General features: G+C 44.8%; 54 protein-coding genes (1 of these 54 running past the window's edge). 21 read left to right on the forward strand and 33 right to left on the reverse strand.

What is annotated here, in order from left to right; translation table 11 throughout:
* On the reverse strand, window positions 1-2,227 hold a 2,227-nt coding region (locus tag V3V99_14125), incomplete at its 3' end, for a M28 family metallopeptidase (protein MEE9443796.1).
* A gap of 471 nt (window positions 2,228-2,698) precedes the next feature.
* Complete coding sequence (locus tag V3V99_14130; protein ID MEE9443797.1) at window positions 2,699-4,360, reverse strand: methyl-accepting chemotaxis protein; 1,662 nt, start codon at window positions 4,358-4,360, stop codon at window positions 2,699-2,701.
* A gap of 432 nt (window positions 4,361-4,792) precedes the next feature.
* Between V3V99_14130 and V3V99_14135 the strand changes: the two genes are divergently transcribed.
* Entirely contained in the window at window positions 4,793-5,326 is a 534-nt protein-coding gene (locus V3V99_14135) for a YfiR family protein (protein MEE9443798.1), read from the forward strand.
* A 45-nt stretch (window positions 5,327-5,371) separates the two neighbouring features.
* Here V3V99_14135 and V3V99_14140 read toward each other — a convergent pair whose 3' ends face one another.
* The 19 genes from V3V99_14140 to V3V99_14230 all read right to left on the reverse strand — a co-directional run bounded on the left by V3V99_14140 (window position 5,372) and on the right by V3V99_14230 (window position 27,884).
* Complete coding sequence (locus tag V3V99_14140) at window positions 5,372-5,899, reverse strand: topology modulation protein (GenBank protein MEE9443799.1); 528 nt, start codon at window positions 5,897-5,899, stop codon at window positions 5,372-5,374.
* A 103-nt stretch (window positions 5,900-6,002) separates the two neighbouring features.
* On the reverse strand, window positions 6,003-7,283 hold the full coding sequence (locus tag V3V99_14145; GenBank protein MEE9443800.1) for a FlgD immunoglobulin-like domain containing protein: 1,281 nt from the start codon (window positions 7,281-7,283) through the stop codon (window positions 6,003-6,005).
* On the reverse strand, window positions 7,253-7,831 hold the full coding sequence (locus tag V3V99_14150; GenBank protein ID MEE9443801.1) for an RNA polymerase sigma factor: 579 nt from the start codon (window positions 7,829-7,831) through the stop codon (window positions 7,253-7,255). The genes V3V99_14145 and V3V99_14150 overlap by 31 nt, the downstream gene beginning before the upstream one ends.
* A gap of 144 nt (window positions 7,832-7,975) precedes the next feature.
* A complete protein-coding gene (locus V3V99_14155) occupies window positions 7,976-9,697 on the reverse strand; it encodes an ankyrin repeat domain-containing protein (GenBank protein ID MEE9443802.1) in 1,722 nt (573 codons plus the stop codon).
* A 54-nt stretch (window positions 9,698-9,751) separates the two neighbouring features.
* Window positions 9,752-11,542 (reverse strand): M56 family metallopeptidase, encoded by a 1,791-nt coding sequence (locus tag V3V99_14160; GenBank protein MEE9443803.1) that lies wholly within the window; start codon window positions 11,540-11,542, stop codon window positions 9,752-9,754.
* Window positions 11,539-11,928 carry a BlaI/MecI/CopY family transcriptional regulator gene (locus V3V99_14165; protein MEE9443804.1) on the reverse strand — a complete coding sequence of 130 codons (390 nt, stop codon included), beginning with the start codon at window positions 11,926-11,928 and terminating at the stop codon, window positions 11,539-11,541. The genes V3V99_14160 and V3V99_14165 overlap by 4 nt, the downstream gene beginning before the upstream one ends.
* 172 nt (window positions 11,929-12,100) lie before the next feature.
* Window positions 12,101-12,529, reverse strand: coding sequence for a GNAT family N-acetyltransferase (locus V3V99_14170; GenBank protein MEE9443805.1), 429 nt, complete (start codon window positions 12,527-12,529; stop codon window positions 12,101-12,103).
* 104 nt (window positions 12,530-12,633) lie between these two features.
* The gene (locus V3V99_14175) at window positions 12,634-14,175 is read right to left on the reverse strand and encodes a capsule assembly Wzi family protein (GenBank protein ID MEE9443806.1); all 1,542 of its coding nucleotides are present in this window, start codon (window positions 14,173-14,175) and stop codon (window positions 12,634-12,636) included.
* A gap of 29 nt (window positions 14,176-14,204) precedes the next feature.
* A complete protein-coding gene (locus V3V99_14180) occupies window positions 14,205-15,593 on the reverse strand; it encodes a sugar transferase (protein MEE9443807.1) in 1,389 nt (462 codons plus the stop codon).
* Between the two features lie 237 nt (window positions 15,594-15,830).
* Window positions 15,831-16,349 carry a hypothetical protein gene (locus tag V3V99_14185; protein MEE9443808.1) on the reverse strand — a complete coding sequence of 173 codons (519 nt, stop codon included), beginning with the start codon at window positions 16,347-16,349 and terminating at the stop codon, window positions 15,831-15,833.
* Window positions 16,349-17,356, reverse strand: a complete 1,008-nt coding sequence (locus V3V99_14190; protein MEE9443809.1) for a GDP-mannose 4,6-dehydratase — start codon at window positions 17,354-17,356, stop codon at window positions 16,349-16,351. Before V3V99_14190 ends, V3V99_14185 begins: the two co-directional genes overlap by 1 nt.
* A 301-nt stretch (window positions 17,357-17,657) precedes the next feature.
* Window positions 17,658-18,782, reverse strand: a complete 1,125-nt coding sequence (locus V3V99_14195) for a Wzz/FepE/Etk N-terminal domain-containing protein (protein ID MEE9443810.1) — start codon at window positions 18,780-18,782, stop codon at window positions 17,658-17,660.
* On the reverse strand, window positions 18,760-20,052 hold the full coding sequence (locus V3V99_14200; protein ID MEE9443811.1) for a glycosyltransferase family 4 protein: 1,293 nt from the start codon (window positions 20,050-20,052) through the stop codon (window positions 18,760-18,762). The genes V3V99_14195 and V3V99_14200 overlap by 23 nt, the downstream gene beginning before the upstream one ends.
* Window positions 20,053-20,237: 185 nt before the next feature.
* A complete protein-coding gene (locus V3V99_14205; protein ID MEE9443812.1) occupies window positions 20,238-21,485 on the reverse strand; it encodes a glycosyltransferase family 4 protein in 1,248 nt (415 codons plus the stop codon).
* Window positions 21,486-21,488: 3 nt separating this feature from the next.
* Window positions 21,489-22,028: a DapH/DapD/GlmU-related protein gene (locus V3V99_14210; protein MEE9443813.1), complete on the reverse strand. Its 540-nt coding sequence runs from the start codon at window positions 22,026-22,028 to the stop codon at window positions 21,489-21,491.
* Between the two features lie 112 nt (window positions 22,029-22,140).
* Window positions 22,141-23,748 carry a hypothetical protein gene (locus V3V99_14215; protein ID MEE9443814.1) on the reverse strand — a complete coding sequence of 536 codons (1,608 nt, stop codon included), beginning with the start codon at window positions 23,746-23,748 and terminating at the stop codon, window positions 22,141-22,143.
* A gap of 81 nt (window positions 23,749-23,829) precedes the next feature.
* Window positions 23,830-25,128, reverse strand: a complete 1,299-nt coding sequence (locus V3V99_14220) for a DUF6418 domain-containing protein (GenBank protein MEE9443815.1) — start codon at window positions 25,126-25,128, stop codon at window positions 23,830-23,832.
* A complete protein-coding gene (locus V3V99_14225) occupies window positions 25,118-26,521 on the reverse strand; it encodes a hypothetical protein (protein MEE9443816.1) in 1,404 nt (467 codons plus the stop codon). The genes V3V99_14220 and V3V99_14225 overlap by 11 nt, the downstream gene beginning before the upstream one ends.
* A 172-nt stretch (window positions 26,522-26,693) precedes the next feature.
* Window positions 26,694-27,884 (reverse strand): NHL repeat-containing protein, encoded by a 1,191-nt coding sequence (locus V3V99_14230; protein ID MEE9443817.1) that lies wholly within the window; start codon window positions 27,882-27,884, stop codon window positions 26,694-26,696.
* 243 nt (window positions 27,885-28,127) lie between these two features.
* Here V3V99_14230 and V3V99_14235 point away from each other — a divergent pair, with 243 nt between their 5' ends.
* Genes V3V99_14235 through V3V99_14245 form a run of 3 tightly spaced genes read left to right on the forward strand, consistent with a single transcriptional unit; the run spans window position 28,128 to window position 30,703 of the window.
* Window positions 28,128-29,315: an N-acetyl sugar amidotransferase gene (locus tag V3V99_14235; protein MEE9443818.1), complete on the forward strand. Its 1,188-nt coding sequence runs from the start codon at window positions 28,128-28,130 to the stop codon at window positions 29,313-29,315.
* Window positions 29,315-29,932 (forward strand): imidazole glycerol phosphate synthase subunit HisH, encoded by a 618-nt coding sequence (hisH, locus tag V3V99_14240; protein ID MEE9443819.1) that lies wholly within the window; start codon window positions 29,315-29,317, stop codon window positions 29,930-29,932. Before V3V99_14235 ends, hisH begins: the two co-directional genes overlap by 1 nt.
* 9 nt (window positions 29,933-29,941) lie before the next feature.
* A complete protein-coding gene (locus V3V99_14245) occupies window positions 29,942-30,703 on the forward strand; it encodes an imidazole glycerol phosphate synthase cyclase subunit (protein MEE9443820.1) in 762 nt (253 codons plus the stop codon).
* Window positions 30,704-30,717: 14 nt separating this feature from the next.
* Here the strand turns inward: V3V99_14245 and V3V99_14250 are convergent, their stop codons facing one another.
* The 9 genes from V3V99_14250 to V3V99_14290 form a co-directional block, all read right to left on the reverse strand.
* Window positions 30,718-32,247: an oligosaccharide flippase family protein gene (locus V3V99_14250; GenBank protein ID MEE9443821.1), complete on the reverse strand. Its 1,530-nt coding sequence runs from the start codon at window positions 32,245-32,247 to the stop codon at window positions 30,718-30,720.
* Complete coding sequence (locus V3V99_14255; protein ID MEE9443822.1) at window positions 32,244-33,497, reverse strand: hypothetical protein; 1,254 nt, start codon at window positions 33,495-33,497, stop codon at window positions 32,244-32,246. Before V3V99_14255 ends, V3V99_14250 begins: the two co-directional genes overlap by 4 nt.
* Window positions 33,498-33,536: 39 nt before the next feature.
* Complete coding sequence (gene pseI, locus V3V99_14260; GenBank protein ID MEE9443823.1) at window positions 33,537-34,589, reverse strand: pseudaminic acid synthase; 1,053 nt, start codon at window positions 34,587-34,589, stop codon at window positions 33,537-33,539.
* A gap of 2 nt (window positions 34,590-34,591) precedes the next feature.
* Window positions 34,592-35,152 (reverse strand): UDP-4-amino-4,6-dideoxy-N-acetyl-beta-L-altrosamine N-acetyltransferase, encoded by a 561-nt coding sequence (pseH, locus tag V3V99_14265; protein ID MEE9443824.1) that lies wholly within the window; start codon window positions 35,150-35,152, stop codon window positions 34,592-34,594.
* The gene (gene pseG, locus V3V99_14270) at window positions 35,136-36,245 is read right to left on the reverse strand and encodes a UDP-2,4-diacetamido-2,4,6-trideoxy-beta-L-altropyranose hydrolase (GenBank protein MEE9443825.1); all 1,110 of its coding nucleotides are present in this window, start codon (window positions 36,243-36,245) and stop codon (window positions 35,136-35,138) included. The genes pseH and pseG overlap by 17 nt, the downstream gene beginning before the upstream one ends.
* A gap of 164 nt (window positions 36,246-36,409) precedes the next feature.
* Window positions 36,410-37,213 (reverse strand): glycosyltransferase family protein, encoded by an 804-nt coding sequence (locus V3V99_14275; protein ID MEE9443826.1) that lies wholly within the window; start codon window positions 37,211-37,213, stop codon window positions 36,410-36,412.
* Window positions 37,214-38,452, reverse strand: a complete 1,239-nt coding sequence (gene pseC, locus V3V99_14280; protein ID MEE9443827.1) for a UDP-4-amino-4,6-dideoxy-N-acetyl-beta-L-altrosamine transaminase — start codon at window positions 38,450-38,452, stop codon at window positions 37,214-37,216. It abuts the gene before it with no gap.
* A 12-nt stretch (window positions 38,453-38,464) separates the two neighbouring features.
* A complete protein-coding gene (pseB, locus tag V3V99_14285) occupies window positions 38,465-39,580 on the reverse strand; it encodes a UDP-N-acetylglucosamine 4,6-dehydratase (inverting) (GenBank protein ID MEE9443828.1) in 1,116 nt (371 codons plus the stop codon).
* 67 nt (window positions 39,581-39,647) lie between these two features.
* Window positions 39,648-42,032 (reverse strand): SLBB domain-containing protein, encoded by a 2,385-nt coding sequence (locus V3V99_14290; protein MEE9443829.1) that lies wholly within the window; start codon window positions 42,030-42,032, stop codon window positions 39,648-39,650.
* Between the two features lie 384 nt (window positions 42,033-42,416).
* Here V3V99_14290 and V3V99_14295 point away from each other — a divergent pair, with 384 nt between their 5' ends.
* From V3V99_14295 to V3V99_14375, 17 genes are all read left to right on the forward strand, one after another.
* The gene (locus V3V99_14295) at window positions 42,417-43,895 is read left to right on the forward strand and encodes an outer membrane protein transport protein (protein MEE9443830.1); all 1,479 of its coding nucleotides are present in this window, start codon (window positions 42,417-42,419) and stop codon (window positions 43,893-43,895) included.
* 11 nt (window positions 43,896-43,906) lie between these two features.
* Window positions 43,907-45,202, forward strand: coding sequence for an alpha/beta hydrolase-fold protein (locus V3V99_14300; protein ID MEE9443831.1), 1,296 nt, complete (start codon window positions 43,907-43,909; stop codon window positions 45,200-45,202).
* Window positions 45,203-45,273: 71 nt separating this feature from the next.
* Complete coding sequence (locus V3V99_14305) at window positions 45,274-45,987, forward strand: PIG-L family deacetylase (protein ID MEE9443832.1); 714 nt, start codon at window positions 45,274-45,276, stop codon at window positions 45,985-45,987.
* A 179-nt stretch (window positions 45,988-46,166) separates the two neighbouring features.
* The gene (locus V3V99_14310) at window positions 46,167-46,700 is read left to right on the forward strand and encodes a DUF177 domain-containing protein (protein MEE9443833.1); all 534 of its coding nucleotides are present in this window, start codon (window positions 46,167-46,169) and stop codon (window positions 46,698-46,700) included.
* Window positions 46,701-46,713: 13 nt separating this feature from the next.
* Window positions 46,714-46,890 carry a 50S ribosomal protein L32 gene (gene rpmF / locus V3V99_14315; protein ID MEE9443834.1) on the forward strand — a complete coding sequence of 59 codons (177 nt, stop codon included), beginning with the start codon at window positions 46,714-46,716 and terminating at the stop codon, window positions 46,888-46,890.
* 26 nt (window positions 46,891-46,916) lie between these two features.
* Window positions 46,917-48,002, forward strand: a complete 1,086-nt coding sequence (plsX, locus tag V3V99_14320; protein MEE9443835.1) for a phosphate acyltransferase PlsX — start codon at window positions 46,917-46,919, stop codon at window positions 48,000-48,002.
* Window positions 48,003-48,020: 18 nt separating this feature from the next.
* The gene (locus tag V3V99_14325; protein ID MEE9443836.1) at window positions 48,021-49,004 is read left to right on the forward strand and encodes a beta-ketoacyl-ACP synthase III; all 984 of its coding nucleotides are present in this window, start codon (window positions 48,021-48,023) and stop codon (window positions 49,002-49,004) included.
* Window positions 49,005-49,010: 6 nt separating this feature from the next.
* A complete protein-coding gene (gene fabD, locus V3V99_14330) occupies window positions 49,011-49,946 on the forward strand; it encodes an ACP S-malonyltransferase (GenBank protein MEE9443837.1) in 936 nt (311 codons plus the stop codon).
* A gap of 9 nt (window positions 49,947-49,955) precedes the next feature.
* Window positions 49,956-50,699 carry a 3-oxoacyl-[acyl-carrier-protein] reductase gene (fabG, locus tag V3V99_14335; protein MEE9443838.1) on the forward strand — a complete coding sequence of 248 codons (744 nt, stop codon included), beginning with the start codon at window positions 49,956-49,958 and terminating at the stop codon, window positions 50,697-50,699.
* Window positions 50,700-50,743: 44 nt separating this feature from the next.
* Window positions 50,744-50,986, forward strand: coding sequence for an acyl carrier protein (gene acpP / locus V3V99_14340; GenBank protein ID MEE9443839.1), 243 nt, complete (start codon window positions 50,744-50,746; stop codon window positions 50,984-50,986).
* A 29-nt stretch (window positions 50,987-51,015) separates the two neighbouring features.
* Window positions 51,016-52,260 carry a beta-ketoacyl-ACP synthase II gene (gene fabF / locus V3V99_14345; protein ID MEE9443840.1) on the forward strand — a complete coding sequence of 415 codons (1,245 nt, stop codon included), beginning with the start codon at window positions 51,016-51,018 and terminating at the stop codon, window positions 52,258-52,260.
* 11 nt (window positions 52,261-52,271) lie between these two features.
* Window positions 52,272-53,027 carry a ribonuclease III gene (rnc, locus tag V3V99_14350; GenBank protein MEE9443841.1) on the forward strand — a complete coding sequence of 252 codons (756 nt, stop codon included), beginning with the start codon at window positions 52,272-52,274 and terminating at the stop codon, window positions 53,025-53,027.
* Between the two features lie 117 nt (window positions 53,028-53,144).
* Window positions 53,145-53,930: an electron transfer flavoprotein subunit beta/FixA family protein gene (locus V3V99_14355; GenBank protein ID MEE9443842.1), complete on the forward strand. Its 786-nt coding sequence runs from the start codon at window positions 53,145-53,147 to the stop codon at window positions 53,928-53,930.
* A 121-nt stretch (window positions 53,931-54,051) separates the two neighbouring features.
* Window positions 54,052-54,306 carry a hypothetical protein gene (locus tag V3V99_14360; GenBank protein MEE9443843.1) on the forward strand — a complete coding sequence of 85 codons (255 nt, stop codon included), beginning with the start codon at window positions 54,052-54,054 and terminating at the stop codon, window positions 54,304-54,306.
* 106 nt (window positions 54,307-54,412) lie between these two features.
* Window positions 54,413-55,057 (forward strand): hypothetical protein, encoded by a 645-nt coding sequence (locus V3V99_14365; GenBank protein MEE9443844.1) that lies wholly within the window; start codon window positions 54,413-54,415, stop codon window positions 55,055-55,057.
* Between the two features lies 1 nt (window position 55,058).
* The gene (locus V3V99_14370) at window positions 55,059-55,463 is read left to right on the forward strand and encodes a spore germination protein GerW family protein (GenBank protein ID MEE9443845.1); all 405 of its coding nucleotides are present in this window, start codon (window positions 55,059-55,061) and stop codon (window positions 55,461-55,463) included.
* A 211-nt stretch (window positions 55,464-55,674) separates the two neighbouring features.
* Window positions 55,675-55,959, forward strand: a complete 285-nt coding sequence (locus tag V3V99_14375; GenBank protein MEE9443846.1) for a Smr/MutS family protein — start codon at window positions 55,675-55,677, stop codon at window positions 55,957-55,959.
* Here the strand turns inward: V3V99_14375 and V3V99_14380 are convergent, their stop codons facing one another.
* The 3 genes from V3V99_14380 to V3V99_14390 all read right to left on the reverse strand — a co-directional run.
* Window positions 55,960-56,478 (reverse strand): hypothetical protein, encoded by a 519-nt coding sequence (locus tag V3V99_14380; protein MEE9443847.1) that lies wholly within the window; start codon window positions 56,476-56,478, stop codon window positions 55,960-55,962. It abuts the gene before it with no gap.
* 29 nt (window positions 56,479-56,507) lie between these two features.
* Window positions 56,508-57,014 (reverse strand): hypothetical protein, encoded by a 507-nt coding sequence (locus tag V3V99_14385; protein ID MEE9443848.1) that lies wholly within the window; start codon window positions 57,012-57,014, stop codon window positions 56,508-56,510.
* Window positions 57,015-57,141: 127 nt separating this feature from the next.
* On the reverse strand, window positions 57,142-57,671 hold the 3' end of the coding sequence (locus tag V3V99_14390) for a S8 family serine peptidase (GenBank protein ID MEE9443849.1). 2,419 nt of this gene lie beyond the right edge of the window; the window shows 530 of its 2,949 coding nt (coding positions 2,420-2,949); its start codon lies beyond the right edge, outside the window — the gene reads right to left on this strand; its stop codon occupies window positions 57,142-57,144.

The raw sequence follows: 57,671 nt of genomic DNA on the forward strand, positions 1-57,671 counted from the left end.
TATACCGCGATTGATAGTAATAGTCAGGGGAACTCTCAATAAAATGTATTGTGCTGTAATCCTCGGATTGAATAGTTATGTTGCCCCATCTATTGAAAAGTATCACCTTTCCGCCAATCGACTGATAATAATCAATTGCATCCAATATTCCTCCCAAATTTGGCGGAATCCCCAAATCTTCACCACGCCCCGATTCACTTCCTACCACAACTAATTCATAATCCAGAAAATCATATAGATTTAACCTTTCCGATTCAGGTAAATAATTGTAAGCCGTATCTGAGTAATATTCGAAATCAAAGGGAGATAATGATTCCCGCAAATACTCGCCGGTTACAACTTCATTAACAAGTAAGTTGCTGGAAATATTCGATCTATTAACAGCAAGAATTTTCCCTGGCGTCAATGTTGCTACTTTTGCGATTAATGGTTCCACACCAACGGTATCGGAGATATTCCCACCCTGATCCACGGCAACGATATAATATGTATGAAAATCATCACCCAGAGAATAATCGTTATCAGCAAAAAAAGTCTCGTTAAGTTGAACCGGCAGCCTTTTGCCATCTTTTATAATGGCATAATGACTAAAATCTAATTCAATATCGTTATTTCCCGTCCATTCAATTTCCAGATAGCGCAAGTTTGGTTTAATAATAATATCGCCGGGCCGGCGCGGAAGATAATGCGGAATAAGGGTAATCGTATCTTGAATCGGCGAAGCACCATATTGGTTATGACCGACTATAGAGAATGAATATTCGGCATCCTCATAAAGGTTGATCAGGGTAACGCTGGTAATGGGGTTTGGCACATCAATTGAATCTGAATGGAATGGCGAGTCTGATTGATAATAAATCCGGTAAAAATTCAATCCAGCCTGAAATTCCCAATTCACCTGAAGAGATTTTCCATCGCCGACGTCCATTCCTGAGAGATTTCTGACCTTTGATGGCAAATGAGCTGTAACATAGGCGGTCGCCAATGAGGCTTTAACCATACGAGTCATATAGTCGAAATTAATATAGACTGCGCTATCGCTGGGCAAATGGACATGTGGAGTAAGGTATTTTTCGATGACCAAGGCGGCATCAAAACCCAATTCTAAAAAAGGCAGGTGGTCGGAACCAAGAATTTGGGTAGTCAATTCCGCTGAAATACTGGCGTAGGATGCCGCCAATTCCCTCCATATCTCTGAATATGAAGATACCGGACCATGGCATAATTTTGCCTCGTGATTATTTAAATCGCATCCCAGCATATCAAGGCTCATCATGTGAATTATATTATCATTGCGATCAAGCGCTTTTTCCGCATAGTACCGAGAGCCCGCGCCCATTGTTTCTTCTGAGTCGAAGGCAATAAATATTATTGTGTTTTCCGTATCAATATCTGAAAGAATGCGCGAAATTTCCAAAATTGCAGCCACACCGGTTGCATTATCATCGGCTCCGGGACTACCCTCTTGTCCATCATAATGTGCGCCGATTATTATTTGCCGACCTGGCGAAACCTTGCCCAATTTAGTAACAATAACATTAAAGCAACCTTCCTGAGGTACCAGTTCCCATGATCCATTATTCAAAAACCACCTATATCCAACGAACTCATCTGCATATAAAGAATCATATCCATAAGAGTTAAACTGTTCAATAATCCAATCTCGGGCAGCGTGACAAGAATCTGAACCGGTCAGGCGATCCCCAAGGGCTTCCAATCTTAAAACATGCGACTGCAGTGTATTTTGATTGACCTGATTTATCAATGGCTCCAAATCATATTCGCCCGAAATCCTATTTGTGCTCAATGAACTTTTTCGACGATACACAATTTTGGGGATTGTATTATAAATGGGGCGCAAATTAGACGACTTACCCAGGCCTTCAATGTTATAATAAATCCGTAAATTATCCTGATGAAACAGTAAGGGATAATCTGGACCTATATCAACTCCAGGATGCCAATTCATGGCCAAATCGGTTAAGTTTACCCCCGAAGCTACATGGAATAGATTAAAATCCTTGGCGTACATCTTTTCTGCATTTGTTGAGTCAACTAAAATAAGATATCCATCTGACAACATGAAAAGCGGTTGAATATCGAGTGAATTCAAATAATCGGCATCATTCTGGCTGGTAACTGATACTTTATATAAGTCAGCAGAAAATACAGGTATTATCAAGACAAAGAAAAAAAATGGGAATATTGAAAGTAGTCGCGGCGTCATACATTACTCCTGACACCCCCTTTGGATGTGTAATCGTTACTAATTCTCGAATCCAAAGAATATAATAGCCGAGAACTCTATTCTCATAATAGAAAATATGTCTATCGCCATTATTGTCAAGCAAAATCATTGCGCCGCTATCCCCGGTTATTGGCAGAGACCGGGGCCGCCTTGCAACCTCCCTTTTGATTCATCTGTATGATTATTTCGCGCAGGATGAATGATACAAAAGTCCCGTCAGTTCCTGGGCGCCAGAGGCGAGTGTGGATTGATGGATAAGAACTGCCAGGTTACAATTTCGCTTCGCCAGATCAAGACCTGTCAGAACAGAAACCATATTGATTTCATGGCAGACGGGGACATCCGCCATGCACGGATTAATTTACTACATAAATGCCTTGAAACAATAGTGCATTAAAAAACCCTCCCGATTCCGAGAGGGCTTTTGATTAAAAGGAGTTACAAAAATTCTTATACTTTTTGGATAGTAAAGGCGTCCACTATTTCACGGAGTTCTTCGGCCTGGCGATTCATATTTTGGGCTATATTCGAAGATTCGTCGGCTTGCTCGGACGTGTCTTTTGAAACATTCGATATCACCTCAATGCGCTTGGTGACCTCGGCGGCCACCTGTGACTGTTGCTCGGCGGCGGTAGCGATTTGCTCAATCATGCTCATGACATTATGCGACATTTGTTCGATTTCCGACAGGCTGTTTCCAGCTTCATCGGCCAATTGACGACCCTTTTCGACTTCTTTAATTCCCGATTCCATGGAACTAACGGCCTCATTGGTCCGGGTTTGAACTTCCTTGATGACTTCCGCTATTTTACCGGTGGCTTTTGCGGTGCGTTCGGCCAGATTGCGAACTTCGTCGGCAACCACAGCGAATCCGCGACCCTGCTCACCGGCGCGAGCGGCCTCAATAGCGGCGTTGAGAGCGAGCAGGTTTGTTTGGCTGGCGATATCTTCGATTACGCTGATAATTTGACCGATTTTATCGGCCGCTTCTGCCAGTTTACCAATTGAGCCGGCCGATTCGGCGACAACATCGGCAACGGAGTTCATCCCCTGGATTGTCCGGCTGACTATTTCTCCGCCTGAAGTGGCTGTATCTGATTGTTCCCGGGATGCTTCCGAAGCCTGTCCGGCGTTTCTTGACGATTCCATGATTGTGGCGGCCATTTCATCGATTGACGAAGCGACCTGATGAATATGTTCCGTTTGGCTGCGGGCACCGTCATTCATTTTGTTTGAGGCATCTGAAATATCAGTAGCGGCGACGACGAGATTACCGGCGCTGGTTTCCAATTGACGCACCATATCGGTCAGGTTCTCGACCATGGAACGGAACGAATTGCCCAGGGTGTCTTCGGCCGATTTTGCTTCAACTTTGCAGGTCAGATCACCACTGGCTATCCGTTGTGCCTGTTCCGATAGATATTGGAGATAATCCTGAAGGTTTCTGAACGTATCCGCCAAACGGCCCAGCTCATCTTTCGAGCGGTAATTAACCTCAAAATCCACATTTCCTACGGCCAATAATCCGGCGCAATTTTCGAGTTCCTGAATCGGCCTTGACAGAACCCGCTGAAGATTGAAAGCGATAAAAATACCCACTACGGCGCTTCCCAGAAGTACATATAAGCTGATATTTATAAACCAGAACATGCGGGCCTGCAGTTTATCGAGGTCGGACCTGATCCAGAGAGTACCGATAACTTCATTTCCGGAACTGATATCGCGTTTGATTATGAAATAATTATCCTCGAATAATACACCGTCATCGGGCATATTGGGTAAAGTAGCCGGTGGAGGGGAATCATCGCGGGCATATTTTGCAAATTCAGCGGCATCTGTTGTTTGAATCACGGACCAGGCGATTTGAGGATCGCGTTTTGCGGATTGCAATATTTCTTCGGCCGAATCGTTGTCCTCAAAAGTTACCGCGCTGGCGCAATTATCAGCCATGATTTGGGCCAGGAGTCTCGTGTTTTGGACAAGCTCTTTTTGATAGTTTTCGCGGTCGGTAATAATAAAGGCTATCGATGCCAGTATTAGAGTTATAATGCTTGTCAGGACGATAACTAAAGTAAGTTTTACGCGAATTGAGAAATCATTGAAACGGGTCATCTTTACTCTCCCTATGTTGCCAATTACGGATAACCCCGCCCCATGGCACCTGTATAGACTACTATACAATATCGACCAAAGTAGGAATCTCATTAATCATGGATTCAAACTGACAGGATTATTGCATATTTGATAACTCATTTACAGACAACAGAGATTTTGATATAATAATCTCTATGATTATGCCCATTAATTTATTTGTGAGACAGTTTGCTCATTATTTATACAATTCTTGTTGTCCTGGTGTTTCAGATTCGCAATATTGGTATCGATAAGTTATGCCCTGATTTTCTATGGAACGATTTGAGAGGAAAGGGGTTAATAGTATAGCGGGCTGTCCCGATAGAGTAATATATGGGACGCGGCCTACCCAAAAGTCTTGTGAAGATTTCCGGCAGGCTTCTAATAAATTAGGTAAATGGAGAAAGATATATGAAGTGTTTAAGTGTCAGCTTATTTGCTTTGCTTTTTATGTGGGTATTAGTTAGCGCCGACGCTGATAGTGACGCTGAATATAAGTCCAAGTTTATCATAAATCTTGTCGATTATGTTGAATGGCCGGCCGGAGGCGATACCGATAATAAAGGCACAATCGCGATATCAGTAATAGGCGATTCGCCTCTGTTGCCAAAGCTGAAAGCCATGGCCGAGGCCAAAACCAAAGACGGCAAAAAAATAGTCATTAAGGAAAAAGTTATAAACGAGCAGAGCTATGATTGCCAGATTCTCTTTTTGGCATCCAAGGAAACCTCTGATTTGGCGAAGGTATTAAAAAAGGTCAAAGGGAACCCGGTTCTGACCGTTAGCGATTGTGAATATTTCGCCAACTACGGAGTCATGATTAATTTTTACAATGAAGAAAATGATGGAAAATCAAAAGTGAAATTTGAAGTCAATAAAGCAACCGTTAGTATGGCCGGGCTAAAAATCAGCTCCAAGCTGTTGAAGCTGGCAAAAATCATTTAGTCAAAATAGTCCTATGATTTAGACCCGTCATCGCTGGCGGGTTTTTTATTGCCTGAGAGTTTCTATAAATTGGTTCACAGATTTTCTATATTTGAAAATGATACTTCGATCAATCATATTGTATTTTGATATTGTTTCAAGTATCCTCGGGTGGTTAACTTTTTTGAATTCCCAAATCCATTTTATGAATTCCCAGTCAAATTTTTCAGGACATCCATCGGCCATATCGGGCCGCACCCTGCCGTAGCTTCGAATTATTCTCCCGGTAATATTCCAGAGACAATTTATAGTCGAAAAATCAAGATAAATAACCGCATCGGCTCGTTCGATTCGTTCCTTAAATGTATCTGTATAGTTTCCATCAATAATCCACTGGTCGAGTTGGATCAATTCGTTAAGTTTACATCGCCATTGCTCCGGCTCGGGTTCAAGCCACCCGGGATGCCAAAAATATTTATCGAGATGAAACACCGGAAGCTGTAGGATATCTCCCAGTCGAGCGGCCAGGGTAGACTTACCAGAACCGCCGTTTCCCAGAATTATGATTCGTTTGGCATGAGTTATATCAAACACGCGAGATATATACTCGATATTTGAAAAAGACGCAAATCAAAGATAAAAAAAAGACCGACCCAATCGGGTCGATCTTTAAGTCATTAAAATTAATTTATTGAAATTATTTGAGCAAGCTCATCTTTTTGGAAGTTGTAATTTCTCCGGCGGTCAATCGATAAAGGTAAATACCCGAAGCGACTTTTTCGCCGTTAGAATTGGTGGCATCCCAGGTTACCGAATGCTGACCGGCCGAGAAATATTTGTCAACCAGAGTTTTAACTCTCTGTCCGTTTATATTATAGACTTCCAATAGTACATCTTCCGCCTCGGGAATAGAGAATTGAATAGTCGTAGTAGGGTTGAATGGGTTGGGATAGTTTTGCTTGAGTTCAAAACCATCAGGTAAGGCGGCATCAATTGGCTTATGTGAAAAAATCATTTCGGCCTCATGATCAGAATGGGCATTGTCATCCTTGGTGTTAAATTCAATGTGGGGGTCGCCGGTAGCTTTTAGTTTTTCCCAGAATTCGGGATCGTTCTGATCCAGTTCGTAAAGAACACCCTCGGCGGTAGAGCCTTTCCAGATGATTCTATTATCGTCTTCAGGAGTATCGATATCACCACCCTCTGAAATAAAGATGGTAAAAGACCCTTCGTGGAGTCCTTTAAGCATTTCTATTTTTTGAACGGCCTCTTCATGAATACCATCTTCATCCATACGTTGCAAATGCATTTCGGAAAAAAATATATGTTTAGCATGTTTCAGAAGAGATACCATTTCGCCATCAGAAATTTCTTTAACTTCCTTTATTACACAATTACCGAGCTCATCAAATGTTTCGATAATAAGTTGCATTTCATATTCTGATTTCAGGTCAGTGATCGTCAATTCACAGGTCGCCTCGCAATCGCCAACCTTGTAATCGACATCACCCAATCCAAGAGCGACAAACAATTCAGTTATTTTATCTTCATCCATAGCCAGATTTTTATCGACTCCGGCGACGGCGACTTCATACCCTATAGTTCGGTCGAATTTAAATGGTATCAGGGTTGTGAATAGGAGAAGGATAATGACAGTTCCTAATGAAATACTCAAACGGGGGCGAGCCCGCAATTGTCTTTTAATAGCGCTCATAATTTTAAACTCCTCAGGTTTTTCGGACTGGCTCATTCCCGCGATTGATTCTATTCTTTTCCGCAGGTTGGCAACAGATACTCCGTCATTATCATCGATGGCCGCGACGGTATCCAAATCTCGACTGATTGTTCGCTCGGCCTGAGCGAACAGGGCGCACTCGGGACAGGATTGGATATGCCGCTTGATATCTTCATCCATTGATCCGGATGAGAGTTTTTGGCTCAGGTCGGCTATTCGTTTACGGGCTTCGTGACAACGCATACCTTGTCCTCTTGAAATTTAATGTTTTCGTTTCTCGATGAACCGGTCATTTTCAAATGCTTCATTAACGCCTGGCGCATTTTCCGGCGGCAGCGCGATAAACGCATTTTGACGGCGGATTGCGAAAGGCCTTTCATTTCAGCCAGTTCGGCGATGGTCCAGCCTTGCATTTCAAAGAGCGTAATCAGCGCTCGGTCAACCGGCTCGACGGCGCGAAACGCAATTTCAAGTCTGCGTCGGGCGGTATAAAGCGAGGTCGGGTCCTCTCCGGATACCGATTCAAGAAAATCCGGTGTCGAAGGAAGAACTTTCTTCCACCAGGGACTCTTGACGCGGTTCCGAAAAGAATTGACTATTATTCGATATAGCCAGGGTCGAAATGAATCGGTCGACTCCAGCCGCTCGAATTGTGTCAACGCCTTGACCAGAGAATCCTGATACAAATCGTCGCCGTCATCCCGGTTGTTAGTCAGCTTGCGACAAAACGCTCGCGCCTTGACATGTTCCGGTTCAACTAATTTCCAGAATAGGTCCCTATGTCGGTTCATCTGCACCTAAGACAGTTTAATCTTATGAAAAGTAACCGATAATTAAATCTTTTTACGCACTAAACACTATAATTGTTCTCCAAATAAAAATCCCGAATCGATATCCGGGGTTATTTTAATATACTTTGAGGGGATGTATATTTTTTACCGATCCTTCGTGTAAACGAAATTATCTCCAGGAAATTCAGGATAAAATATTTCGCCCCAGTATCCGGATTGCGAAATTTCACCGGCTTTTTGTCGGCAGATTGAATATCGTTTGTCAATATCATAAAGGACTACCGATTTTGGTTTTAGTTTATCAAGGACGTACTGAATTTCATCGTTGGGTTCATCCGGGCCGGGGACAACAATAAATGCCAGATCAATTGATTCCTGATTTTGGGCCAGACTATCGATTTCAATCTTGAAGTTATCGAAATTTTCGGGACGGAATCCGGCAAAATAAATTGTCAAATCGTCAACCGTTATCATATATCCGAGAGAAGTCATGCTTTCTGTCACCGGAATGGTTTTGATTCTCAATTCACCCAATTCGAAATTAGTTCCCGGTTCGAGATAGAACGAATTTTTGCAACCACGCCAGCGGTCGCCGGAATTATGGATATAGGTAATATTATCAAGAGTGTCTTCCAGTTGATGAATGTAGGCAGGCTCGCCGGGAAGACCATGATAGCAGGAATACAGAGCATAGATATTTTCATTTTCAATTTCTTCCGGAGTCAAAAAACCGTTTGCCAGTGAAGGTTCAGTCGGTCGAATTGCGGAAAATTCCTCAGCATCAAAAATAAGCATGGCATTTTTGGTTTTCACGGCCCAGCCGCGGTTGTTCAATTGCCAGGTTATAAGTTGACCTTCGGGTAATTCAGATTCCAAATAAGGAGACCTCTCGGAATTATCTGAAAAATCACCGGGTGTTCCGGATCCCCGCTCAATTAGAAGGTGAGAGATTTGTCCATGTCCGTATTTGCCCGCAAAATATCGGGGAGAATGATTCTCATTGTCTAATTCGTCAATATTGTCAATAAGAGGGAGGATTTTCGTGACAAGGTCCTTTATTCCCGCGATGCAGGCCAGATGAAGAAGATTACGGCCGGTTGAAGTGTCAATAAAATCAGTTTTGGCGCCGCTTTGAATCAGTAAATTGACAATATCCAATTTCCCCCGTTCAACCGCCCATTTTATAGCGGGGATACTGTTTGGACCAAGAGCGTTGATATCGGCTCCGTTTTCAAGCAAAAATTTCACAATATTTGTTTTCCCTCGTTGGGCGGCATCAGCCAGTGGCATCAAACCGTCGGGTCGATGACTGCGATTGACATCCAATCCGTGTTCTAATAATAATTGAACACCTTCAGAGGAACCAAACGAAATGGCGCTCATCAAATCGGTAAATCCATTTGGAGCCCTGTAATGAGGATCAAAATCTTGATCTAAAGAGATAATATACCGGGCAATTTCCAAATTGCCGCTCCGGACGCCAATAGAAAAGGCAAGATGGCGAGGTGACATACCGGCGCCGGAATTAGAGTTGCTGATTGAAGCGCCTTTTTCTATCAGATATTTAACCGTCTCAAAATTTCTACTGAAAATGGCATAGATAAGCGGAGTCATTCCCCGGCCGTTAACGGCTTCGATAGCCGCACCTTTTTCTACGAGTAATCGCACCAGGTCCGGATTTCCGTAATAACAGGCTATGTGTAATGGCGTATTCGATCTTTCATTAGTCGCTTGCAGGACGTTTTTATCCTGAGCAATAATTTGCTCAATGGTATTGATGTCGCCGGATTTGATGGCTTCAAATATATCCGCGGAATAAACGGTTGAGGCGAACAATATCATTATGATTAAAATTTTCTTCATCATTTTATACCTCCTTTGTCTCCTTCTCTCTCCAAAAGAAATTCCGGTGAGCTTTGCTTATGTTTCGTTAATTATTTTTGACTTGTCATATTCGCCGGAGGGTGGTTCGGGAATTTTCTGATTTGATTTATTGCCTGATTGCCCGCCCGAATCGGGCCCCACGGCCGGAAGCAAGTCGGGATCATTTCGGGCCAATTCGCGGGCCAGGGCCGCTTGAATGCCCCGGGTCATAATTAACACATTACCGTGTACGAATTTGAAATGCTTAAACAGCATCGGTCCGTGCGGCGTAACATCTCCCCAATCATCAATAGTCGTTAAAAAGATGGGCCCATAAGGACTATTCACATCCATGCATTTAATCTGAAGAGGTCCTTCAATTGAGCTGACCAGTAACGTGTCATTTTGCCTGGCGAATTTTATTGTAATATCAGACGGGCGCACCAAAGTATCAACGCGGCTATCCGATCCCATGGATGCAGCGGTAATGGCCCCATGTAATCGCAAATAATATATATCCCCCTCTTTTCCATAATCGGCAACTATGAATTGAGGATCAAGGCTCCTATAAATCCCGGTTGTGAGGGCACGGATGGTGTTATCGAAATATGCTCGGCTTTCGCCTTTCGGCAGGTTTTCCATTGTCAGCCAGGGATCATCGAAGAAGTCGGGCGTTAAAAACGAACTTTTAACCGATTCGAAATCGTATTCATAGTTTACAAAATCATAAAAAAGATTAATCGTCGATAGCATTTCGATATATTCATCCCTGCTTATTTTTTCGGACTGAGAGGGGTCAGCGAAAGTCGTAATAGCGCCTAAAACAACAAGAAAAACAAAGGCAATTGTAATTGCCAATCCAATTTTCAGGGCTTTCAGGCGCGGTCGCAAGCGAGATTTTTCCATAATAGACCGCAATCGCTTTTCAAGGCGGGAATTGCAGGCCATGGCTACCATGGATACGATTGGGGTTCGATTGCGCCTTAATTGATAGGCGACTTCAATTAATGAACGAGCATAGGTATCTGCTGAAATTCCCGCTTCAAGAACGGAATCATCGGCGGCCTGCTCCCGGTCAATATACAACCGGCGACGCACCAACCAGAATAAAGGGTTGACCCAATATAGCACGAGCGCCGCCTGGGATAATAAGGTCGAAAGCACATCAAGTCTTTTCAGGTGAATTAATTCGTGGGTCAAGATTATCCGTTGCTTTTCTTTTGACCAGTTAAAAAATTGCGTGGGAAGATAAACGGCGGGCCGCAATAGTCCCGATGCAAAGGGTACCGGGATTTTCGCGCCCATATACAATTGGATTCGGGATTTTATCTCAAGCTCATTTCGGCATTGATTAAATAAGGATTGAATGTGATTATCCATGACCAATGTGGCCTGATTTTTGAAATATCGCGCGCAACAAAAGCCGAAAAGAATTTTTATGATTATGGCGATTGTCCCGATAAACCATGCCAGGCCGATATAGTATTTCCAATCGAATTTTGAAACTTCTGTCGGCGAAGATGGCCCCGCGGCTGTATTTTGAATGTCCGTCGCAGAAACGGTATGAGCCGCGAATTCGGGAAGCGGCAAATTGATTCGCGTTAACGGGATACTATCGGGGAGAGTAATCAAATTTTGCAGGGGAGCCAGAAAATATATTATCGGCAACAGCAGAACGGTAATAACAGCCAAACTCAGAATAAAATGACGCAGAGAGGCTGAAGTCCGGGAGCGAAACAACCCGATGAGAAGCGCAATCAGTAAAACCAATCCCGTTTTGAGAAAAATATCCAGAGCGTCCTTGAACTCAACCATTTCAAATACCGAATTTAGACTCGCGCTAATCATTTTTCCTCAGTCCGTGCCTTTTCTATAAGATGTAATAAACGATTGTAATCATCCTCAGCCATTTTATTACCCCGCATATTAATCAACGCGGATATGACATTTTCAGCTGAATTATTAAAAAAGGTAGTCATCAAATCTTTGAGAGCCAAAGTCCGAGCTTTTTCTTTAGGTATTTTCGGAAAATAGATATACCGCGGACCCTGCTGCTCATGATAAATAACATTTTTCTCCTCAAGGATACGGAGTTGAGCCCGAACCGACGAATAGCTGGGAGGGTCGGGTAATGATTTATGAATTTGCCCGGCGGTGGCCGATCCCTGACGAAACATGATCTCCATGATTTGTCTTTCACGACGGCTTAGATTTTTCAGTTTTTTTTCTTTCATTTCAACTCCCGGTTGACTCATTATACGCTGGTTTGACGAAAAAGATGCTAATATTTTACCATACTGCTAAAAAAATAGCACAATTTTGGCATTTGTCAAGTGAATAAATGTTAAGAATTGAAAAAAATCACATTTGAGGATATTTTTCCCGATTTTGGGGATTTTCAGAGATTCAATCGCCTTTCAGTATTTTCCGTCTCAATAACCGCTCAGGCTTATCCAGCAATTCGTATCCATACCGGGCATAGAGCCCATGAGCGTCTTTGGTAGCCAGAATCCAGATATGTACGGTTTGCAGGTCAGGATGATCGTGAATCGTCTCCATTAACCATTTCCCCAATCCCTTACCCTTATATTCATCAAGAATAAAGACATCGGCCAACCAGGCAAAAGTCGCGTAATCGGTGACAAACCGGGCGAAACCGATCTGCTTGTCATTGTCATAAACACCAAAGCATAAAGAATTTTCGATTGACTTTTTTATCACATCCATTGATCGCCCTTTGGCCCAATAGCTGGATCGCAGGAATTTGGCAATGACTTCCAGAGCCAGTTTTTCCTTATCGGTACTAATTAAAAAACTGTCTTTTATGATTTCCATGTTTTTTATCCCACATTTTTCGGTCAGGCATTTCACTCTTTTGGAAAATCCAATATAGCAAATGTAACTGGCAAGAAGATTATTATTCCGGATTGCGCAGTGATTTATTCGGCGATATTTAATTTGGTAAATCCCAGCCAACTGAGACTTATGTGAAAATACGATGTAGTTTTATTGATACCCGATTGATTTTGATAATTCTCAATGTCAGCCAGTCCCGCGTCAAGTAAGATAAATAAATGGTTTTTCGTATAAGATGAAAAGGGTAAATACCCCTGAGCCCGAACGGCTATCAAACCGGATTTTTCGACAATGTCGGTTGGGAACGGTTCGGAGTAATCCCCTTCAGCATCAAGCCAGGGTTCATCCCATGGTGTAAAGATAGAGCCTTCGCCCCGGCGGCGATAAGCGGTCTCAATTTCGGCAAAGAAATTATTTGAGGGCCAGAATCTGATTTTAATCGAAATTGAATCGGCGTCGGGACCCAGAGGGTGGCCTAATAGTTTATTGCGGAATAGGTAGCGATTTTTGGGATCGCGTTGGTGATAAGTTCGATTGGTGATGCGGACATATTCAGCTTTTATATCGGGATTAATAGAGCCGGTTTGGCCCGCTCGAAACAGACCGGCCATGAGGCCGATTTCATTCGGTTCCTGGTCGCCTTGAGATTTATCGTCAATCTGGAAATCATCAATCAATAACTGACCGTAAACACTAAATCCTTTACCGGGCAGGAAAGTAAAATCTCCTCCGATAATAGTATTGTCGTCGGAGTCCTCGTTTAACTGGGCCGAATGAAAAAACTGAAGCGGGTTCAGATAATACAATTCCGGGGGTCGGCCTTCCCCGCCATAAAGAACTGTCTCGAATAATCCCACTCTCAGCCGTTTGTGCAACCGGATATCTAATCTATGTCCGGCGAGATAACGATTATCTTCAAACGTCCGGTCGGGCAAACGCATAATATCGACACTATCGGGAGAACTGCCGTCGAGGCGGGCGAATAAGAATTGAAAATTAATTCGCCCCCGGCGGTATCCCGCCAAAAGCAAATCGATCGGTTCGGCCGTGCTCGATAATAGCAGATTTATTCTTTGCGGTCCCCAGAAAAGACGGGTGCGGCCGAGGATGGCGATTACATTTTCGTTTTCAAAACTCAAAACCGCCGTTTCCAGATTCCCGGCCAAACCCCGGTATTTCTTTCCGGTATAATCAGGATCCAAAGCCTTGACGCGGTCGAGGACAAAATGAGAAACAAGACCAAAGTTTTTACCCGGACGATGCGTGAATCCGCCCATGATATAGGGCAGGGCTTGCCCGTGTTCTGATTTATTAGCTTGATATCGTTCACCGCCGATGGCAAAGAAATTAATTTCGTTTTCATCGACGACATTCAAAGCCTGGATCGCACCGCTTGATAAAGAAGACGATTGTGTAAAATCTCTGATTGTGAAAGGTCCCGAGGGGGGAAGAAGATTCCAGTTATTTTGAATAATGCCGGTTCGATATTGTCTTAGATAATCAAAATCAAAAATACTATTTCCAGGCGGAAATATAATTTGACCGATTGAAATCGCGGAAAGCAGCAGCAACAAGCCAAAAATCAAGCATATAGTCTTCAAAATCATCCTGATATCTTTCAGCATCCATCCTATGGACGCAAAGACCAAATTATTTATGACGCTCCGTTGCCTTTCAGCACGACCGGAACGGTTTTCATCAATATTTTCGTATCAAGCCAGAGCGACCAGTTATCGATATATTCAAGATCAAGCTTCATCCAGTCTTCAAAATCTATTTGATTGCGGCCGTTGACTTGCCAGAGGCACGTTAGACCCGGTTTGACCGACAGTTTCCGCCGCTGCCAGCGATCATATTTGACTACTTCGCTCGGCAGAGGCGGTCTCGGCCCAACCAGCGACATATCTCCCCTAAGGATATTTATAAATTGAGGCAATTCATCTATGGATGTTTTTCTCAGAAAACTCCCGACCCGGGTGATGCGGGGGTCATTCTTCATCTTAAAGACCGGCCCCGACATTTCATTCCGGGCCATAAGGTCTTTTTTGAGTTGTTCCGCGTTGGGAACCATTGTGCGGAATTTGTATAGCGTAAACTGTTTGCCATTTTTCCCGGAACGCGTTTGTTTGAAAAATATCGGTCCGCCGTCTTCGAGTTTAATTGACACTATCGCCAGAATCGCAGCGGGAAGGGACAATAAAATTCCAACCAAGCCTCCCAGAAAATCAATACCCCCCTTGAGTGTCAGCTGTGCCCGGGCCGCCGGAACTGAAGAATATATGACCGCCGGGAAATCAAGGAAGCTCGTGGATGACGCTTTGGAGATAGGATGATAATAGAAATCAGACAGGAGACAGACAGTAACGCCCATCTCTTCGCCAACGGCGAAAGCGTGCCGCGTTAAGGGCAGATCGCCGTTTTCGGAAGCGATGATTATATAGTCAACCTGGTTATTGCTGATAACTTCGGCCAATCCATCAGGATGCCCGATAAGAGGAATATCGCGATAACTCCATAAGCTCTGGCGCTCATAATCCATAAAGCCCATGACATGTATGCCCCAATGGCTGTTTTCGCGGATTTTGTCGGTGACTTGACGGGCCCGGTCGCCGGTTCCGATTATCAAAACATTGCGATTGGATTTGCCTCGCCGGCGATAATTGTAGAGAAAGGCTATCAGGGAAAACCTGAATAATGTCAGCATAATCGCGTTGAGTACGAAAAAACTAATAACCATTTGAGCCGGAAAATTAAGTCCGGAGAAAAATAAAGCGGCCGTAAAAGCGAGATAGGAACGGCCCAGGGCCCAAAACAATTCTCGCATGATTTGACCGTACGATTTCATCCGATAAAAATACGAACCGGCCGGGCCGTATAAAGAGATTGCCCAAATCAACAACGTGAGAGTATAAAGCAGACTCGATATAGCGGCGTCATTTTCAATCTTGAAAAAAACGTTTGTGGCATAAAGAGCGACGTAAGTCAAAATCAGATCGCCCAGCAGATTTAATCGTCTCCAATGATTCTGTTTTTCCCGGAGCATTAATCACCCCCCCCAGATCATCGTCTTGGAAATATAATCAGTATTTAGGGGAGCACTGTTTGCGATCTCCGATTCTTTTGACCCGAAACGACGATAATTTTTTCGGATTATTTTCATTTATGCCCCTGGAGTCCCCAATAACTCCCACTGTTTGGCGCCCTCATACATTCGAGCGCTCCTGTTTCAAGTTTATCGGTAATCTTTGTAATTTGTTTAGCATCCATCAGTAACGCCCCGTTAATAATCAATCCATTGTTCAAAAAACGTATCAAATTGGCGGACAATGTATTGCAAGTCCGGGATAGTCAGAAACTGATGGCATGGAATACAGAATCGGTTCGAATAATTATCATTTGCCAAAGACATACGAATATTACCATCCGCCTGCGATAAATCATTGGGGTTAGGCAAAAATCCAAAATTACTCCGAATTTCAATACCGGATTTGGATAAGTGATTAGTCAATTCAACTTTTTCAAACGGGGCGTCTTCTCTTATCCGAATTGAAAGAGCCAAATATAGAACATCGTCGATCACCCGGGGCAACTCGAGATATTCGGCGTATTTAGTTAAATGCCTGGTTAGGAAGCGAACGTTTTCCCGGCATGATATAACCAGTTTTTCCGCCTGCTGGGCGACCGGATCGAAAGCATCATAATCGTTAACCGATATTTTTATTCTCTGCCTGTCAAGGCATTGTGAAACGGCTTCGGCGTTGAGGTTTAATTCCAGTCCCGGTTGGTGCATCTGCATCATCACGTAGGTACCTCACTGTTAGAATTTGAAAGAAATTCGGTCGGTATTTGATATTTGGGTGAAAGGCGTTCCAGTTCGGAGTCAACCATCAATTGAACAATTTGATTGAAAGAAACTTCCGGCTCCCAGAGAAGTTTGCGGTGGGCGTGAGATGCGTCGCCTATTCTCTGCTTCGGATTAACGCGCAAAATGAGAGAATCTCTGACGGTAAGGTAATCCTGCCAGTCGAGATCGACAGCGGCAAAAGCGGTCTGACAAAAATCTTCCAGAGAGCGTAATTTTCCGGTCGCGATAATAAAATTATCCGGACGGGGATGCTGAATCATCATCCAGAAAGCGCGAACGTAATCTCCCGCATAACCCCAATCCTTCTGAATGTCGATAGTATCGAGAACCAGGCGATCCTGTAGGCCGAGTTTAATTTTGGCCGCGCCTCTGGTAATTTGCCTGGTTAAATAGCGCGGGTTGCGGCGGGGCGATTCATGGTCGAACAAAATGCCGCACGACGTTATCAGGTTATATTTTTCCCGGTACATGACCGTCATCTGATGGGCGCAAAACTTGGAGATCGCGTAAGCCGACGTCGGATCAAAAGGCGAGTTCTCGGTTATCAACTCATCCGAGGGGGCAAAAATCTCCGATGTCGATGCCTGGAAAAATTTTATTTGGGGGTCAATCATTCTGATCGCTTCCAGCAATTTTACCGGTCCGATAGCATTGGTTTGTCCGCCCATTTCGAATTGATGAGCTTTGCCGAGATCGCATGACATACCGACAAGATTATAAATCTCATTTGGCTTAATCTCTTCGAGGAGATGTAATATCTCCATTTGGTCAAGAATATCAACCTGATGAAGCTGAAGACGGTCAATGATGTGATTTATGCGTCCGGTGTGACTGGAAGATGCAGGACGGATAATTCCGTGAACTTTATATCCGCGCGATAAAAGAAACTCCGCCAAATATGAACCGTCCTGCCCGGTAATTCCTGTTATAAGTGCCTTCATGTCAAACGCCTCACTTGGTTATGACTGCTTATTTGCCTGATAATTAGCAAGGTCAATGCCAATGTGTACAAAAAATGAACATATTTATGTTGTTGATATGCAACGAGTTGCATTGCACCGACAAGCTGAATTTGGATTTCATCGCATCACTGAAGAAAAGCCGGTTTTTTATTCCATTTGGGTTGGAATTGTTTTCCAATTCTTTTCGAGAAAGTAAATGTTGGGCCTAAAAAAGGAGGCGGATATCCGCTCAGAACAGATATCCGCCTTCAATGAGAAAGTTAATTGCTCACCGGTTGGATTACACCACCTCAGTAGATTCCTCTTGAGATTTTTTTATCCTGGAAATCATTCGATTTGTTCGAGGAAAGGCGATTTTTATTTCGCTTTTGAAATTACCGAATTCGTGTTTATTTTTGCCCCCGGTAGCTTTTATGAAAATATCCCAGAGAACAATGCCGAAGCAGATTAATCCGCAGGATAATAACCCCGTCAGGAGAATGATATTCCGCCGAAAGGGACCTGACTTTTGAGTCGGGAGAGAGGGAGCATCAAGGATTCTGGTAATGGGAACGTCTTTTTTGGCGACAAATTTGGCCATTTCGTACTGCTGGGTCAGCATCAAATAAGTTCCGGACGCGATTTCAACTTCGCGTTTGAGCCGCATCAATTCTTTTAGTATTTCGGGGCTGTCAGTCATGGCCCAGTTTTGGTTGGCCAACTGAAAAGTCTCCAGCTTATTTTCGGCGGCGGTTAACTTGACTTTGGTTTTTTCAATTTGACGAGCGAGGTATTTTTCATTATCGGTGGCTGAAGTGCGCCTTTTATACAGGTTAAATTCTTCCAGTTGCGCGATATATTTAGTTAACACAGCCTGCGAAAATTCCGGAAACTCCGTCTCGACTCCCATAGCTATTTCGCCGGTTTTTTGAGACATTTTGATAGTCGTGATAGTCATCATTGAGCGACGTAATTTATCCGGATCAGTCTGATCGAAATACTCCGGCAGGGTTAACTTTTTGGACTCCGAATTATGTTCAAATTCATATTCTTTGGCCAGAACCGCTTTGGCCACCAGTTGCGAATTCAATATGACAGGGAACAGGGCCGATGAATTCTCATCCGATATTGCTGCCGGAATGCCAAGCCCGACAAGGCTTTTTAGATACGCCGACATACCGGCACCTGATTTTCCGGAGGGAAGAATCGTCGCCGTGGAGGTATATAAATTCGGTAAAGTAAACAGGTATCCGGTCGTAAGCAACATGATACTCAGAGTTAAGATAGAGATCAGTTTCTTTTTACGGAGAATCAAACGGGCCATCTCGAACATGCTTATCTCGAAATTGAAAGAATTGCCCGTAGCCGTGTCATTGTTCAAACTATTATCCGGCGATTTTTCTCTAAACGTTATTTTTCTGGACATTTACTCTCTCCAAACCCGCCATTCTGTTTTTAATCGAGGGATAAATTTCATTGACAGCTTCATTCACAACTTGACTTCCAAATCGATCCTGAACTTTCCGGCGCACGAAGTCAAAAAATTGATTTTTAAATCTATCGGTTGAAAATCTCAGCGAATTTTGCCTGATTATTTCCGGTTCAAACGAAGTTTGCTCGTTTTCAAATCTTTCAACGGCCTCGATTAGTCCCTCAGGTGTCTGTTTTCTGAAGAGAATTCCATTCTCGCCGTCGGTCACTATCTCGGGCGCCGCACCTTTGCCGAAGGCGATGACCGGCGTTCCGCAGGCATGAGCCTCGACGACGGCAATTCCGAAAGGTTCAACCGATGAAAAGAGGAAGGCTTTGGCGCGTTTGACAAAATCATTGACGATATCCCGGCCCTGGAAACCCAAAAACTGGATATTTTTCGACGCCCGAGCTTTTAGCTTGTCCATGTCGGGACCGTCACCCAGGATGACGAGATTTTTATTAGGCATTTTATTGAAGGCGTCGACGATTAAATCGATTCGTTTAAAGGGAACCAGTCTCGATACGACGACATAAAAATCATCTTTTTTGGCATGAAACGAAAATTTATCGGTCTCGACCGGAGGATAAATGACGCTCGATTCGCGGCCATAGATTTTATTTATCCGCCGCGCCATGTATCTCGAATTGGCTATGTATTCATCAACGCGATGTGATGAAGCGGCGTCCCACATGCGGATATAATGCATGATGCCTTTGGCCAGAAGACCGGAAAAACCTTTATTCAATTTGGCTCCGGCCAGGTAATGATGGTATAAATCCCAGGCATAGACCATGGTGTTATTGATATAGCTAATATGTAATTGTTCGGCGTTGGTCACAATCCCGTGCGCCACGGCGTGCGATGACGAAATTATCAAATCATAATCCGACAAATCAAACTGCTCGACGGCATAAGGCATAAACGGCAGATACGAGCGGTATTTCTTTCGGGCGAATGGGAATTTTTGCAGGCAGGATGTGGTTACCTGTTTGTCGAGAAAATACCCTCGCTTTCCCTCCGGTGTGAAATCATAAAGCGCGAATAAATCCGCCTGAGGAAAAATCGAAAGAATTTGTTCGAGAACTCGTTCGGCCCCGCCATATGTAATCAGCCAATCATGAACGACGGCAATTTTTAAATCATCGATAACGGCATCACGATATTCAACCGGGCGATCATCGGTTGTTTCGATTCGATTCTTGATAATTAATTTTTTTTGCATAAACCTGTCCTATTTACTCTTCCGCTGTGATACAAATCAAAAAATGTGCCAAAAGAAAATTTTTCCAATAATTTGTAAGCGGCTGACATACAATGCGATAGCCATCGTAAATAATGCGAGTATATTTATCTCTGCAGATTAAGGAATACTATTCCCGCTTGGGCCGGAATTATATTCAGGGTCGATTATTTGCCGAAATTCGACAGGATTTTATGGTATGCCTTAATCAAATGCTCAATGTGATTATCGAGCGTCGGAGGATTTGACCAAAAATTATCATAGGCATTCCGGCCAATGCGATTGAGCATTTCGCTATTTTTTAATAAAGCGATTTTATCGGCCAGATCATGGCTGTTTCCACCGGTGAACCAATGGCCGGTCTCGCCGTTTATTATCATATCGCAAGCGGCGCAGGTATCGGGAACAATTGCCGGAATTCCCAGTGCGGCCGCTTCGGCAACGACCAGCCCCTGGGTTTCGTACCAGAGCGACGGCAAAATCAGGGCTCGCGCGGATTTGACGCATTCGACAACCGCCTCGCGATCAAGCCATCCGGTTATTTCAAATTCCGGATATGATTTGGCCAGATTTTCTTTTAATTCCCCATCACCGACAAATTTCAAATTCACGTGCGCTTCACGAGCTGCTTCAGCCGCCAAAAATAATCCTTTTTCCGGAGAAAGACGTCCTACGATTACAAAATAGTCGTTATTTCCCGGAACGGCGCAATCCTGCCTCTCAATAAAAATCGGATTTGGAACCGACATAATTTGGGCGTCGGAAGGCAAATAATTATTAAGAATATCTTTGCTAAAATCGGAAATTGAAATGAAATGTTTGATGGCATTCGGCGTCAGTCCCAATCTTTTTTGAATCATTTGCCTGATGACTCGATATAATTTTTGCGCGTAGCCGTATTTGTCACAATTGGAAAAAACACAGGATGGCGACATGGCCTTCAGATTGCAAATTTCATTTTTGGGATAATTAAAAAATCCACCGTTGGGGCAGACCGTGAAATAATCATGAAGGCTGATTACGATCGGATAGTTTTTTTTGATAGCCGCCCGAATAACGCTCGATGACAGGCTCTTAGTCCATCCGTGGACATGGACGATTGTTTTTTGGGGCTCATAATGATTCAAAAGCTCTTTCATTTTGCGGGCCGCGCGTCGGTTCCACAGGCCTTGCCGCGCGGCGCGAAAGCGATTGGGATCGGTCAGGATTTCTTTTTGTCCGGTACAGACAACTTCGACGTCTGACGCCGCCAGATCGGGATCGATCGGTTTCACCGCTGCCAACAAAACGACTTTATATCCTCGGGAAGCCAGGGCCCGCGCCGAAGACAAAGCGACTAAAGCCGCGCCGCCGTTGATATGAGCAAAATCATTAACAATGATGACGCTGCGATCCTGGCTTTGATTGGCCGGCATGATTTAATCCCGGATTGATTCTTTGGGCATATCTTGCGGGTCGAGATACTTAATTATTTTGGCCGGATTGCCGACCACGACAGCATTGTCAGGAACGTCTTTCACGACAACGCTCCCGGCCCCGATTTTGACGTTATTGCCGATATTGATGCCGCCAATGATGCACGAGTTGGCGCCGATCTCAACATTATCGCCAAAGACCGGACTGGGCCCCTGGGAACCGTCCGACAACATCTTACAGCCAATTGTGACGCAATGGCGAATATGGAAATTTTTGCCGATGACGGTGCTGTCGTTGATGACCATACCATAACCGTGCTCGATTTTGAGACCGGGGCCGATTTGAGTTGACGTCCGCAATTCGACGCACAGTATATATTCGACCACGACGCGATAGATTACCATCAAAGGGATTCCGATGAACCATAAGAATGATTTTTTGCGGCCGGTGAAAATATTGATCAAACGGAAAAACGTCACGATAAATATAATTTTGACCTGGCCTCTGTTACGTGAGTAATCCTGAAACAAATATTTAATCATGCGTTCCGCTCCCCAAACATCAATTCCCTGATTCTGTTACGCAATCCGACATTTTTTTCCAAAATTATCTTATCGCCTCCCCAATTAACTAAACCGGCAGCCTTTATATCAACTATAATCCAATCCGCTTCTTTAGATGTTTTATCAATCCGGCCCTGTTATCTGAGTCCGCGTTTAAATATTGAGCTTCTTGCTGAACTCCCCGGATGACTTCCGTTAGTATGATATACGATAGACTATCTATATCGTTTCTGAGATAAACACCGAGGTAATAATCGGGAAACCACTTTATATATCCAATTTCATCGTACGGGGAAAGCCTTGGATGAGGCTCGAATCCGAACTGGTATGAATCGATATATGTACCGTTTTCGGAATAAAGAATAAGAAGAGTCGGTTTTTTCCCCATAATAAAATCCGATTTATCAGAGGGATTGTGAGCGACATATTCATCATTGAGTCCGACAAAATCATATGAAACCCATTCCGAATAATAAGGAATCGCCCCGGCATCACCCACCGCCAGCGTTTTCAGTTCTTGCGGCAAATGAACTTGCTTGAGCTCGTTGGCCAGTTTGATATGAGCATTATTCAGGTGTGATTCATAGAGCGCCATATGAGCTGTCTCGGTCTTATCTCTGTGCAGCAGTGGAAACGTGCATATAATCACAATCGCAAAAATATATCCACACGACACCGGAACCGAAGATTTATTGTTGCTGTCATTACTGAATATTGTGTGCAACTCCAGCGCGAGGATCAAAAAGACAACAGGAAGGATATGGAATAGAAAACGATTCATGTAATTCATCATTAAATTACTCGCACTATAGGCAAGAATCGCCATTATTAAGAAGACGAAATAATACAGAGGCGTGATTATCTTCTTTTGTTCGGTGTGCCGTCCGGTTGCGTAAGATAAAATCGCTATAATGATGATACCTGCGAGTGAACCGAATGATTTAGCCAGCCATTCGATACCATTGAAAGGCTGACCGAATTTTACATAAAATGTATTGGGCAACAGCCAACCGAAATAAGTCACTCTCCAGATAAAATAAATCAGCCCGGGGAGAAATAATAAGAAAAATGATAATCGCAAAAGCTGTTTGCGATGTACTCTTCTCGTTCCGTAATAAATTACCAATAGTGCGATAAGACCGGGCAGGAGCCCTTCGGGTCTGGTCATTCCCGCCAAAAGAACCAGCGCCGGAGCAGCGGCGATTTGCCAGGCAGTTGGTTTTTTCGCGCTTGTGATAATTTCGTATCCGGAAATAAACACCAGTAGGAGAATAAAATCATACAATATTGTTTCCATTCCCGATATGGTATGAAAATAGGTTGATGGAAGAATGATCAATGGTACTGTCGCCAGGCATCCCCAAAATGAACTACCGGTTTTGAAGCGCGTGTATTGGTAGAGAGTTAGCCCGCATCCGCAATAACAAAGCAGTCCGATGATTTTTGAAAAAATTATTGGCGACCATCCAAGAAAATGAGGGATAGTCATAATAATCATCCACAAAAAATTGGTATATCCCTCAACCGGATTTGAATCTCCGGGATTAAATACAAGACCCCTGCCCTCGGAAAGATGTTTTGAATACCGGAATGTGATGTAGGAATCATCCGCGGTAAAATCCCATGCGACAAAAAAACCTGTCAGGATGATTAAAGAGAAAAGAGCGGAGATAAAAATTTTACCAAATTTACGGCTCATGATGCAATGTTCTTCGCTTTTGCGCTTGTCATATCGAACTCCAACAAAAACGCCCCATAAGTTTCTTCGAGCGATATTATATTAGACGGGCCTGCTTTGAGTTTTCGCTCCCCCCAATTCTAAGATTGCCAAAATAAGAGCTTTAATAAGTATTCCCAAAGTGAAGAAAACCGTTAGATTCCCGGTCACCAGAACCACCGTCAGCGGCAGAAGAATAGTCAGAGTTATAATGGAGCGAAATAGGTGAGTATATATTATCGAGTAATACAAATAATAGAGGACAATAAAAAAGATAAAACCTGCAAAAAATTGAATGAAAATTACAATCCAATAGGGAAACATGGCAATCAAAATGGCCGGATAAGTCATCGTATATAGATAGCCTCTTTCTATGATAGGGTACGCTTTTTCCGGCCCCAGGATTCTTATCATCAAATACTTCATACCGACATCTGTGGTCGATACGTCTCGCCGTGAAAGAATTGCTTTGAGCTCGATTTGCCAGTGCTTGTTATCGTATAAATTACCATTATGATACTCATAGTCGGCCGCCCACCACATTTCGCCCTGAAATGCCAGTACTCGGTTCTTTAAGTACAATGATGCGAATTCGCTATCATTATCATCAGTTGCATATTTGTAGGTTGTAAACGCAAAGGCCACTGTCAGGATAATTATAAGAAGGGCAATGAGGACATTTCTGGTGTTTAGAAGTTTCACGTCCGGTTTTTGATTATAATGTTTTGCAAATATTGGCGCGTAATAATAGGTCACCATTGAAATCAAGGATGAAAATTTGTTTCCCGTCAAAATCAAAAAGGCTAAATAGATTATCAGTATGATACTGTTCAATGAATATTTTTTGCCTGTTGGACGAAAATAACCGAGGATAAACGCGAACAGAAAGCCATAGAGTAATAAGATTTTCTCCAGGCGGCCGGTTTCCTCAAAATACCCTAATCTACCAAACCCGGAAAAAACGGGAATGCCGCCGGTCATGAAATTATGTGCGATATAGACAATAACAAGGCCAACGCAACCGTAAACGGCAATTTTTATGCCGCCCAGTTGTAACGTTTCGCGGGTAATCCGATAATCAACCCGGGCCGGAAAAGAATTTTGAAAAGTTCGCATGGCAGCCAAAAATCCGAGATTGAATACGACATAGAGCATCGCCAATCTAAACGTGGCATAGGTGGGTTCCGTAAAGCGGAACAGCTCTATATTGTATATTCCCAAATCATTATAAAAGCATGAAACCAACGCCCAGATTTGAGAGAAGGCCAGAAACGCGAAAAAGACAAAAATCCTTTTATCTTTTCTGATGATGTAAATGCAGGAAGCGATATACAATATGACGGCCGCAGCGTTAATCGGCATTGCGGTTCACCACTTCAAGAAAAGCCTCTCGTAATTTGCGGATATTGTCCGGGTCTAAGACTTCAGGGTATAAATTCGGATCGGTCCAGAAGCCGGGATATGAATTTCCCACCATCTCTTTCATATACTCGCAATCGGCCTCATAGTCGCGCTCGAATGAGTTCAGCAGTTTATCGACCAATTCCTGCAACAGCGTCAAATCGGTGCAGGTGTGAACCGACGAAAGGCCGTCGAAGTATATGGGGCAAAACATGACTACCGGGATCCCCAGCATTCCGCCTTCGTAACCGGTAGTACCGGAAACGGTAAAGATTATAGAAGCCCGTTTATAGATTTCAAATGTCGATATGTCATGGCGAACAAGAACGACATTGGGGATGCGTTTCAGTTTGCGAAAAAAGTCGATGCTCTTGATCCCCAGGAAATTGGGATGCTCCTTGACAACCAGCGTAACATCAAATGGCAGCGCACGGCGAATATCTTTGATAAGTTTTAATTGATCGCTAAAGTATGAGCCCAAAACATCGATTGATGATTCCGGTTGAACGTGGAGGCCGTAAAAGGCAATTTTACTCTCAATTTTACTCAGATCATCATAGTGCCAAATCCAGCGCATATATTGTCCATTGATCGTTCGCCGCATTGATAATTTGATTCGCCCGGAGAGGTTGTGATGAGTCAAGCCTCGGCCACTGTCAGTTTGATATCTTTTGATACGATTGCCGATTGACCAGACTATTTTCCGGGGATCAAGCGTTTTGGTCTTGTTGTGCTTGGCAAAATAATAAGGCGCCGGTTTGCGGGTGGCAAAATCCTCAATTAATTTCCTGCCATCGATACCATCGCCATTATTATTCCTAATTAGTGGTTTTTCCTGATGATATGAATCGAATAAGAGCAGGCGATCAGACGGATAGCGGATATGCCGGGGTGAAATAAATTTAATACCCAGTTCACGGCAGACCATATAAGCGATCATTTCATTGCTGTTGGTCGGTTCGGCAATTATATGGGTTGCGCTTTTATCGTTTAGAAATTGCTTAATATCGCGGTAATACAAGAGCATATATTCGCTGATATCAGGCTTTTGTTTTTGCTCGATGAATTGATCCATGAGCATACTTTGATTTATGGTCAGAGATGCATTGGATTCACTTTTGACAATTTGTTCAATTAGCTGTCGCCGATCTGAATCGTTGATGAAATCGGATTTATCATAAACCAATTGCTTGATATCTTCGGGCGCGACGCCTTGATCGATCAGCCATCGAGTCCAGATTTCGTTTGTAGTAATCCAGAAGACTTCATGGCCATGCTCAATAAGTCCTTTGGAAATCTCGAAGAAAAGACGGGTCAGATCAAAAATGGAGATAAAGACTATTCTTTTACTCATTGCGTCGCATCCATGCTGAATTTCTCAAGAACCCGGTTTTTCCGGTTAATAAACGCCCGGTATATATCAGACAATTATTACCTTTATATAGGCTGTGTCAAGATTTATTACGGAGGGCATCTAATTAAAAATAGACATAAAAAAGTCTGTGGCTTTATCTTTATATTCGAGCTTAAGGATTATCCAGAATAAATACCTGAATGCGTCCGTTATGGCCGTCGGCCACATATAGAGTATCCCCGTGCAAACGAGCATCGTACGGCGCGAGAAACATTCCCGGAGCGTCGCCGCCGGGACCTGATTGGCCGGAAGTCTCCCAACCGGTAGTAACGGTACTATCCGGTTTACCTCCGAGCCATCCGATAAAATGCCCATCAATATCGAATTTCTGAATGCGATGATTGGTATTGTCGGTTATTATCATCAGTTCATCATTAACAAGTTGCAAAGATACCGGAGCGCTGAAACCACCCGGCAAATCTGACGCGACCGATTCGCCCGTGGTTTCCCAGCCGTCCGTCAATCCACCGCCGGAACGGGCGCCTATCCATCCCAAGAACCGACCGGACGAATCGAATTTCTGGACACGATGGTTTCCCGTTTCAACGATATAAATGTTGCCCTGCTCATCGCATTGAACCATGTGCGGTTTATAAAGCCCGCCGTTGATATAAGAAATTTTGGCCTGGCCGGTATCGGCAAATCCCGATGTCAGGCCGCCCGATTCATATTCGCCCATCCAACCAATTAGACTCCCGTCAGGGCCAAATTTGAAAACTCGATGAGCGTTGAAATCACTGACCCAGAGATTAAAATCACGATCAAAGTTACCGTTGGCGCAACCGTCAAATGCCAGTTCCGGTCGCGACGGCGGATCAAAAAACAATCCCAGAAATTGCCCCTGTGGAGAATATTTATGAATTCGGCCGTTGAGATAATCGGCAATAAAGATATTACCCCGGGCGTCAAAATCAACCGAATGAGCCATATTGAACATGCCCGTTTCGGTTCCCCGGACCGGTGTTCCGGAGATATGCCAACCTGATGCCGAATTCGAATTGCTGTCGTTCATCCCCAGCCATCCGGTATATCGAAAATTCCGGTTAAACCGGACAACCCGACCTTCTTTGAGGTCAGAGACGTAAATATTTCCGTCAGACGCGACAGTTATGCCATAGGGTCCGATAAAACCGTCAAGAACTAATAATTTTCCCCCATTATACGGAGATTCCGAAATATCCCATTGAGATTCGAGAGGCGAATTAGTCATATTGTCATCTTCATTGCCGCATGAAAGAATAAATAAAATCGTCGCACCCGTGAAAAATAGCCAGAATCTGCCTTGTAATCTTTTGATAGGCACATGCAAACCCATGTAATTAAGGTTGCCAGTATATATATGAAAGTCAGTGGCCCGGTTAATGTCAACTATTTTTCATTAGATATCATTGTGACTATACTCAAATAGAAAAGGTGCCGATAAATATGGTTGACAGGATTAACCATGGGGGTTTAATTCTCATCGTACAAGGATGAACATTCTATGAGTGAAGAAACACAAGGAGGGGTGACTATCAAGACTCAAGTTACCATTCGCAAAGGACGCATGACCGGGGATGATGCTCGAAAAAATAAGCACATCCGATATTGTAATCGCTGCGTTATGCCGGAAACCAAACCGGATTTGTATATTGATGAAGAGGGGGTCTGTAACGCTTGCCGCAGTTACGAAAACCGCGCGGCCGTGGACTGGGATGCCCGCAAGACTGAACTTCGGGAGATTCTCGAAAAGTATCGCAACAAAAACAACACCAATTATGATTGTATTGTCCCGGTAAGCGGAGGAAAGGACAGCACTTTTCAGGCAGTCAAACTTCTGGAAATGGGCATGAATCCGTTGTGCGTGACGTCAACGACATGTAAACTGTCGGAAATTGGAAGGAAAAACATTGAAAATTTAAAAATGCGCGGGGTAGATTATATTGAATTTACCACCAATCCTCTGGTCCGGCGCAAAATTAATCGTATTGGTTTACGCCAAATAGGCGATATTTCATGGCCGGAGCATTTGACGATTTTCACGATTCCGGTTCGCTTGGCGGTACAAATGAACATCCCCCTCCTGGTCTGGGGTGAAAATTCGCAGAATGAGTATGGCGGCCCGGCGGCCAATGCCGAAAGCAATATTCTCGACCGGAGATGGCTGGAAGAATTTGGCGGTCTTCTCGGTTTGCGGGTGACCGATTTAATCGGACAGGAGGACATCAAAACCAGTCACCTTGTCAGTTATACTTATCCGACAGATAAAGAATTGAAAAAGGTTGGAGTCACCGGATTGTTCCTCGGATATTATTTTCCATGGGACGGTTATGCCAACGCTCTCTTCGCACAGGGCCATGGCATGCAGACGTATCCGACCGCGATTGAAGGCTCATTGGTCAACTATGAAAACCTGGATAATCTGCAAACGGGCATTCATGATTATTTCAAATTTATTAAGTATGGTTTCGGGCGCACGACCGATTTTTGCTGCCTCCATCTAAGGCGGGGCCGGTTGACACGCGAGGATGCTCTTGAGCTGGTCAAAATGCGCGACGGCAAATTCCCCTGGACATATCTGGGAGTTTCCATCGAAGAAATTCTGAAAGATATAGATGTTTCGATCGATGAATTCGTATCGATTTGTGATCGTTTTACCAATAAACGTCTTTTCAAATGCGATGCCCGCGGCAATCTCATCAAAGACCGCAACGGCAATCTGACCAAGATTAACTATGACAACATGGAAGAGTAATGAGTGAAGTTGCCATAGTTGATTATGGAATGTGTAATCTTGATTCGATTGGGCGGGCCGTTGAAGAATGCGGCGGCCGCCCGCTTGTCACCGAAAATCCCGATGATTTGAAAACGGCTTCCCATATCATCCTGCCCGGCGTGGGAGCCTTTCCCGACGGTATGAAAAACCTGGTTGAACGAGGCTTTGACAAGGTTCTCAATAAAGAAGTTATCGACAACAGTGTTCCGTTTCTCGGCATTTGCCTGGGGATGCAACTCATGGCCCGCAAAAGTCACGAGGGTGGTTCAACCGAAGGATTGGGCTGGATTGACGGTGAAGTCGTCAAGCTGGAGCCATACGGCGAGGATACTCGCATTCCTCATATTGCCTGGAATGAAGTCTATCCGGAAGGGCAACCAGTTTTATTTGAAAATATCGAACCGGGCAAAGATTTTTATTTTGTTCATAGTTATCACCTGGTGTGCGATAATGAAAATCAGATATTGGCTACCACGCCGTATGCGGCCGGATTTGTGTCGGCCGTCGGATATGATAATATTTTTGGAGTTCAATTTCATCCCGAAAAAAGCCAAAAGGTCGGTTTTCAGGTTCTCCGCAATTTTCTATCACTGTAGCGAGGTCAAATGTCGGTTAAAATTCGAGTCATGCCAACTTTGCTGTATAAGGACCTCGGTTTGGTCAAAGGCAAGGGGTTTGATTCCTGGCGGCGTTTCGGCGGCGTGATGCAGGCGGTTAAGGTATATAATATGCGCGAAGTCGATGAGCTTGTATTCGTCGATGTTACGGCAACCGATCAGGGGCGCGAACCCGATTATGAGATCATTGATGAGATCGCCGATGAATGCTTTATGCCATTAACCGTGGGAGGCGGAATAAAATCTGTGGAGCATGTTCGCCAGCTTCTGATAGTCGGAGCGGATAAGATTGCGATAAATTCCGAGATAGTCGAAAATCCGGAATTAATCCGGCAGGTGGCCCGCAAATTCGGTTCACAATGCATGGTCGCCTCAATAGATTTCAGATGTCACGATAACGGCAAATATGAAGTGTTCACCGAATCGGGAACAAAGCCGACCGGCCTCGACCCAGTCGAGTGGGCAAAAACGGTCGAGGAATACGAAGCCGGAGAAATCCTTCTAACATCGGTTGAACGCGACGGGACTATGATCGGATATGACGTGGAAATAACCCGAAAAGTCACAGATGCTGTTTCAATACCTGTCATCGCTTCCGGGGGGGCCGGAGAATATGAACATATGGCCCAGGTATTGGGCGAAGGCAAAGCATCAGCTGTTGCTGCCGGTGCTATCTATCATTACACGCAGCACACCCCCCTCGAAGCCAAAAAATATCTCAAAGACCACGGCTTTAACGTTCGTATCTAAAATAGCCATAAAATTTAAGCGCCGTTTGGTTTATTCATTCTATTTTTCAGGGCGGCCAATCTACCCCGGAGAAAATTCCTTTCTTCTCCGCTGAGGAGGTATTTGTAATTTACCAGATAGTTGGCGAACAGTGTAACCGCCACGCATGAGATTATTGGAATTGTCTGTCCTTTGAATACGTATCTCAGCGCGAAATGCATCAACATGAAGAATACGCTGGCAAAGGCTATCGGAAAGAGGGGTTTGATGGCGTCGCCAAGATTGAACTTTAGAAATTTTTTCATCGCCAGAAGATACGGAATTAGCCCAAAGGCTTCTCCACAAAAAGCCCCGATCATGAGGCCGGGCAAGCCGATAAATTGAAGAAGACTAAGACTTAATCCTACATTTATTATTGTCGATACAATCCCGATCCAGATTGTCTGCTTGACTTTTTCCAGACCAACGACCATTGTCGAGGCTACCGAAGGAATCGGCAAAACTATATAGACTGCCAGCAATATAATAGCCATGAACGAATAGGGCACGAATTCTTCCCCGACCCAGAGGCGCAACAGGTCATTTATGTACACGCCCATGACGGCGACTATCGGAAGAATTATCAGATACGCATAACGAGTCAGATTAATGAACAAACCGCTGATTGATTTCAGGTCTTTGAGCTGGTGCAGGCGGGCCACTTCCGGGACAATCGCTGAATTAAGAATGCTCATAACCAACCTCAAAAGGTTGGCTGGTCGTGAAACAACATCAAATATAGTCAAGCTGGAAACAGTCAAATATAACCAGATTAAAAATTTGGGAGCCTGATTGCATATCAGGCCGATGATGCGGTTGATAAACAGAATTGAGCTATAATTAAACAGAGTCTTGAGTAGTTTCCAGTCAAAACGAACACGCATCTTTTTAAAATACGCCAGATTGAAGGTGAAAATATATAGCAGGACGACCAGCATTATAAAAGTCAGGCCGGAAATTATCGCGAACGCGTAGTCGATGCGATGATACTTGATGGCGATAAATATTATCAGTAGATAGCGGGCGGTGGTAATAATCGAGCTTAATGATTTGGTAATCACAAAGCGCCGTAAACCCTGTAAAATGGCCATGAAAGGAACCGACAGAAATTGCAGAAAAATGTTTATCGAAATAAACGAAATCGCTCTGCGAACACTGTCCAGGCTTATCGTGCCGTTTTCTTCAATTAATCTCCCGGCAATTATGTCGCCTGCCAGATGAATCCCTACACCCAGAGCTAAACCCAAAAAAGTGTAGTATAATACCGATGCCGACAATGTATTCTGCAATTTGCCCTTATCTTTGTCAGCCTCAAAACGGGCCACATAATTCATCAGCGCCCCTTCCATTCCAAAATCAAAAAATGAAAGAGCTCCGTAAATACTGAATATGCTGAGGAACACAAAAGCGCCGTATCCGTCAACGCCGAAATGCTTAATCAGTATGGGTGTCGCCAATAAATTGAGGACAATCAGGACAAAATAATCAATTGACGTAAAAACGGTATTTTTAAATAATCTTTTCATTGGATCATCGTGTCGATAGCCCCAAAAAACCGCAAGCTAACATTTCCATCAGGTTTGTATAGATATTTATTAATGAATTCGTCGCGTTGTTTTATCTCCTCTTCCGAAAAGTTGAAATCTGTTTCGTCTTGATTAAAGAATCGTCGGCATATCTGCTTAAAATCTTCAAAAGATTTTGTCACAGCGATTCCGGGCGCATCGTGAAAAGGAAGCACATCATTTATTAAATCTTGATAATTATCGTCCCAGCAAGGATAAATCACTTTTTTATTCATAAACATTGCTTCGATGACGCCCGTTGTTTGAAAGGCGATGATTAATTCCGAGCGTTGAATAAGCTCGTTGGCGACCGCCGCGCCGCCAATTACGGCCAGATTGTCCCGCTGATATTTTTCACGCAATAAAGTCAGATCAGATTGTTGAGGATGCGTTTTGATTACAAAATTATATTCCGGATTGTTTTTGGCCAAATCAAAAACATAATCATGAGTTTCGGTTTTCATTGCTTTCCAACTAATTCCTTGCCGAGCCAGATACGGAGGAACATAGGCTGTGTCTTCGTATGAAAACAAAGTTACCAATGGTTGGGAGCAATTGAAATATCTATCGATCGCTTTATTTTGTTCGCAATGAAATAAATCTGAACGGGGTTGACCCAGAACTGTGATTTTGTTTTCGGAAGCCCCGATTTTTTGCCAGTATTGTTTTTGCCGATCACTCCAGACAAAAATATGATCGGAAATAAAAGGCACTCGCTCGCGTATCCGCTTTGCCTCGGCATTAAAATCAAAAGGAGAAATCAATCCTTCTTTATCTACCACGAATGTTTTGATATCATTATCATGCCCGACTGCAATAAATTCCCGTATCCACCAGAAAATATCGGAAGGAGTAATTATTATGTCGATTTTGTATCGACCCAGGAATTTATAGATATGCTGACATTCCATCTTCCATGCCCGACGATTAGCTTCACTTTCATCTGTATAGGGAGCATCTATTTGAATAACATCGTTCGAAAAAAATAGTTTACCGCCCCGCACCAGGCGGGGTGCGTCAACGATAATAAAATTATATTTTTTATTCGCTCGAGCCAGCGCACGAAGATCCTGATCATAAAAATGATTTAATGCCAGAATTGTCTTTTTGGTCGGATCATATTCCGGATTTAGTCCGTAAATATATTTCCCGACCAGATATCGGTAGATGATTTTTTTGATGTTGCGAATCAAATTGTTCGATCGCTCCATGCTGTCATAAACATCGTCCCTGATGTTTTGGTTTAGTCCTTACCCTACCAGATCCCAATCAACTGGCGTGCCCTTTTTAACATCGCGATTTACATGTTTTCCCATTAAACGTTCAATATGTTTGGGGGGAAGTCCCATGCCGGGTCTGATGGCTCGTAGGTTTCGAGGATTAAACTTCTCACCCGCCTTCATATCTTCCACGACGTATATGGATCTTCTGAATTGGAGCGATTTCTTTTCCTTTTCGGTCGGTCCGTAACGGATATGCCCCAGAGCCTGCCAGGCTCGCTCACTTTCAGATACCAGCGCCTTGAATTCCTCCGGTTCCAGAGAAAAAGCCGAATCGACGCCACCATCGGCACGGGCAAGAGTAAAATGTTTTTCCACCACTGCTGCACCCAGGGCAATCGCCGCCAGGGGAACACCTATTCCCAGGGTGTGATCGGACAGCCCCACCTGTACATCGAAGAGATCCCGCATGTGAGGGATGGTTCGCAAATTTGTATTTTGGGGCGTTGCTGGATATGAACTGGTACATTTCAATAAAATTATATCATCGCACCCATTTAATCGCGCAGTGCGTATGGTTTCATCGAGTTCGGAAATTTGAGCCATGCCGGTCGATATAATCATCGGTTTTCCTGTCGCGGCGATACGCTTGATTAGCGGTAAATCGGTGTTTTCAAATGAAGCTACTTTATAGCAGGAGACATCCAACTCCTCCAGAAAATCTACGGCGCTGTCGTCAAATGGAGTGCTGAAAGGAATCATGCCATGCTCTCGAACGCGGTCAAAAATCTTCGCGTGCCACTCCCATGGAGTGTAGGCTTCGTTATAGAGTTTATGCAATGATTTACCGGCCCAGAGACTGTTTTTATCCTCAATGCGAAATTCTCCTTCGTCAAGATCAATCGTCATCGTATCGGCCGTATAAGTTTGGATTTTTAATGCGTTCGCCCCGCTTTGCGCCGCGGCATCGACAATCTTCAGGGCCCGTTCCAATGACTGGTTATGATTACCTGACATTTCGGCGATTACAAAAGGCGGATGATCCGGGCCTATTAACTTATCAGCGATTTTTATATCCCGCATATTTAACCATCCCTTTCAAAGAATTTTTTAATCAATGACGGTTTTATTTCGCGCCACCTGTCTTCAAGTATGGCCAGCGTTACGATATCCTCATATTTCTCATCTTTTATAACGTAATCATAAAACACGCCTTCCTCGATAAATCCCAGTCGTTTATGATATTTGACGCTATCGGCATTAAAGGCGAACGCCTCGCCAACGACGCGGTGGAATCCGAGTTTTTCAAAGAGATGCTCCAGGGCAAAAAATCCCATTGCCGATCCGCATCCCTGAGGAGCATTTTCCGCGCCTATATAAAAACCCCAGACGCATTTTTTATTATCATTATCAATATTGGTTATATTGACAACCCCCAGAGGAATGTTATCCACTTCAAAAATGAAATGCAATGTTTTATTCTCAGTACTAATTTTTTCGAACCATTTCAGATGTTCGTCAAAGGAGATGACATGCGAAGTATACATATTTTCACGGATGCGATCACTATTACGCCATTTCAAGACGAGTTCCAAATCCCTGCGTTCGATAGGCCTAAATAGATATTTATCATGCCAGTGCATCATGCACTTCCTTCATGGCGTCATAGACTTTTTCGACTCCCGGACGAGGATCATCACCGAGCAGGTTTAAGGCTCGTTTGCTCATGGCTATTGTCTCATTGGGATTTGCGACGGCAAATTCAATGGCGCTTCTGATTTTCGCCGACGTGACATCGGTATGAAAACCGAGATTCCAGGCCGCTCCCGCCCGGTGCAAAGCCTCGGCCCCACTTTTTTGATTTTCGGCCAGCACTACGACTATTGACGGCATACCCAGCCAGGTGCGTTCCCACGACGTTGTCCCGGCCGCGCCGATTGCCAGGTCGGCTCGCGCCATCAGTTCTGCCATGTTATTAACATTCCGATAAATCTCGCATGATTTCAGATTATTACAGATTTCCCTTATTTCTTCATAATACGAGTTGTTCATTCCGACGATGACATCAACATGCAAATCCTTCGAATCGCATTGTGTGACCGCTTCGATAGCTCTGGCTGTCAGATTATCGTTATCCACGCCGCCAAGAAAGATTAGTATATTTTTTATGGAGCCATCATGTTCTTTTAATAATCTTTTTACGTCGCTAAATTCCGGCCGCAAGAGCGCGAACTCGGGTCCGATTAATCTGATACATTTTTCGGATACCAATTCCCCATACCTGCCGTTCATATTTCCATTGAGGTTTTGATCCAGGATTAAATCGCAATCATATTTTCTATTGGCCAGGTCGTCGATGACCATTATTTTTTTACTATATTGCCTGACGGCCTTATGCCAGCTTTCATCCAGCGCGTAATGATCGACGACCAGCCAGTCAATCCGGGAATACTTTGAGAGAATTTGTGAAGTCTGCTCCGAGTCAAACTCAGTCGATACCGTCAGCCATTTTTCATAACCGCCTAATTTTACCAAATCCTTTTCATATTCAGGTGCGGAAAGAACTTCCACCGCATATTTTTTCCGTTCAATATATTCAATCATATTATCCGGATGATCCCGACAAATAAAACTAACTGAGTTACTTCGAGAATGAAGAAAATCAGCCAGTGTCAGGCAACGCATGACATGCCCGCTGCCGATTTGATTTGACGCGTCAGTCCGAATAAAAACATTCACTGCGAATAATCCTCCAATATGCAGATTATTGAGGTGCTCACAGGTTGTCCACTAAAATCTATTTATCTCTTTAATAAGACAGGCATAAAAAAAGGCCGGGATTTTGCCCGGCCTAACCATAGTAACGTGTCAAGAAGAGAAATTATTTATTTTTCAAAGCCCCCTTAAGATTTAATTAGTTGTTTTTCCAGATATTTTTTATCCTCCCGGATTGATTTTTCATACCCGGCCCCATGGATAATGTCATAATTTATGCTCATAAGATGTGGATTTTGCTCCAGTAATCTCAATACATCCCCGGTCTTGAAAGTCGGATTGTCCGGATATAATGATTCGAATACCCTCAGAACAAATTCAAAGTCCTGAGGTTCATCAACCGTCCAGCGATGATGCGATAAGTCAATGTCATTTGTAAATTGTCCGATTGAAAATAATTCAGGATGATTGCGGAAATACGGGGTGACATGTTCTCGCTCGGATGGCAGGACCGCATTTTCCCAGGCTTTTTTAAGATGGTGTGAGTGAAATATCTCAAAATCGAGACCTATCGGAAAAGTCCTCTCGACGGTATTGCTGAGATAATCGAAATCACTATATGCGAAGTATTCAATCCCCTGGTCAATCACGTTGGAATCGGCCAGAGGACAGTCGCCTGTTAAACGGACTATTATATCCGACGGAAACTCAAGGCTGGCCCGGTAGAAACGATCAAGAACGTCAACCAGGCTGCCGCAATAGTATTCCACTCCGAGATTATCGCATAGTTCGCAGATGGGAGTATCGTCCTGCTGGTCGCTGGCGGCGACAATAAGTTTATCAATTTTAAGTGACCGCGCCAATCGCTCGATATGATACTCCAGCACGGGACGGCCCATTATCGGCCGCAATACTTTCCCCGGCAATCGGGATGAGGACATGCGCGCCTGTAAAATCGCCAGAACGCCATATGATGATTTTTCTTCCATCATCTATACCGTATATTTTTTTTCATGACTTTTCATTAATACCGCGACCAATTCATCGACGACGCGTTTGATATCATCGTCGGCTAAATTCGGATACATCGGCAGGCTCAAGGCTTTTTCGTAATACGCTTCGGCGTTGGGGCAATCGCCCGGCTTGGTGCCGCAGTTTCGCTGATAATAAGGTTGGAGATGAACCGGAATATAATGCACCTGAGTCCCGATGCCTTTAGCTCGAAGCTGATTCATTACGGCCGCCCGGGATACACCCAGTTTTTCAAAATCAATCTGAATGACAAACAGGTGATAGGCATTTTCTACCTCGGTCTTATTTATCAAAGGCCGAACTTCGCCGTTAGTAAATTCTTCTTGTATCAGGCGGCAATAAATACCGGCCAGCTCACGGCGTTTTTCCAATGACCATTCCAACCGCTTCAACTGTTGAATACCGAGCGTGGCCTGGATATCGGTCAGCCGGTAATTGAATCCCAATTCGACCATTTCATAATACCAGGGATTGGGCATTCCTTCCGAGTTGAGAGCCATATCTTCATTAATTTTTGATTCGCGTGAGATTCCGTGACTCCGAAAAAGCCTGAGCCGATCGGCTGTTTCGGGTAAATTGGTTGTAATCGCGCCGCCTTCACCCATAGCGACATGTTTAACCGGGTGAAACGAGAATACGGTCATATCACTATGAGGATTATTTCCGATTCGGTATGTTTGTCCTTCATAGTTATAAGTTGCCCCGATGGCATGACAAGCGTCATCGACGACCCAGGCGCCATGCTTTTTGGCCAGGTCATTTATAGCCGGTAAATCGGCCGGCTGGCCGGCAAAATGTACCGGAATAATCGCCTTAATTTTCTTCGCGGTATCCTTTTTTAATATGCGGGCGATACTATCTGGTTCAATCAAACCATTCTCGGGATCAATATCGGCGAAATATACATCGGTTCCGACAAATCGGGCGCAGTTGGCTGAGGCGGCAAAAGTGTTGGGGGTCGTAATCACGGCGTCACCGGGACCTATCCCCAGGGCCAGCATTGACAGATGCAAGGCGGCAGTACCGCTGGAGCAGGCGACCGTTTCCTGAACTCCCAGTCTGTCAGCCAGGGCGTGCTCGAAATCAACAATCGCCGGCCCCTGAGTCAGCCAGTCCGATTTAAGAACTTCGCATACGGCGGCAATATCGGCTTCGGTAACATGCTGACGACCATAAGGCAGAAACTTTAGCTTATCCATATCACTGACCCTTTAATGACTTTCCACTAACTCGGATATTTTGGTTCTTGTGTGAAGAGATTCTTCCGCGTCTCGCATCAAAACAACGCGGCTTGAGCTTGATTGTTTCTCCTCGTCCGGAACCGAGAAATTCTTATCGACATACTGTCGCGTTAAATTCCGGATTTGCTCTATCGACAACCATTCGGTATTGTTGCCACTCGAATAACTGAAATCAATTGGGCATTTTTTCCCGTCGAAGGCATTGGCGAATTTATCGACATCCCAAAGCCGCATTGACGGGAGAATAACAAAGTAATCTGAGAATTCGAGGGAATTGATAGCATCGGTCTGGGTAATCATTTCCTCATGCAGTTTTTCTCCGGGACGAATCCCGATGATTTTTTTCTCGCATTCGGGCGCCAAAGCTTCGGCCAAATCCATTATCTTGTAACTGGGGATTTTCGGAACGAATATTTCGCCGCCCCACATATGCGTCAGCGCGTGCAGGACGAGATTGACTCCTTCTTCCAGAGTAATATTAAATCTTGTCATACGAGGATCGGTTATAGGGATAACGCCTTCTTTTCGCTTTTTCAGGAAAAACGGTATGACGCTTCCGCGGCTGCCCATGACATTCCCGTAGCGGACAACGGAAAAAGAGATATCATGATTCCCTCGAAAATTATTGGCCGAAACGAACAGTTTGTCAGAACAAAGCTTGGTCGCGCCGTAAAGATTTATCGGAGCGGCGGCCTTGTCCGTAGAGAGGGCTACAACTTTTTTGATGCCCTGGTCAATCGCGTTTTCGATGACATTCTGAGCCCCGAAAATATTGGTCTTAACCGCTTCAAAAGGATTATATTCCGCCGCCGGCACCTGTTTTAAGGCCGCGGCATGAATAACAATATCAATATCTTCCATCGCTCGGCGAAGGCGTTCCCGATCACGGACATCGCCGATGAAAAATCGGATTTGCGGATATCTTGACTGAGGAAATTGTTGCTCCATTTCAAACTGTTTTAGTTCGTCGCGCGAATACACAACGATTCGCCTGACCGATGGATATTGATTCAAAATGGTTTTAATGAATTTTTTGCCGAAGGACCCGGTACCCCCGGTGACCAAAATTGATTTTGAGCTTAGCATCTTTTTCCCACCCTCACTATTTTATGAGTTTTTCTCATAGCTTTCATATTCTCATTTTCTCATTCAATTACAGGCGATCAATGATCAAAATCGACGTCGCGACACCGGTTAAAATCGATAGACTGGTTGAGATGAATTTGAACCAGTCCTTTTCCTTTTTGATTTCCGCCGGAACCACGATAACATCACCCAAATCGACTTTTTTCTTGAGGACGCCGCCGGAAGCGTATACGTGGCCGTTGGCCTTAATCAAACGAGTTTCCCCCTTGTCGGCTCGCTTGGTGAATCCACCCGCCTTTTTGAGGTATTCCTTAACCCGCATCCCGCCCTGATACTTGATCGTACCGTTGGCGCAGACTTCTCCCAAAACCGGTATCCCGGTTGGTATTTCGGGGATATGGATGTAGTCACCGGCCTGCAATTTAAAGTCACCCTGAGAGCCATTTGTTTCGAGCAATAAATCCATGTCGAGAATGATGCGGTCCATGCTGTTTGGTCTTAGGGCCATAATCTTCTGTTGGCGGATTTCACCGGATGAATCGACGACCAGGGGTTGTGAATTGTTAATAATGCCTTCAATATCTTTGCGGCGCAGGTCTTCCATAATTGCCGGGCGTTTGCATATCGTCCCAATCGGAAAAGCCTTGTCGGTGAATCCTCCGGCCCGTATAAGCAATTCCCAAAAAGTCTCATTACGGTGTGTCAGGGTATAAACCCCGGGAAATTGCACTTCACCTTCAATCGATATCGTCCGGTGTAACTGGTAGCCGGGAATTTTGCGAATGAACAGGTGATCGTTTTCATGAAGCCGAAATTGTTTATGGGAGTCGTTATGAAGCTGAATATTGAGTATTTCCGTGTTGCCCAAACTGTCAATGCGAGCCAGTTCCGCCTCAAGCATATAGGCGCTGGCATCAAGATTTCCGGCATGAAAAATTAAATCAGAAATCGTCATGTTTTTATAAAGCGGGTAACGCCCCTGATTTTGTACCAGCCCCTCAATATGGACAAATTTCTTACGCTCGATATCGGTGACATCAAACACTTCCAGTGAATCAAGATCGGCCAGTTGAATATTCGCGGCGGCATCGCCTTCCATAACCGCTCGAAGATTAACGGCGATAATCTCGCGCTGTCCATTCTGAGTGCGGCGATACAAATCGGCTCTGTCCAAAAACACATTGTTCGGACAGAGCTGGCATTTTTCGATCAAATCCGATATTCTCATAAAGTCGGTGCGCTCATAAGTCCCCGGATGCTTAACCATCCCGGTAATCCAGATCAGATTTTGCCGCATTTTATAAATACTAAATACCGATAAATCGTCGCCAGCGGCGAGCAATAAATCATCCTTATTTTCATCGGTGAAATTTATATCCATGATTTTACGGGAATCATCTTTGGAGACTCGGTCGAGCATCAACCTTTCCATGAAGGCGTGAGCGGTCGGGCCTCCGGCGAGAGCTAATAAATCGGAGATGCGCTCATTATTAACTAATTCATATATGGCCGGACGTTTGACTTCGCCTCGAATTGTAACCTGGGGACCGACCAGCGGTACGAAGATAACATCCCCGGATAACAAAGGTGTGTCACAACTCTTGTCACCCCTGACCAGAAAATCATAGAGGTCAATATTCTTTTGTTTTTTATCACGAATTAGCTTTATCTGTCGGAGGGACCCGTTAGCGGTTGGTCCTCCGGCTTTATATAAAGCGTTGAAGAGTGTCGACAGGGCCGAGACTGCATAACCTCCGGGAGAATTTACCTCGCCGTAAACAAAGACTTTTATGGTGCGAATTTTGCCTATCGTGACTTTGCGCTTGAAACCGGTATAAACTTTCGCGATTCCGTTATCAAGCTGCTCCTCGAACTCGGTCAGAGTTAATCCCCAGGCGGTGATTTCGCCAACCTTGGGGATGAATACTTTGCCCTGGCGATCAACCGTGAGATTCCATTCCTGCTGAACCCGTCCCCAGAGATTGATGATTATATTATCGCCCGGGCCTAAAAGATAATCATCCGGGATCGAGGCGTTATATATTTCACCTACCCTGGTATTGGTAAACAGATCGTAGCCGAAACACCGTATTTGGTTTGTATCCGGAAAGATTAATTGCTCATCCGGATTGTCGGATATAATCCTTGTCGTATCTTCCCCCCCGGCGGCCTCATCCTTACGAGCATCCTGAACTTTCTTTTTCTCCTCTTCCTGAATTCTCTGAATTTCTTTCAGAATATCCTCATCAGACTTTGCATCACTTTCTTCAAATATCGTTGGTGATTTGTAAGTCTTATTGCGCGATTGAACGGACTGAGGATTTTTCTTCATTAACTCCTGATATGCCTTAATTTGCTCAGGAGTAAGATCATCCTGCGCGAAGCCCTGCTTGAGCCAGTTTATGCATATCAGTATAATAACTAATGCAGCTATAAACAGATTTCTCTTCATAACGTCACCTTCCATGGTTTGCGTTTGGATATGCAGGTGTTATGCCGGAATGCGAAGTTTTCAGTAACCGCTTATTCACCAATGACATAAGTGATGTTTTTAGACAGTATTTTGGCCTGTAAATAGTATGCGATGGAAAAAAACGGCATATTCGCGGGAAAAATATTCCCCTTGATTGAGAAAAATGAGGGTCACGTACGTCATAATCTCATAAGATGTTGTAATGTTGTAAAAAAAGATCACATGGACTTGACAAAAATCGGCTGATATTGTACCTTTTCAATTCGTTTCTCCGGCAGACTTGTCAAATGAAGAGTTGTGTCGAGTTGCGATAAGTATGTGAGATGGGATAATATTTTGTCATCAATAGAGTTGGAGTAGAGGATGAGAAGAGCAACGGTCATTTTTTTCTTTTGCGTTTGGATAGCCTTATTTTCGGCATCATCGGTTTTTGCCGGTGGCATGGGAGTATTGGGTGTCGGCGCCAAAGCCAGTGCAATGGGCGGAGCCTTTCGCGCTATTGCTGATGACTGGTCGGCGGCTTATTACAATCCGGCCGGTCTGTTTTACATGACTGAAAACGAGCTGACAATTAATGAAGTGTTTTCCAATTATCAGCTCAAGTATGAACCCCACATTAATTACGGCGGTTATCCGGTTGGTTTTTATCAGGGCGAGATTTACAATCGCTATGAAATATTTACCAACCCAACCCTGGGGGGATATTTTAAGTTCCCGGTTTCCGGACGAGATATTGTAGCAGGATTGGCGATCTTCCAGCCCTTCGATCAGAACCTTTCCTGGGAGGTGTTCGGACCATTAAACAATGACGCTTCGTTGCCGGGCCAGCAGATCGAACATAATTTTGATGCGGTCGCGTTCAATGCGGTGATTGCGATTGAATTGATGGAAAACAAATTGAGCTTTGGATTATCCGGCGGTTTATTAAAGGGTGATTTAATTTACGGCGGCTTTTTCCTGCGGGAGAATCCGGCCGACCCCAACGCGCCATATTATGATCGCGTTGCCAGTCGCCCCAATGATTTAATTACCCAATGGCAGCATTCCGATGGATATGGTGTAGGTTTTAATCTGCGTTCCGGACTTCTTTTCAAACCAACGGAAAAGCTGAATGTGGGATTAACCTATGCTCTGCCGACTTCGGTGACCATCGACGGCGATAGCTATTTCTATTACTATATGCCGGATAATCCCTATTACCAGCTTGATGACGATGTCTTGTTCCCGAACTCGGCCAATTATATACTATCTTACGGCGCCGTCTATGAGGCCGAAGGAACTTTTGAAACGGAGGTGAAACTCCCGGGTCAACTTGCGGGCGGTATCGCCTATCAGGTTAACGATAAACTCCTCGTCGCCGGAGATATGGAATTAACATTCTGGTCAGGTTTCGAGGGCTACGCTTTTGATTACCAGTTTAGCGATAGCAGCATTTCCTATAATGATGAGATTAATGCCTGGATGGTTGAAGATATGACATTACCGGTTGATTGGAAAAATACCATCAGCGGTTCATTGGGACTTCAATACGCCTATACCGAAAAAATATTCCTGCGGGCCGGTTACGCCGCCGATCAATCGCCATTCGAACCGGGAACCTTGCACCCCGCGTTTTTTGATTCGGGGCTCAAGCATAGCGCGACTTTGGGATTAGGATTAGTATTCGAGAATGTCCGCCTCGATTTTTCAACGAAATATACCAAATATCCGGAATCAATCGAAACCGGTAATATTGACGTGGAAGACAGCGATGGTGTAAAAGACACTATCTTTGATAATTTGCCGGGAACCTACTCTGGTTCGGCATTTGAATCGATTGCTCAATTCACGGTACGGTTTTAAGGGAGGATGAGATGAGATTAAGATTTTTGGCAATAGTTTTTGGCGTTATACTCACCGTCGTTTTCCTTGCCGGATGTACCGATAAAACGAAAGATAATCCATCCCGGTCGTTTGTCACGGAAAAAGGTTTGCTCTGGAAATGGCCGATGCAGTTCGAAAGCATCCTGACCTCGACCATATTCGATGCGACGACTGAAAATCCGAGCGTTCGCGGCGTTCATATTTATACTCCCCCGGGTTATAATTGGCAGGGTCAGGGGCGGCCGTATCCGGTGTTATACCTTCTGTCTCCTTTCCGGGCCAATGATCTCTACTATAGCGAACATGGACTGGTGGAAATCGCCGATCGTTTGCTTAGCGAAGGCAAGATTCAACCGATGATAATCGTTTGCTTCGACGGGCGTTCTCTCCTGGGCGGTTCGTTCTATACCAATTCCATCAGGCAGGGCAATTACTTTACGGCCTTGTTCCGCGATACCTCATATATGGATATAGAATGGCAGGCTCTTAATGATACCTTTACGGTTGATATTTTCAGCAACGGAATGGTTAACCGGGTTGATCAGGCGTATTCGACGATACAAGATAAAGGCGCCCGAGCCATTGGCGGTGTTGGAATGGGCGGCTACGGAGCCTTTTCCGCCGCGATCCAGACCGACCTATTCAGCTCCGTTTCGGCCGTTAACGCTCCTCTTGATTTTGACGGTGACGACGGCGAGAGTGGGTTTAGAACGCTTATTGATAATGATATATCATCTGTGTGGCCAATCGATACTTCCTTTGCCGATCCCGCGACATCATTGATAGTTTCCGCTTCATCGGCCTTTTCGCCACATGTGACTGTAATTGACAGTATCTATTATTTCACCAGCCAGGTTTCAATGGCGCGTACTTTTGGATATTTTGTGGGAGATACTCTGACCGATGATTTGAAATCATATCTGCCTAAGCACCAATCGCACGCACCAATAGATTCAACCGGAGCCATTGATAATTTCATCTGGGGTCTGTGGATGGCTCATAATATCGACTCGCTCTATGTCAATGATCCGGAAGGATTCGCGACCCAATTCAATGATATGCCTAAACTTCTGATTTCTTCCGACGAAGCGAAATTCCATTATGACGACCAGATGACGGCTTTCCTGAATTTTCTAAATAGCAACGGTATGGGCACGACCATTCAGCATCTGACATTTGAAGGCAACAGTGAAATGCCGGCGACGGCTGATAGCTACCTCTATGATCTTCTTGAGGATATCCTGATATTCCATTCTGAAAATTTCGATATCCCTGAAGATTTGTAAAACTGATTATTAGTTTTTGAAAATTAAGGGTTGGGCCGGAAAGATTATTCTTTTCGGCCCTTTTTCTTGAGATGAAAGAATATGATGTAATTTCCATAGGCGCCCATCCCGATGACGTTGAGGTCGGGACGGGAGGCGTAATTATTAAACTGGCTGAGCAAAATTACAGGATTGGCATAATCTACTTAACCGCCGGTGAAATGGGTACCGGCGGTGAAGCCGAAGAGCGAAGCCGCGAAGCCGAAGATGCGGCCCGATTGATGGGCGCCGATTTGCTCAAAACCTACGATTGGGGTGATGCGTCACTCGCCGACAGTTATGACAAACGTTTGGCTTTGGCCCGCGATATCCGAAACTATAAGCCTTCGGCAATTTTATGTCCGGCGCCCCGGAAAGGCCACGGCCGCAGGCAATCGCATTCGGACCATGTTGCCTGTGGAGAAATAAGTATCAATGCCGCCAATCTGGCGTCGCTCAAAAAGGTTCCAGTTGAGGGTAAGCCGTATCAGGTTAACCGGATCTTTTATTATTTTTTGCCCCCGGGTATGAATCCGGATTTTGTCGTTGACATCAGCGATCAATTTGATAAGTGGCTGGAGGCTTTGAAATGTCACAAAAGCCAGTTTCTCAATCCTGAAAAATCACGCGATTATATTTGGACGCTTGAGAGTCTGGCGCGTCATTACGGTTTGATGGCCGGTGTGAAATACGGCCAGGGCTTTAAGGGCGACCAAACGCTTTTAATAAATAATATAATGGATTTGGCCAAAGGACACCGATTCTAACTGATACTACGAAGCATAAATTTATGGTATGGAAGCAAAACTGAAAATTCCGGCCCTCAATACTATCTAAAATTGATTAAAATGCGGTTGGCCGGTGAATGTAATTTATTGTTTTGCAAAGAGTTAAGGGCATAGAAATTGCTTGACAGATGTGAACCAATTGCTTAGCTTAATAGGCTATGAAACTGACTTTGAACAACATAAATGACTTCCCCGCCCATTTGGTCCTGGAAGGGAAAGCCAATGATTTGAGACTGGAATATAGGGGGTTGGTTGAAGCACATTCCTTGCAGGTCGAAATGGATATTATCCTGAGCGATAATATCTATTATTGTCAAGGTCAGGTCAAATGTGACGCTAAGTTGGAATGTTCCCGATGCCTGGAACCGTATTCTGAGTCACTAAACGGCAGGATTGATTTTTCAATTCAGGAACTTTCCGATAAACATCCGGTTGATACAGATGAAGTCCCGGAAAACGAAATATTGCTGACTTCCGTAACTAAAGAGATAGATATCAGTCAGCCGATTCGTGAAGCCTTAATTCTGGAGATACCATTAAAGCCGATTTGCGCCGAATCCTGCCGGGGTTTATGCTCCCTTTGCGGCGGTAATAAAAATGTCCAACAATGCGATTGCCGGATAGAAAACGCCGATTCGAGATGGGACAATTTAAAAGATTTACTAATAGATCAACAAAGCCCGGATAAATAATTGAGGAGATATCATGGCATTACCAAAAAGGAGACACTCACGAGCTCGAGGCCGTAAACGCCGGACACACTGGAAATTGAAACCGCCGACAATCGTCGATTGCCCGCAGTGTCACCAACCCAAATTGTCGCATCATATATGTCCCAATTGTGGCTTTTATAAGGGTGAAGAAGTTCTTGAAGTCAAATAATCCGGCAAATAATCAGACTTATTATCATGCCTGAAAAAACGGGAATTACAATAGCGCTTGATATCATGGGCACCGACAACGGTCCCGGGAATATTATTGCCGGAGGTGTTGTGGCGGCGCGCCAGTTCGGTCCGAATGTAAAGATTGTTTTGGTCGGTCAGCAAGACGCAATCAGCGGCGAGTTGAAAAAACTACGCGACGTTCCGGCTAATATCGATATTCACCACGCCGAAGGTGTCGTCACCATGGAGGATTCTCCGGCTGACGCCGTGCGTCGCCAGGGAACATCAATCGCCGAGGCGTTCCGACTCCAAAAGGAAGGCCAGGTCAACGCCGTAGTTTCCCCGGGCAATACCGGCGCCATTATGGGAACCGCCGTTTTGAGGTTAGGTCGTTTGCGGGAAGTTCGCCGTCCGGCTATCGCGTCGTTTTTTCCATCGATTCATAGCAGCCAGACCCTCGTATTGGATGTCGGAGCCAACTCCACCTGCAAGCCGATCCATTTGTATCAGTTCGCCATTATGGGTACGATTGTGGCCAAGTCGATGATGCAGAAGAAAAATCCCCGCGTGGGTTTGCTCTCCATCGGCAAGGAGAAAAGTAAGGGTAATGAACTGATTGTCAGTACCCATCCGCTTTTGAAAAATAATAAAGCCTTGAATTTTATAGGCAATATTGAAGGCCGTGATATCCTGATGGGCAATGCCGACGTTGTTGTTACGGACGGTTTTGTGGGTAACATTGTTCTTAAATTCGCCGAATCGGTTGAAGGTTTTTTAACAACTTCATTGCGCCGACAGGTTTCAACTAATATCTTTTCCCGATGCGGCGCGATACTGATGTACCCGTTTTTACGACGCCTGCGCAACACCTTCGATTACGCCGAATATGGCGGAGCGCCCTTGCTGGGTGTTAACGGCGTCTGTTTGATTTGCCACGGTGAATCATCAGGTAAGGCGATATTAAGCGCCTTAATGGTCGCCCGGGACATGGTGTCGTTTCAGGTAAATAAAAAAATAGAGGCTGTCTTGATGCCCGGACAAAACGGAGATGAAGAAGCCGTCGATTATAATATAAACGGCGTTTCGCTATCTGAAAAGTGGCAAAATTAAATTAGGTGATATAAACTGATGTTAAGAGCAAAAATAATCGGAACCGGGTCATATACGCCGGAAAAGATATTGACCAATCAGGATTTGGAAAAAATGGTTGATACTTCCGATGAATGGATAAAGAGCCGGACGGGAATTACCGAACGGCGCGTGGTTGTTAAGGGTCAGGTAACTTCAGATCTCTGTGTCGCTTCGGCCAAAAATGCCCTCGAAATGGCCGGTATCGGCCCCGATGATATCGATTTACTCCTTATTGGGACGGTAACTCCGGATTTTAAATTGCCTTCATTGGCTTGTATTGTTCAGAAAAAACTGGGTTTGAAAAATGCGGCCACAATGGATATTGTAGCGGCCTGTTCCGGGTTTATTTATGGTTTATCAATTGCCCGAGCCCATATCATTTCCGGAATTTACAAAAATATTATGGTCATCGGCGCCGAGATGCTCAGTTCGGTGACCAACTATGAAGACCGCAATACCTGCGTTTTATTCGGTGATGCAGCGGGGGCGGCCATTTTGACTGCGACTGAAGAGGATACCGGAATTCTTTCAACATTCATGAAATCAGATGGAAATCTGGCGGAGTTATTATGTATTCCCGCCGGCGGGACTCAAAATCCCTTCAGCCGCAATGGCGATACGCCCTGGTCCGATTACTTCATTCAAATGCGCGGTAATGAAGTCTTTAAGCACGCCGTACGACACATGGGCAACGCCGCCGAAAGGGTAATCTCTGATGCCGGGCTGACTCATGATCAAATCGACTGGTTGATTCCGCATCAGGCGAATATCAGGATTATCAAGGCTACGGCCGATCGCATCGGATTACCGATGGAAAAAGTTTTTATGAATATAGAAAAATACGGCAACACATCGGCCGCTTCGGTGCCGCTGGCGCTGGATGAAGCGATCCGAACCGGCCTGATTAAGACCGGAGATAACATTGTTAGTGTTGCCTTCGGGGGCGGTTTAACATGGGGAGCGGTTCTATTCCGCTGGTAGGAAAACGTGAGTAAAACGGCATATTTATTTCCCGGACAAGCATCCCAATACGTCGGTATGGGACAGGAACTATATGAGAAGTCGGATCGCGTCAAGCAATTTTATCGACAGGCATCCGATTTACTCGGTGATGATTTAGCCCGCATCTCGTTTGAGGGACCGGCTGAAAAATTAAAACAAACGATATTTACGCAACCGGCCATTTTGATTCATTCTCTGGCGATATTGGAAATCGCCGGTGATAATCTGGACGCGCCGTCCTTTGCCGCCGGTCATAGCCTGGGCGAATACGGCGCTTTGGTTTGTTGCGGAGCAATAAGCAATGAAGACGCCATTACGGCCGTGTGCACTCGAGCCAAACTGATGGAGCAGGCCTGCGTGGATAATCCGGGAACGATGGCGGCGATTCTGGCTCTCGATGATGAAAAACTAAATGAGGTCATTAGCGAAGCTTCAACCAAAGGCATTATAACGGCGGCCAATATCAACTCCGCTATTCAGGTTGCCGTCTCCGGCGATGTCCCGGGCGTTGAAGAAGCCTGCCGACTGGCCAAAGAGAAGGGCGCCAAACGAGCGGTCATGCTCGAAGTCGGAGGAGCCTTCCATTCGCCTTTGATGAACTCAGCCTCTGAAGGTATGGCGAAATGTCTGGATGAGATCGATATCAGGGATGCTTCGATATCGGTTATTGCCAATGTAACAGCTCAGCCGGTAACTAAGGCGGACGATATTCGCCGTCTTTTGGTCGAACAGATTACATCACCGGTCAGGTGGCGCGATACGATGGCCTATTTCATCGAGGAGAATGTGGAAACGGTCGTAGAAATCGGACCCGGCAAAGTACTAAGCGGTTTGGCCAAAAGAGATATGCGCGGCGTAAACCTATATAATATCGATACCTTGGCTGATGTGGACGCATTTATCAAACAGCCCGTATATTAAGGATAATTTATGAAGCCATTGGAAGGTAAAACGGCGTTAGTAACTGGCTCGGCCAGAGGGATTGGAAAAGCCATCGCCGACAAATTGGGAAGTCTGGGAGCGAAGTTGATAATTTCTGATGTAATGGAAGAGATGGCCATACAAACAGCCTCCGAATTCTCTGGGAAGGGATATGTGGCGCATGCTATCAGTTGCAATGTCAGCGATCCTGATAGCGTCAAAGATTTGATTAATAAGGTCATAGATAAATTCGATTCCATTGACATACTCGTCAATAACGCCGGTATCACCCGTGACGGACTTTTGATTCGTCAAACATTAGAGGGGTGGGATCAGGTTATGGATGTCAATCTTAAGGGGGCTTTTTTGACAATTAAGGCCGTTTCGCGGGTGATGATGAAAGCCCGCTGCGGCAAAATCATAAATATCAGTTCTGTGGTTGGTTTGATGGGCAACCCCGGACAGGCAAATTACGCCGCTTCCAAAGCGGGCCTGATAGGTTTAACCAAATCACTGGCCAAAGAACTGGCCGGACGAGGAATTACCGTAAATGCCGTGGCGCCGGGTTACATCGCGACTCACATGACCGAGGAATTGCCCGAGGCCGCCCGCGACGCGTTTTTAAATATCATTCCGCTGAAACGACCGGGAACGGCCCAAGATGTTGCCTCGGCGGTAGCGTTTTTGGCGTCCCCAGAATCTGATTATATTACCGGTCAGGTTTTGCAGGTCGACGGCGGCATGCTGATGTAAACAAATTTTGAAATAACAGGACAACATTATCAAAGGAGATTGGGATGTCTGTTGAAGTAAAAGAAAAAGTAGAAGAAATCGTCATGGACAAGTTGAATGTTACCGCTGAGCAAGTAACCCCTGAAGCATCTTTTGCCGAGGATCTTGGCGCAGATTCTCTGGATCAGGCCGAATTGGTTCTGGCGCTGGAAGATGAGTTCGGGATGCAGATTTCGGATAAGGACAGCGAGAATCTGACCACCGTCGGCTCGGCGATTGAATACATTAATAAGCATACAAACAAGTAAATTAAAAAGTATAAGGAAGTTCACCTCGTATGAAAACGAGAGTTGTAATTACCGGACTTGGGGCTGTCACTCCTCTGGCTAATACGTTTAACGAAACCTGGGAGAAACTGCTTGAAGGGAAATCGGGAGTCGATACCGTTACCTCTTTTTCTACCGAAGGATTGCCGACGACTATTGCCGCTGAAATTAAAGGTTTGGAGGCGGAGCGATATATCGATAAAAAAGCTTTGCGCCGCATGGATCCCAATGAGCGGTACGCTATTGTTGCCTCCCAGATGGCCTACGACGATGCCGGATTGAGTAACGATGGCGAGGGATTGGACCTCAATCGGTGCGGAGTCGTGATCGGTTCGGGAATAGGCGGTATCCAAACTCTGGAAGCCCAGCATCTGGCCCTGAATGATCGCGGTCCCAAGCGGGTGTCACCGTTTTTTATTCCCATGATGATTATTGATATGAGCGCCGGGATGGCGGCCATGCGATTCAATTTCCGCGGTCCTAATTATTCTACGGTATCAGCCTGCGCTTCAGCTGCCCACGCCATTGCCGATTCCTATCGAATCATACAGCGAGGTGAAGCGGATGTGATGATAACCGGTGGAACCGAAGCGGCAATCACTCGTTTATCCATGGCGGGATTCTGTTCAGCCAGGGCGTTGTCATCAAGAAACGATGAACCCCCGCGAGCCAGCCGCCCCTTTGACAAAGACCGCGACGGTTTTGTTATGGGGGAGGGTTCCGGAATTATGGTTATCGAATCGCTTGAGTCTGCCAAAGCCCGAGGAGCTCGGATTTATGCCGAAATAATCGGCGCCGGTATGACTTGCGACGCCCATCACATGACCGCGCCACCTCCCGATGGAGGCGGGGCAGCTCGGGCTATGCAACTGGCGCTTAATGACGCCGGCATCAACCTCGATAAAGTTGACTATGTCAATAGTCACGGTACTTCGACCGGTTTGGGCGATATCGCGGAAGTCAAGGCTCTGAAAACCGTATTCGGTGAATACGCTTATAAATTGGTGATCAATTCCACAAAATCGATGATTGGACATTTGCTGGGAGCGGCCGGGGGGGTCGAAACGGCTGTAACCGCCAAATCAATCAAAGAACAAATGGTGCATCCGACCGCGAATATTGATAATCAGGATGAGGAATGCGATCTTGATTTTGCGGCGGACGGGAAACGCTCAATGAAAATCAGGAATGCTATCACTAATTCATTCGGTTTTGGCGGACATAACGTCAGTATTGTCCTGTCCGCTCATGATTAGAATAAATTAAGATGGGCATCTGGGAATCGATTAAAGAACTGTTTGGAGCCGGGAGGGCCGTCGAGAATCAAAAATTATTGGTCAGGTTTCAGAAAAAAATAGAATACTCATTCAAAGATGATAACCTGCTCCATGTAGCCTTGACTCATCGCTCCTTCGCAAAGTTGGGCGAAAAAGACTGGCTGCCCTCCAACGAACGGCTGGAATTTCTGGGTGATTCTGTGCTCGGTCTCGTCGCCGCAGATTATCTTTTTAACAAATATCCCGAAAAGCCCGAGGGTGATTTAACGAAATTTAAGGCTTTGCTCGTTAATGAAACCACTCTGGCCCGACAATCCGCTAAGTTCAATTTGGGCGATTTTATTCTACTTTCTACCGAAGAGGAGAAAGCGGGCGGACGTGAAAGAGCATCCATTTTGGCCGATGCTTTTGAAGCCGTTATCGGGGCGATATTCATTGACGGCGGATTATCGCCGGTCAGATCGTTTATCGAAAGGACTATTTTAGTCTACTCCGATGAAATTGCCGCCGACAAAACCTACATCAATTATAAAGGGGAACTGCTCGAATACCTTCAAGCCCGCAGCGAAGGAATGCCTCGATATGAAGTCGTCAGCGAAGAAGGGCCGGACCATCACAAAACATTTACAATCGAAGTAATCGCCAACGGCAATGTTATCAGCAACGGCGTCGGCTCATCCAAGAAAGACGCCGAACAAAAGGCGGCCGCCGCCGCTTTGAGAAAATTAATAGAGGGAGACAAGTAGCCGCGGATAGATTTGACACGGGGGTACACGAGCATTAGATTCATAAATGAAAAGTAATGCCGGTAATCATGCGCGTTTTAATAACGCGCGAGATTAAATGATATAATGGAGGTTTGAATGAATATTGTCGTTATCATAAAACAGGTTCCTGAAATTGAATTGGTCCGCGTTGACGACGCATCCGGAGAGGTCAATCTTCCTTCGGGTCCCGGGGTTGTTAATCCCTTCGATGAATACGCCATCGAAGAAGCGCTTAAAATAAAAGGATCCAACGGGGGCAAGGTTACGGTCCTTACAGTCGGCAGCGATAGAGCCGAATCGGCCCTGCGTCAGGCGTTATCGGTCGGAGCCGATGAAGCGATTCTCGTTACCGATCCGGCCTTTGAAAATTCCGACGGAATGGCAACCGCCAAAATATTGGCTGCCGCCATAAATAAAATTGGCGATGTCAATCTCGTTCTGGCCGGTAAGCAGGCGATCGATGACGATGCTGCCGTTGTCCCGGCTGCCCTGGCCGCTAATCTCGACTGGCCCCAGATTTTATTCGCACGCAAAACTGAAAGTATAGCAGGTAGCGAAGCGGTCTTCCAGCGGACGACTGAAGAAGGATACGATACCGTAAGCACATCGCTCCCCGCGGTGGTATCGGTCGTCAAGGAAATTAACGAACCTCGGTTGCCTTCATTGAAGGGGAAAATGGCCGCCAGGAAAGCACCCATCACAAAATGGGCCGCATCCGATATTGGTATCGACGCCTTGAGTGTGGGCGCCAATTCCCCGACCAAATCGATTAAAGCCGCATCGCCTCCTCTGCGCCAAAAAGGAGAAATGATCGAGGGAGAAACTCCCGAAGAAATTGCCGATAAGCTGGTAAAAAAACTTCGTGATAATCAGGTTCTGTAGGCTGATTTTACATATCTTTAGACTTAATTTTTTAAAAAAAAGAGCTTGATTTTCGTATAGCTATTTATTAATTCCATTTTGTAAAACGGCTACCAGGATACATCTCGATTGAGGTTTATTTATGCGTTGCGATTTTTGCGGCGATAATATAGAAGGCGTCCCGTTCCAGAAAGACGGGATGACCTTTTGTACGCTGGAATGCTCCGATGCACTGGAGACGGGCGAAGCGATTCCTCTGGGCGAAGAAATGCTCGACGATTCCGAAGACAGTGATGACGATGATTATGATCTGAACGATGAAGAAGAAGATGATTACGAGGATGACAATTACGCCGACGGGGACTTGATTGAAGATCCGAAGTCGGAAGACTTGTGATAGTTTGTGATATTTTTTTCGTATAGATAATTTATATCTGTCCGTATAACCCGATATACTCAATAAAGCGGCGGCCTGAATTTCAAACCTCCGCCGCCGGGGTCTTATGCTGATTACATTATATATATTTTTGACGATTATTTGTATGGCGGTATTGATTATCGTTCTATCCAAAACTGTTTTCGATATTTCATTTCAAAGAAAACAGTTCAGCCTGCTTGTGTCCGTATTGCGCTGTGGTCTTTTTTTTGATTTCCCCGATAAACGAATTGGTTTTTATTTGAACGGATTTAAAAAACTATCATTCGCGATTAAAAGCAGCGACAAGGCGAAAAAAGAGAAAGCCCTCTCCAAAAAAGAAAAGATCAAAAAAGATAAAAAGATAAAAAAAGAAAAAAAGCGGTTTCCGCTGAGTTTAGGAATAAGACTTGCCCGGGCCGGATTTCTTTTCGTCTGCCGGTTTTTCTCGCGCGTACAATATGATACCGGGCAGTTAGTCTATGAACCGGTGATGGTCAATCCGGCCGTGGCCGGAATGGCCTACGGATGGAGCAAAGCTATTATGGGAATGTTTCCCGGACCGGGCGGGTCGCTTCAATTTTTGCCCCGCTTCGAAGGCGGCCAAAGCCGGATATCGGGACGGCTGACACTCTCTGTTAATAACCGCGAGGTCATGTATATACTCTTTCAATTACTGGGCGATTTGCCGATAAGACAATTAGTGAAACATTTTATAGGAAGGCGAGGATAATATGCCTAATAACGTCATGGAAGTCATCTCCGGCATCGTCGGAGAACTAAAACAGATCGCCAGCGCCGAATCGATCATCGGCGAAGCGGTCACGGTCGGAGACAAAACCGTTATTCCAATCGTCAAAGTATCGGTCGGTTTCGGAGCCGGCGGGGGCGAAGGCGAAAAGGAAAAAACCGGCGGCGGATACGGAGCCGGTGGCGGCGGCGGATGTATCATCGAACCGGCCGCGTTTATTATTATGGATGAAACCGGCATTTCCCTGCTTCCTGCAAAACCGGGTAAAATCGATTCCATCGTCGAAGCCATCCCCGGAGTCGTCAACAAAATTATGAAGCTCAAGAATAAACTCAAAAAATCGGATGACGGCGATTCGGGCGAAGACGCGGAGAGCGCCGACGAATAAATTATATATTGTCTCGGGTCAGATACGGTCATCTGACCCGCACAGGCAAAAACCTGTTTTCGGCTGTCGCGTAGCTAATCTAAATTTGGATTATTTTAACAATCCCTGCTACAAGTCGAACGATTGTTTCTTTGCGTAACGACAACCCTCGGGTTGTCGCTGTGTCAAAACCGCAAACCTGACATACCGGGACGCTAAAATTTTATTTATCATGTGTGAAGAAAATCAGGACAGCATCAAATATCCCATCGACGGCACGCTCGATTTGCATCAGTTCCAACCCAAAGACATCGCCGATGTCGTCAAAGAATATATTAAATGTTGTCTGGAGAAAAAGATTTACACCCTGCGCATCATTCACGGTAAGGGTATCGGAGTTCAGCGAGAAATCGTCAAATCAATATTGAAGAAGCATCCGGCCGTCGTGTCGTTCCGACATGAAAGCGGTTCCGGCGGCGGCTGGGGCGCGACGGTAGTCGATTTGAAAAGTGATTGATTAAAAGCTGAAATTAAATCCAAAATAAATTGTCTGAGAATTCTCCGAATTATTTCCACCCTTTCTCATTGCTATATACAAATCATTCAAATCGATCGGCTGATCGGAATGAATCGCCGAGCCTGCAGCATAACCCAAAGCCCCCAACAGTATTGAATTAATTCCGAGATTGATGCCAAAATTTTTCTTTGACCTATCAGTATATTCAGGTGTTAAGGTAACCAATATGCCAAGAACCGAACCGGCCACAAATCCTTCCTGAGCGTACGATTTGCGGCGGTAGGATGAAGCGATGTCATCACGGTCGATAAGTATATATTTCCCGGTCCTGAGCTGAATACTTATAGCATGGTCGTTAGCCGTTTCATATTTGCCTATATGCTCGACACCGTTCTTAGTGACGATTTTCAATTTTATCCCCGGCAGGATTTCTTTGGCGGAAATGAGAGGCGATAAAACAACAATAAATAAAGAAAAACAAAATAGATAGCGGACGATTGATGAATATGAATGATCCATATAGTATTTTCCTTTAGGAAATTATCTTCCTAAAAATTCCATGCCAGGTTAATAAAAATCCCGTCGTCCCGCACTGTATACTTACCGACTTTTGTAAGACTGAAATCATCAATATCCGCAGTATTATAAAAATTAAAATGAGATCCTACATAACCAGTAAAAATGCCACAAGCAACTCCAAAAGCAAATAACCGTGATACAAAGATGATATCTTTAGCTGATGATTTTGAACCTAATGCCCTGCCGATGAAAACTCCGGAAAAAAATCCAACGACAAATCCCCGCCTGGACAGCTTTTCCTTTTTATATACTTCTGAAATATCAGACCTGGACAGTGAAATATATTCACCGGTGAATTTTTTTAATGTTAAGGAATCAGCGGTGCCCGATTCATACCAGCCCTTGATTTCAAGACTGTTCTTGGTGATGATTTTAACGGCGTTGTGAATCAGGATTTCTCCGGCAGTAGAATTTGAAATTGAAAAGAATATGACAACCGTTAAAATCGATAAGAAATAAATAATACGTTTCCCCAAAATTTCCTCCTCGCCCCCAGGAATTCAAATCATGGTATAATAATGATACCTACAAATATCGCATCATGCAAACAAAAAGCCGTTATTTTAATCAATAACGGCCAATTCATACTCTCTTTAACATTCATCACTTCAAAAGTACCATCTTGCGCGTCAGGCTGGTGTTATCATGCGATACTCGGTACAGATAAATTCCGCTGGCAACAGCTTGACCGCTCCCGTCCATACCATCCCAGACAACCTCATGACGACCGGCGGGATATTTCTTATTATCCAGAGTTTTTACAACTCGTCCCAAAATATCAAACACCTCGATTTTTACATTGCCTGATTTGGGCAGAGAAAATGAAATCGTAGTCGCCGGATTAAACGGATTGGGGAAATTCTGATATAGCGCGAACGTCCCTGGCAATATCGGATTATCGTCATCGACGTCGGTCGGCAGCAAATCATACACAACTTGCGCTCGCTGAGCGTTGGCAATAAAATCATCCCAGGCATCGCCGCCGACAATAGCGAAGGCGGCCGTATCCGATTGTCCCGGACTCAGAGAAAACGGGCCGGTCGAAGTTATATGCGCTGCGTCAACTACTCCGTTATAAAATGGCCGAAAATCGGTCGCCAGTCCGCGAAATTTCAATCCTTCATGGAAAAAGC

It is taken from the genome of Candidatus Zixiibacteriota bacterium, assembly GCA_036480375.1.
In the GTDB taxonomy this organism is placed as follows: Bacteria; Zixibacteria; MSB-5A5; order GN15; family JAAZOE01; genus JAZGGI01.

Bases quoted from the DNA above. Each gene is read 5' to 3' on its own strand.
- pseH (MEE9443824.1), bottom strand. From the start codon at position 35,152: ATGATGCACTGGCATGATAAATATCTATTTAGGCCTATCGAACGCAGG.
- V3V99_14310 (MEE9443833.1), top strand. From the start codon at position 46,167: ATGAAACTGACTTTGAACAACATAAATGACTTCCCCGCCCATTTGGTC.
- V3V99_14305 (MEE9443832.1), top strand. From the start codon at position 45,274: ATGAAAGAATATGATGTAATTTCCATAGGCGCCCATCCCGATGACGTT.
- V3V99_14225 (MEE9443816.1), bottom strand. From the start codon at position 26,521: ATGAGTAAAAGAATAGTCTTTATCTCCATTTTTGATCTGACCCGTCTT.
- V3V99_14160 (MEE9443803.1), bottom strand. From the start codon at position 11,542: ATGATTAGCGCGAGTCTAAATTCGGTATTTGAAATGGTTGAGTTCAAG.
- V3V99_14370 (MEE9443845.1), top strand. From the start codon at position 55,059: ATGCCTAATAACGTCATGGAAGTCATCTCCGGCATCGTCGGAGAACTA.
- V3V99_14155 (MEE9443802.1), bottom strand. From the start codon at position 9,697: ATGATGAAGAAAATTTTAATCATAATGATATTGTTCGCCTCAACCGTT.
- fabG (MEE9443838.1), top strand. From the start codon at position 49,956: ATGAAGCCATTGGAAGGTAAAACGGCGTTAGTAACTGGCTCGGCCAGA.
- V3V99_14210 (MEE9443813.1), bottom strand. From the start codon at position 22,028: ATGATTAAATATTTGTTTCAGGATTACTCACGTAACAGAGGCCAGGTC.
- V3V99_14135 (MEE9443798.1), top strand. From the start codon at position 4,793: ATGAAGTGTTTAAGTGTCAGCTTATTTGCTTTGCTTTTTATGTGGGTA.
- V3V99_14380 (MEE9443847.1), bottom strand. From the start codon at position 56,478: ATGGATCATTCATATTCATCAATCGTCCGCTATCTATTTTGTTTTTCT.
- V3V99_14255 (MEE9443822.1), bottom strand. From the start codon at position 33,497: ATGGAGCGATCGAACAATTTGATTCGCAACATCAAAAAAATCATCTAC.
- plsX (MEE9443835.1), top strand. From the start codon at position 46,917: ATGCCTGAAAAAACGGGAATTACAATAGCGCTTGATATCATGGGCACC.
- fabF (MEE9443840.1), top strand. From the start codon at position 51,016: ATGAAAACGAGAGTTGTAATTACCGGACTTGGGGCTGTCACTCCTCTG.
- rpmF (MEE9443834.1), top strand. From the start codon at position 46,714: ATGGCATTACCAAAAAGGAGACACTCACGAGCTCGAGGCCGTAAACGC.
- V3V99_14185 (MEE9443808.1), bottom strand. From the start codon at position 16,349: ATGATGCAGATGCACCAACCGGGACTGGAATTAAACCTCAACGCCGAA.
- V3V99_14165 (MEE9443804.1), bottom strand. From the start codon at position 11,928: ATGAAAGAAAAAAAACTGAAAAATCTAAGCCGTCGTGAAAGACAAATC.
- V3V99_14200 (MEE9443811.1), bottom strand. From the start codon at position 20,052: ATGCAAAAAAAATTAATTATCAAGAATCGAATCGAAACAACCGATGAT.
- V3V99_14375 (MEE9443846.1), top strand. From the start codon at position 55,675: ATGTGTGAAGAAAATCAGGACAGCATCAAATATCCCATCGACGGCACG.
- pseB (MEE9443828.1), bottom strand. From the start codon at position 39,580: ATGCTAAGCTCAAAATCAATTTTGGTCACCGGGGGTACCGGGTCCTTC.
- V3V99_14290 (MEE9443829.1), bottom strand. From the start codon at position 42,032: ATGAAGAGAAATCTGTTTATAGCTGCATTAGTTATTATACTGATATGC.
- pseC (MEE9443827.1), bottom strand. From the start codon at position 38,452: ATGGATAAGCTAAAGTTTCTGCCTTATGGTCGTCAGCATGTTACCGAA.
- rnc (MEE9443841.1), top strand. From the start codon at position 52,272: ATGGGCATCTGGGAATCGATTAAAGAACTGTTTGGAGCCGGGAGGGCC.
- V3V99_14175 (MEE9443806.1), bottom strand. From the start codon at position 14,175: ATGCTGAAAGATATCAGGATGATTTTGAAGACTATATGCTTGATTTTT.
- V3V99_14220 (MEE9443815.1), bottom strand. From the start codon at position 25,128: ATGCCGATTAACGCTGCGGCCGTCATATTGTATATCGCTTCCTGCATT.
- hisH (MEE9443819.1), top strand. From the start codon at position 29,315: ATGAGTGAAGTTGCCATAGTTGATTATGGAATGTGTAATCTTGATTCG.
- V3V99_14190 (MEE9443809.1), bottom strand. From the start codon at position 17,356: ATGAAGGCACTTATAACAGGAATTACCGGGCAGGACGGTTCATATTTG.
- V3V99_14325 (MEE9443836.1), top strand. From the start codon at position 48,021: ATGTTAAGAGCAAAAATAATCGGAACCGGGTCATATACGCCGGAAAAG.
- V3V99_14215 (MEE9443814.1), bottom strand. From the start codon at position 23,748: ATGAGCCGTAAATTTGGTAAAATTTTTATCTCCGCTCTTTTCTCTTTA.
- V3V99_14145 (MEE9443800.1), bottom strand. From the start codon at position 7,283: ATGCGTTGTCACGAAGCCCGTAAACGAATAGCCGACCTGAGCCAAAAA.
- V3V99_14245 (MEE9443820.1), top strand. From the start codon at position 29,942: ATGTCGGTTAAAATTCGAGTCATGCCAACTTTGCTGTATAAGGACCTC.
- V3V99_14150 (MEE9443801.1), bottom strand. From the start codon at position 7,831: ATGAACCGACATAGGGACCTATTCTGGAAATTAGTTGAACCGGAACAT.
- V3V99_14205 (MEE9443812.1), bottom strand. From the start codon at position 21,485: ATGCCGGCCAATCAAAGCCAGGATCGCAGCGTCATCATTGTTAATGAT.
- V3V99_14170 (MEE9443805.1), bottom strand. From the start codon at position 12,529: ATGGAAATCATAAAAGACAGTTTTTTAATTAGTACCGATAAGGAAAAA.
- V3V99_14275 (MEE9443826.1), bottom strand. From the start codon at position 37,213: ATGATGGAAGAAAAATCATCATATGGCGTTCTGGCGATTTTACAGGCG.
- V3V99_14360 (MEE9443843.1), top strand. From the start codon at position 54,052: ATGCGTTGCGATTTTTGCGGCGATAATATAGAAGGCGTCCCGTTCCAG.
- V3V99_14195 (MEE9443810.1), bottom strand. From the start codon at position 18,782: ATGTCCAGAAAAATAACGTTTAGAGAAAAATCGCCGGATAATAGTTTG.
- acpP (MEE9443839.1), top strand. From the start codon at position 50,744: ATGTCTGTTGAAGTAAAAGAAAAAGTAGAAGAAATCGTCATGGACAAG.
- pseI (MEE9443823.1), bottom strand. From the start codon at position 34,589: ATGCGGGATATAAAAATCGCTGATAAGTTAATAGGCCCGGATCATCCG.
- V3V99_14295 (MEE9443830.1), top strand. From the start codon at position 42,417: ATGAGAAGAGCAACGGTCATTTTTTTCTTTTGCGTTTGGATAGCCTTA.
- V3V99_14180 (MEE9443807.1), bottom strand. From the start codon at position 15,593: ATGCTCCGGGAAAAACAGAATCATTGGAGACGATTAAATCTGCTGGGC.
- V3V99_14250 (MEE9443821.1), bottom strand. From the start codon at position 32,247: ATGAAAAGATTATTTAAAAATACCGTTTTTACGTCAATTGATTATTTT.
- V3V99_14235 (MEE9443818.1), top strand. From the start codon at position 28,128: ATGACCGGGGATGATGCTCGAAAAAATAAGCACATCCGATATTGTAAT.
- V3V99_14130 (MEE9443797.1), bottom strand. From the start codon at position 4,360: ATGACCCGTTTCAATGATTTCTCAATTCGCGTAAAACTTACTTTAGTT.
- V3V99_14355 (MEE9443842.1), top strand. From the start codon at position 53,145: ATGAATATTGTCGTTATCATAAAACAGGTTCCTGAAATTGAATTGGTC.
- V3V99_14365 (MEE9443844.1), top strand. From the start codon at position 54,413: ATGCTGATTACATTATATATATTTTTGACGATTATTTGTATGGCGGTA.
- V3V99_14300 (MEE9443831.1), top strand. From the start codon at position 43,907: ATGAGATTAAGATTTTTGGCAATAGTTTTTGGCGTTATACTCACCGTC.